A 55,593-nucleotide genomic window follows, 5' to 3' on the forward strand; every position below is an offset into this window, starting at 1 on the left:
GGATGGACGTGCTGAACCACAGTTGGCAACCCATGCGATTGCCACGGCCGCAAGAGCCGCCGGTGCCAAAGTGATGACGGAATGCGCGGTGCGCTCGGTTGAGACCGAGGCGGGGCGCATCAGCGCGGTCATTACGGAACGCGGCCGTGTGGCCTGTTCTGCGCTGGTGATTGCGGGTGGCGCCTGGTCGCGGCTTTTCTTGGGCAATGCAGGAATCAAACTGCCCCAGCTCAAGGTCATGAATTCGGTTCTGCGAACTTCGCCAGTGCAGGGAGGACCCGAAAACGCGATCTGGACCAGCGGGTTTTCTATGCGCAAACGCCTGGACGGCGGTTTCTCGATTGCCAATGGCACCGAGAATATTGTGGATCTGGTTCCAGATAGCCTGCGTCTGGGCTGGAAGTTCTTACCCAGCTATTTGCAAGAATGGCGTGCCCTGCAGTTTCGCCTCTCAGGGCGCTGGCAGGAGGAGGCCAGCCAGGCCAGAACTTGGCGGCCCGATCAAACGACCCCTTTTGAAACCTGTCGCGTGCTGGATCCTGCCCCCTCTCAAAAGGGGATAAAGCAGGCCTGGGCCTCAGCGCAGCGTGCCTTTCCAGTTCTGCAAGGGGCTGATGTGGTGCAAAGCTGGGCGGGGCTCATGGATGTGACACCTGATGCAATTCCGGTGATTTCGCAGGTCGACGAGTTGTCCGGACTTTTTGTTTCAACCGGCTACAGCGGGCATGGATTTGGCATTGGCCCGGCAGCCGGACGGTTGACAGCAGATCTTGTGACCGGTGACCGGCCTATTGTTGATCCGCATGATTTCAGATTTGGCCGTTTTTACGGAAAATAGATAGTGTTGCGCTGAAAAGCACGCAAAGGCCACGACCGCTTGTCAATGTGCCCTGTAACTGGACAAAGACCCGCCCATATGAGATTGGGCAGGGCAACAGGAGATACGTGATGACCACCACTCGTTTTGCCCCATCGCCAACGGGCTATATCCACGTTGGCAACCTGCGCACCGCGCTGATGAACTATCTGATCGCCCGCAAGGCTGGCGGCACTTTCATTCTGCGCATCGACGACACGGACCCGGAGCGGTCCAAGGAAGAATATGTCGATGCGATCAAACAGGATCTCGAATGGCTTGGCCTCAGCTGGGATAAGCTAGAGCGTCAATCTGAGCGTCTGGATCGCTATGTCGCCGCAGCAGATAAACTGCGCGAGATCGGGCGTTTCTATGAAGCCTTTGAGACCCCGACGGAGCTGGACCTGAAGCGCAAGAAGCAGCTTAATATGGGTAAGCCGCCGGTCTATGACCGTGCTGCATTGGCTTTGTCAGACGAAGAAAAAGCCGCTCTGCGCGCTGAGCGTGGCGATGGTGTCTGGCGCTTTAAGCTGGACCACCAGCGCATTGAATGGACCGACGGTATTCTGGGCGACATCTCCATTGATGCGGCCTCGGTGTCCGATCCCGTGCTGATCCGCGGTGATGGACAATTCCTCTATACCCTCGCCTCGGTGGTGGATGACACTGAAATGGGCGTGACCCATGTGGTCCGTGGTTCTGACCATGTGACCAATACTGCCACTCAGATCCAGATCATCGAAGCGCTGGGCGGCACTGTGCCCTCCTTTGCCCACCATTCGCTGCTGACCGGCCCACAGGGTGAGGCGCTGTCCAAGCGTCTTGGGACATTGGCCCTGCGTGACCTGCGCGAAGCTGGGGTGAAGCCAATGGCGCTGCTGTCGCTGATGGCCCGTCTGGGGTCTTCTGACCCGGTGGAACTGCGTTCGGAAATGGCAGAGCTGATCGAGGGTTTTGACATCAATCGTTTTGGGGCGGCGCCGACCAAGTTTGATGTTGAGGATCTGTACCCGCTGACAGCCCGCCATTTGCAGTCCTTGCCCGCAGAGGCCGTGTCTGCTGAGTTGGAGGCGATTGGCGTTCCGGCGGAAAAACAGGCTTCTTTCTGGGATGTGGCCAAGGAGAACATCACCACCCTGAACGACCTTGCCGGTTGGTGGCAGCTCTGCCGCGATGGGGCCGAGCCCTTGGTGGCAGATGAGGACAAGGATTTCATCGCTGAGGCCATGGCGTTGTTGCCAGAAGGTCCCTATGACACGGAAAGCTGGAAGACCTGGACCACTGCGGTCAAAGAGGCAACTGGGCGCAAGGGCAAGGGTCTCTTCATGCCGCTGCGCAAGGCAGTGACCGGCATGGAGCGCGGTCCCGACATGAGCGCCTTGCTGCCTTTGATGGAAAAAGTTCGCGCACGGGGCTGATTGGCCCACCTATTGGCCCAAAGCCTATAGGGCTTGATCACCCGAAAAAAGTAAAAGGGCGGCACCTCAGGGGGCCGCCCTTTGCTTTAGCTGGGGCTTACCGCAGTATTTCACTGTACTGCAGAGAAAGATGGTGATCGACGAGTTCGCGCTCTTCCTGAGTCAGGACCTGATGGCGTGGATACTGGGGCGCGGTACGATCATCCAGAATGGGTGTTTCCCAGCCAGAGGTCGTATCAAAGAACCGTTGCACTCCGTCTTCACCAAAGACATGCAGATACCCCTGAACAACCACATCAAGATAACTGAGCAGAATCGGGTGGGCCTTGCTGCCTGCTTGTTTTCTGTTCTCAGGAATAGCATAGACCGAGATTTCCAGAGAATTTGATACATCATGGCTGACATCCGCGCTCACCGGGTTACGCTCATAGGCAAATTCACGTTCATCCAATGCCTCCCAATCTGCATTGGGCACCGCAGCGATGAGGCCATCGATGGTACAGGTCGGATCGGCGGTGGCGCTCAAAAAAGATATATTTCTCAGAGATGTATGGCACCAGTTGCGCCGCCATCCCTTTAACCTTGCTGGGGTTGGAGCCTGATAATCATGGGTGGATGTATTCACCAGGCTGCCATAGCCAAAGAAGTAGGGGTGAGATTGAGACATGATCTTCCTGTCGTTTTTTCGAATTTGTGGAATTGATGTATGTCAAACCGCTCTTTGCGGACCTGTGCAATATGGACTGATCTGAATTATTAGCGGTAACGACAGGAGCCAAGTTATGCGCATTACCAAAAGGACAAACATCGCGGTCCGACTTCTGATGTTTTGCGCGGCCAACTCAGATCGTCTGGTGACTAAATCCGAAATTGCAGAGTGTTGCAATATTTCGGAGAATCACTTGGCGCAGGTGATCAACCAGCTAAGCCAACTCGGGTATCTGCATACCCAACGTGGACGTAATGGCGGGATGAGCTTGGGGCGCGACCCGCAGGAGATTCTGATGGGTGACATCTTCCGACATGTGGAGGGGAACCTGCCCATGGTGGAGTGCTTTGCAGACGCAGATAACTCCTGTCCTTTGACCGATGCCTGCCGTTTGCGGGTGGCCCTGTCGGATGCGGCTCAGGCATTCTACTCTTCTTTGGATGATATCACGCTGGACTCCCTGGTCTGTGACAATCACGATCTGATGCGGCTTCTTCAGCCTGTGGCCTGTGCTGCCCGCTAGGTCTGGCTAAGGCGCCTCCTTGCCAAGGATGTGAGAACAGGCCCGAGCGCAACCGCTCGGGCTTTTGCTTGTTAGTCCCGAGCGCGCAAGATCCGTGCCGGTCGTGCCGCCAGCGGTCTTAGAGCAAAGAAAAGCCCTGCAAAGAGCGTGACAGCAATGCCGGCAGCAATGACCGAGAGGGCATTGGACCAGATCACGATATAGCTGGTTTCAAAGACATAGGTGTTCACCGCCCAGGCCCCGGCAATCCCGGCTGCAAGCGCGACCAAACCGGCACCCGCGCCTAGGATGATAGAGCGAAGCGAGAAACTCAACAGGATCTGACCACGTGTTGCCCCTAGGGTTTTCAGCAGGGCCGCCTCATATCGGCGCGCAGGTTCCGCTGCTGCAGCGGTGCCAAGAAGAACCAGGAAGCCGGTCAACAAAGTGGCAGCAGCGCCATAGCTGGTGGCAGCCGCCAATTGACGAAGCACATCAGAAACACGATCAATCGCATCTCGTACACGGATGGCAGTAATGTTGGGCATTTCCTTTGCGACATCCCGCAGGATCTGCGCTTCGGCCTGACTTTCCGCATAGACGGTTGCGATGAAACTATGGGGAGCACCGGAAAGGGCCGCCTCATTGAGTGTCAGAACAAACCCCATTCCCGCGGTCGAAAAGTCAACATTGCGGAAACTGGTGATTTCCGCCTGCATTTCGCGCCCCAGTACATTGAGAGTGATAGTGTCACCCAGTACAAGTCCCAGCTCTTCCGCCTCTTCAGCGGCAAAACTGACCTGCGGGGAACCTGAGTAATCGTCCGGCCACCAGCTTCCCTTAGTGACCTCAGTTCCTTCGGGTTGGGCCGCAGCATAGGTGATACCCCTATCACCACGTACCACCCAATGATCCCCCGCGACCTCCTGTGCGGGTTGGCCGTTGATGCGGGTGATAATCCCGCGCAGCATTGGAGCGCTTTCAACCTTTCGAACCGCTGGATCGTTTTCCACACGGTCCAGGAAGCGGGGCATCTGATCTCTTTGGATATCGACAAAGAAGTATGAAGGGGCAACCTCGGGCAGATTGCCAGCGATGGCGCGGCGCATATTGCCATCGATCTGGCCTATGGCTGCTAGCACAGTCAGCCCAAGACCCAGGGCCAAAACAGCGGGTACTGCACCATCCCTGGAGGCGCCGATCGAGGCGAGACCCCAACGGAGCGCAGGGCGGCCACGGCTGAGGCGCCCACTCTTGAGTGCGATCTGCCCCAGCGCCAGGGCTGCGAGCAGCAAAACCACCAGGGAGCCGCTGAGGGCGATGGCAGTCCAGAGGGTCAAAACCGCAGAACCGCTGAGCACAGCAGCGGCACCAATCAGAGCAGCGAGCGCGACAAATGTTGCCAAGAGATAGCGCGGAGCGGGCAGCTTGCGGCTATCTCCCATTTCCCCTCGAAAGAGAGAGGCCGCGCGGATCCGTTCTGCTCGGGCCAAAGGCCAAAGCGCAAAGATAAAGGCGGTCAGGACCCCATAAAGCGCGGCCTCTCCCAGGGCTGTCGGGTAGATCGAAAAGATCGCTGGAAAGGGCAGTTGAGCGGCTATGACAGGACCAAGCAGAAGTGGTGCAAATGCGCCTAAAGCCAAGCCAATGCCGATCCCCAAGAGCGTAAGAACACCGATTTGCAAGAAGTAGGTCAGGAAAATGACCTGGCGTTCCGCTCCAAGGGTTCTGAGTGTTGCAATGGTTTCAGTTTTGCCCGCGAGATAGGCGCGAATGGCTGCAGAGACGCCGACCCCACCAACCGCCAGCCCCGATAATCCAACAAGAACCAGAAAGCCGCCTAAGCGTTCTACAAAGGTTGCGATTCCGGGTGCGCCATTGCGCGCGTCGCGCCAGCGCATGCCACTTGCTTCAAACAGGCCTCGGGCTTCCTCGCGCAATTGGTTCAGGTCGGTGCCTTCTGCTAGATCCAGGCGATATTTACTCGAATAGATCGAACCAGGTTCAAGCAGGCCGGAGCCCTGCAGAGCAGGGAGGGCGACAAGAGTGCGGGGCCCAAGCGTAAAACCGGAAGCCGCGGCATCAGGCTCTCTCCGGATGGTTGCCATCAGAACAAAATCGCTGGTGCCAAAGGTGACAGTATCACCCGTCTGCAGGCCCAAACGGTCGGCAAGCACGCGTTCCATTGCAACGCCAGCGACCCCATCGCGCCCAGCCAGCGCGCGATCAAGTGCTATATCCGGCTCCAGGGCGACCTCACCCACCAAGGGGTAGCGGCCATCAACGGCCTTGACCTGTGTCAGTGCACGTTCGTCCCCAACTGTTGCCATTGATCGGAACTCTGCGATTTCCGAAACGGCTATGGCCTGACCCGTCATCCAGGCGCGTTCCTCATCATTGGCAAATCGATAGGTGAAACTCAGTTCAGCATCCCCCCCAAGAAGGGCGGCCCCTTCGCGGCTGAGGCCTGCTTCGATCGAAGCTCTGATCGAGCTGATAGCCGCAATCACACCAACCCCAAGCGCCAGGCAAGCCAGGAAAATACGGAAACCCTTGAGACCTCCTCTCAGCTCTCGCAGGGCAAATTTCCAAGCCAATGCCAGTGGGGCGGTCGGGCGCAGAGGTCCCATGCTCATTCAGCGGCCTCACTGGTCGAGAGTTCGGTTGCAATCTGACCATCTCTCAGTCGCACAACGCGGTCACAACGTCTGGCTAGCTCCGGTGCATGGGTCACCATAACCAAGGTCGCCCCATAGCGGTCGCGCAATCCGAAGAGCAGATCCATGATCGCTTCGCCGTTGCTTTCATCCAGATTTCCAGTGGGCTCATCGGCCAAAAGGATGGATGGACGCGGAGCCAAAGCCCGAGCCAGGGCGACACGCTGTTGTTCGCCTCCCGAAAGCTGGGCGGGAAAATGCTCACTGCGATGCCCTAAGCCAACGGCTTCCAGTTCCACCTGGGCGCGATCAAATGCATCCCTGTGACCCGCAAGCTCCAGAGGGGTGGCAACGTTTTCCAGCGCTGTCATGGTTGGGATCAAATGAAAGCTCTGAAAGACCACCCCCATGTTTTGCCTGCGAAAACGGGCTAGAGCGTCTTCGTTCATCGCGGTTAAATCTTGACCCAGGGCATGGACGGTACCGCCTGTTGCAAGCTCAAGCCCGCCCATGACCATCAACAAAGAGGATTTTCCAGACCCTGAGGGACCAATGAGGCCCAGGGTCTCTCCCTGTTGCACATCCAGATCAATCCCCTGCAAAATTCGTACCGGTCCGGTATTGCTATTCAAGGTCAAAGACGCATCTTTGAGGTGAAGAACGGGTGTATCTGTTTTGGTCATGAAGTCGCGCCTGTTGAATGCATTCTAACGGATATGGAGCTTTTATTGCGATGCGCAAGGTTTGGACGCTGCTGGTTTTTCTGCTGTTGAGCTCAGCTGTCGCGACGGCGGATGAAAACCCCCTTCGTTTGACGGCATTTGGGGACAGTCTGGTGCAGGGATATGGCTTGCCGCAGGACGAAGGCTTTGTGCCACAGCTCCAGGAGTGGTTGTCACGTCAGGGTATTGCTGCTCAGATCACTAATGCAGGGGTTTCGGGGGATACAACTGCTGGCGGTGCTGCCCGGCTGGGCTGGACATTGGGTGATAATCCAGAAGGCTTGATCGTCCTTTTCGGGGGGAATGATCTATTGCGCGGCGTTCAGCCAAATGTAGCCGAAGAAAACTTGCGTAAAATCATGCGGCAAGCACGCCAGGAGCAGGTGGAAGTTTTGCTTATCGGGATGAAAGCGCCTGGTAATTTCGGTCCTGCCTACAAAGAGGCCTTTGATCGGATCTATCCGGATTTGGCAGCTGAATATGAGGCGATATTTCATCCCGACGCCTTTACCGGCATCCGCGATGTGGTGGGGGAAGATCCCGCGGCGGCCCGACCCTATATGCAGGACGACAATATCCACCCAAATGCAGAAGGTGTGCAGCTGAATATCGCGGCACTGGGGCCACGGGTGCTTGACCTGATTGCACGGATTGAGAGGGAGCGCTGAAGTGGGCTGGGGGCAGAAGTTCCAGACGGCTTAAATACGAAAATGCAAGCTAAAACAGATTGCGGCCCCGAAACCGGGGCCGTCACTTCGTTAGGATCGCCGCTAGGCTACAGCCTGGGTTACAGCAATGCCAAGTCTACAGCGGATTCCCGGCCGTCGCGCCCTGGTTGAAGCTCGTAAGAAACTTTCTGATTGTCAGCAAGGCCGGTGAGGCCAGAGCGCTCAACTGCGGAAATGTGAACGAATACGTCTTTGCCGCCATCTTCGGGCGCAATAAATCCATATCCTTTGGTGGTGTTGAACCATTTGACGGTGCCGGTCGCCATCGTCTCTTCTCCTAGTCTTCTTTCTCAATCTGCCCGCAGAATGCGGCAGTTTGGCAGTGTCATGAAATGAACGTGACCGTGCCAATAGGGCGACAGAAACACCATTTACGTAACCATGCGATGACAGCATTGGTCAGGAATTTGCTTCGCGCAAGAAAAATGCGCCTTCAACTGGCAATTGGTGGCAAAGTTCCGTTAGGTCAAAGGACGGTAACCACGGTTCCCAATGGTACCCGTTCATACAGATCCGTCACATGGTCATTCAACATGCGGATGCAGCCATTGGAGGCGGAGGACCCGATGGTCTGTGGCTGATTGGTGCCATGGATCCGGAAATAGGTATCAACCCCGTTTTGATAGAGGTAGAGCGCGCGGGCTCCAAGTGGATTATCTGGTCCACCGGGTTGGATGTACTCATTGTCGACAAAACGTCTGTAGGTCCTAGGGCTTCGCTTGATCATTTCCGGAGTGGGGCGCCAGCTTGGCCACTCGCGTTTGCGGTCTATTGTGGCGGTGCCTGAAAACTCTAGCCCGGCCTTGCCCACACCAACACCATATCGGATCGCTTTGCGTTTCTCGGTTACCAGATAGAGATAGTAAGAGCGGGTAAGAATTAGGATCTGACCGGGCTCAAACTGCTTCTTAATGCGGACAAACTGAGGGGTGGGATCGTAGCCTTCGCTTGCGGCAGCGGGCAGAGAGGCTGCAGCCAGGCTGGTCAAAGACGAAACGGTGAAGGCGCGGCGCGTTAACATCAAAACCTCGTAAATCTATGGAATACAGGTATTCTTGTTGCAGAGGGAAGGCAGGTCAAGTCGGCAATATGCGTCTTCACGCAGCTTTGCGCAGATAGTTCCGAGAAGGCCTGGTCTGCACAACACAAAGGTAGCCCGCCAAAACCTCAGTGTGAGGATTCAGCCTGAAGACTGTCAAACCCAATTTGACGTGCTGAAAAGGATCGGGAACGGTTACTGCGGGTTGTCGCAGAAAAGGCTATCTGGTTGCCATGCAGAGAGGGGGGCGAAATCAACGCTCAAGTAATTCGAAGAAACAACGGTACAGGTGTCAGTAGAAGATAGGGCTTTCAGGCGGTGCTTTTGAATTGGTCTTTTTCAAGGTCTGCCGATTTGGAAGTATCTGTTAGCAAAAAACCAGCTATCGCCAAGGCTGTGCAAAGGGTTCCGGTTCCGGAGTAGGTTGCCAGGGCTTGCCAAAAGCCAAAGTCGAGGTGCCACACACCTAGAAACGTAAATACAACTCCGGCCAGCATCCCAAACAGAATTCCCGTAAACGCCATTCCTGTTTCCCTTGCAGATGTTTCAACACCAAGCCTAAACCGGCGTAGTGCTATTTCTGTAGCAAGTAGTGGTTAGGAATTTGTTTAAATTGTATCGGATCAAGGCAGGCAGCCGATGAGGTTTCTGTACAACCAGTCATTTGGAGGTCAGTGCTATCCCTTCCTTGGCTTTTGGCATGCGCCCGCGTCCCTGCTGAAGAACATGGGCCAATTCATGGACCAGCAGCTCACCATTCTTTGCATCCGCGGGTTTCATGAAATAAAGATCATTGCCTAGCGTAAAGGCCTTGGCCTTCAATTCACGGCAGACTTCCTTGGCGTTGCCGCCAGTATGTACGCGCACCCGTGCAAGCTTGGAGCCAAAGTGCTGTTCCAGGCCTTTGCGAATGTCATTCGGGAGTTTTTTCTCCTTGGTGCCCGATGGTTCAGTTTTGAGTTTTTTGCGTTTGGCCTTTTTGCCTCTGGTGGCTTCGACTTTTGTAGTAACTTCTTCAGGGCTGAGTGGCATAGGGGGCCTCCAATCCGTCCTCTGATAATACAGGATGCGCATCTGGGCGCCAATTGAGTGTAGCGCAGAGGAGTGAAATAAAGAAATTTTCTTTGATCAGGCTGAATTTCATCAAACCGCATTGAATAAAGCTTTTCTCAATTTTCCTGATCCATTTTGTGCTGGACCATGGATCAAGACAGAAGGCTGCCATGAAATCCGCAACTCCCTATCTCCTGCCACTGCTGGCGGCGATTTACTTGTGCCCTACGTCAATGGCCTGGGCAGAGCGGTTTTCAATCGTCAATGATGGGTTCCTGCGACAGGGGACGGCCACTGGGCAGGGGGCTTTGATCCAGCATCGTTCCGCCTCGCTTTTGGTGCCAGAAGCGGCAACACCGCAGGCCAAGGCTTCGCCTGAGTTAGAAGCGGAAATGGAGGCGGTGCAATCGCAACTTGCCAGCTTGTTCACCGGGCGGGAAGGAACCAGCCTGTTTCGCGCCCTTCCCAAGAAGGTCGGGCAAAACGCTGTACAGCGTCTTTTGCACCTGATTGCCAGTGCTGAAGCAGGCAAAGCGCAATATGATGCGGTGCAATATGCGGCCCGCATTCGCCCCTCAAAGCGCCCAACTGAAATGACAATTGCAGAAATCTATGCTTGGATTGATGCCACTCCAGGGCAACAACACGCAATTGGTCGCTACCAGATGATCCCGGCCACCCTGCGCCGACTTGTCAAGAAAACCGGAGCAAGGCGCAGCGATCGCTTCTCACCGGCCCTTCAGGACCGGTTGGCGCAACAACTGCTGGAAGAGGCCGGCTTGGGCGCGGTATTGGCAGGAGAGATCGGTCGACGTGACTTTATGCATAACCTGGCCAAGATCTGGGCTGGGCTTCCGACTGCTAGCGGCAAAAGCTATTACCATGGTTTGGCGGGGAACAAAGCGGTCCTCAGCTGGGCGCGGTTTGATCAGGAAATGGCGCAGATTTTCCCAAGCTAAACCAACCCAACCTCTAGGGCTCGTGGTGGGCTGCCTGTCCTGCATAGAGGCGGCGCATGATCAGTGGGGTCAGATACATCGGTACCTGATAACAACCCAAGAATATCAGCAAAGGATCTGTTGTGCTTGTCGGTAAGGCAATCAGAAACAGCGCAAAATTCCGATTTCCTGCGACTAAGGAAGTCGGAACGGATCTGGGGCTGTGTTTGTGCTGAAGCCAGGTGAAGCAGCTCAGTTGCAGGCCAAAATTGAGCAAGAGAGCCAGCATCATCCATTTGGCCACCACCCAAGGAGTGCTCTTTAAGGCCGGGCCAAGCGCGGCCATCAGGCCAACCACAATGACCGCAAGCATCAAGATGGTAAGCCCATCCACGGCTTGGGCATTTTCCTCCGAGAGCTTTGGCAGGAACAGTAATCGGCAGGTAAAAGCGAGGGTTACGATCACCGCAATGCTGCCTGTCAGTCGTAGAGAGGCCCAGAGAATCTCAGAAAAACTGCCGATCTCCGGAAGCACCAGAAAAACAGGAAGCACTGTCAGCGGCATGAGCGCTGTTCCCAAGATCAAAAGCCTGAAAGCAGGGTCCGGTGCATACCCAAGCAGTTGGGAGATATTGGGGCTGCCGGTCAAAGCTGGAGCCGAAAGCATCAGGACCACAGCCAGGGTCACCACCGTACCGGTGAGGCCCAGCAGGGCGAAGACTGCCGCCGCCGCTAATGGCAAGATCATCTGCAAGGTGAGAACGGCCTGAAGGCTGGCCACACCATCGCGCAGCCCGCCGAGCGCGCGCGATGCTCCTATTCGAAAGGCGTTCAGAAACAAAAGCCCGGCCACCATTTCTGGCAGCCAGGGTTTTAAGGTTGCGGCGAGGCCGGGCAGGGAAAAACCCGCCACAAGCCCCAGGACCATCAAGGCCTGCCCGTGGCGAGTAATCAGGCCTAAAAGGTATCGCATCGCCTATCCCGCAGGGCCCGTACGCAGGTTGTTGGGCAACCAGGTTGCCAGCTCTGGCCAGGTCACCAGGATTACCACCATCAGCAGCATCAGCCCCACCATGGGCACCGCAGTGCGCGCGATGTAAGAAATTTCATGCCGGGTCATGCTCTGCAAAACAAAGAGGTTAAAGCCGATTGGCGGCGTCACCTGTGCCATCTCAACCACCACAACTATGAAAATCCCGAACCAGATCACGTCAATACCGGCCTGGCGGATCATCGGTTCGACGATCGCCATGGTCAGCACCACCGAGGAAATTCCATCAAGGAACATGCCCAACACCACGTAGAACAGCGTCAACGCCAGGATCAGCACCAAAGGAGATAGGTTCATCTGGTCGATCCAGGCAGCGAGCGCACGCGGTAGCCCGGTAAAGCCCATGGCCAGCGACAGGAACGACGCCCCCATCAGGATGAGCGCAATCATTGCAGAGGTGCGGGTCGCTCCCATCAGAGAGGCCGTGAATGTGCTCCATTTCAGCGACCCCTGCGCAAGTGCCAAGACCAGCGCGCCAAGAACACCCACCGCGGCGGCCTCGGTTGCGGTCGCCAGGCCCAGATACATGGAACCAATGACGACACTGACCAGAATGAGAACCGGGATCAGGAAGCGGCTTTCGGCTAGCATCTGCCCAAAACTCATCGAGGGTTCTGGCTGGGGGCGGTCCCCTTTTGAGAAAAAATGCCAGAACATGATGTAGGACATGAAAAGCCCTGCCAGCACCAGGCCTGGGAAGATACCCGCCATAAAGAGCTTGGTGATCGATTCATTGATCGAGACCCCATAAACGATCAGCGTTAGCGAAGGCGGGATCATCAGGCCCAGGGTCGCCGCACCCGCCAGGGTGCCGATGATCATATGTTCCGGATAGCCGCGTTTGCGCAGCTCGGGGATCGACATCTTGCCCACCGTGGTCAGTGTTGCCGCCGATGAGCCGGAGACCGCGGCAAAGATGGTGCAGCCAGCGATATTGGTGTGCAAAAGCCCACCGGGCAGCCAGCGCATCCAGGGCGCCAGCCCGCGGAACATATCCTCTGATAATCGTGTTCGATAGAGGATCTCGCCCATCCAGATGAACAAGGGCAGGGCAGTCAGCGTCCAACTGGAGGAACCGCTCCAGATGGTGGTGATCATGGCATCCCCAGCAGGTCGGGTGGTGAACAGTTCCATGCCAACCCAGGCCACGCCCATCAGCGCCAACCCTATCCAGACAGAGCCTCCAAGCAGGGCAAAGAGCACAAACAGGAAGATGAGTGTTGCGTAGATCTCGCTCATTCGACGGCCTCCGAAACGATGCTGGCTTTGCGTTCTGTTAGCAGGCGGCAGAGGTAGTCCCACAGAGCAAGCGCAAGAAGAACGGTGCCGATGGACATGGGCAGCTGTGGGACCCAGACCGGAGTATAGACCCACTCGGATCCGGTTTCGGCCCAGAGTTTCCCCCATTGGCTGGGAGCTGTGACAAACATGGCAAGGAAGCTCAACAGCCATTCGGGGACAAAATCCTGTCCCTGCGTGCGATCATTCAGCATCTCCGAGAAGATATTCGTCTTGATTGCGTAGCGGGCAAAATAGGTCGCGGTGATGGCGGCAACCCACATGGCGGCAGCGTCCAGCCACAGCCCAAACCGGGGGGAGAGATTGAGGAAGATCGAGACCCGGATATGGGCTCCGCGTGTTAGGGCATGTGCCAGGGCCAGGAAAGAGGTCGCTGCCATGGCATAACCAGCATATTCGGTGGAGCCGGGGAAGGTCAGATTGCTCCAACGGGCCACCATCTGACCTACTATCAGCAAAAGGATGGTGACCATGAAACCAGCCGCGACCACGCCTGAGGTAAGGTAAATCCGGTCCAAAACCACCTGAATGGGCCGCAGTAGGCGCCTCACTGGATCCGGTGCAAAAAGGGCTGCCAGGGCCAGGATGGTTGGTAGTACAAAAAGCCAGACCCAAAGCGGTAGGCCTAGGAACGGTTGCCAGTCTCGCAAAGCAAGTTCCCCCTATGTTAGTATGTATTTTTTCGGGCACCGTCCGGTGTTTTGGATGGGAACGGGGCTGCTGTGGTTGAAGGACGAGATTGAAACGCTGAAGCTTTCGGCAATTTAGTCTGTCCGCGTCAGACCGCGCCATAGGAGGCCCTAAGGCCTCCTTCTAACTGCGGGCACTGCCCCGCTTGGGCAAAGCAGGGCAGTCGTTCTTTCAACATCCAACAGGCAAAAGTCAGTTGCCGTTATACGCGTCCAGGATGGCCTGACCATCTGCACCGGCGGCCTCAACCCAGTCAGAGGTCATCTTTGCGCCGATGGCTTGCAGCTCCGACAGGAACTCCGGGCCAGCGTCGGTGACGGCCATGCCATTGCCGGAGAGTTGCTCAAAGTACCAGTTTGCCAGTTCTTCGGATTTAGCGGCGCAGGCGCTGCCGGTTTCATCCGCGGCTTTCTGAACCTGCGATTGGGTCTCAGCGCTGAGACCGTCCCAGACCTGTTTGTTGACCATCACATAGTTGCGTGGAAGCCAGGCATTGACCTTGTAGTAATGGGTCAGATGTTCCCAGACCTTGCGGTCATAGCCGGTGGAACCAGAAGAGATGAAGCTCTCTGCCACACCGGTGGCCAGGGCCTGGCTCAGCTCTGCTGCTTCGATCTGAACCGGGATCATACCAAGCTCTTCGGCAAAGGTTGCTGTGGCTGTATTGTAGCTGCGGAATTTGATGCCCTGGGTGTCGTTGGAAGAGTTCACTTCCTTTTTGAAATAGAAACCCTGACCGGGCCATGGGCAGGTATAAAGGGCTACAAGGTTCAAGTCCGCCAATTGAGCATTCACCTTGTCCTTGGCCGCATGCCAAAGCTTGTCGTTATCGGCATAAGTTGTGGCCACAAAAGGCAGGTTGTCCCACCCCAGAAGAGGTGCCTCATTGGCATGGGCTGACATAAAGCGCTCGCCGATCGGCGCTTGGCCGGTCTGCACTGCGCGCTTGATTTCGCCGCCTTTGAAGAGGGAGCCACCTGCATGGACGGTGATATCAATTTCGCCGCCGGTATAGTCGCGCACCTTGTCAGCAAAAACCACACCCATTTCCGAATGGAAGTTGGTGGCCGCATAGGCCATTGGCATATCCCAGCTTTCGGCGGCAGTGGCCGCTCCGGCTGCCAGTGCCAGCGCAGAAGCGGCCAGTGTTGTGGTCAAAGTGGTCCGATTTGTCATTTTTTTCTCCCTGTGGTTGGTTTTGTTGGTTTCTTATTGTTGGTTTGGAAATCTTTTATCGTCCGGCAAAACGGTTCGGCGCATAGGGGCTCATATCCAGGTTCATGGGCTGACCAGAGATCATATTGGCCACCATACGACCCGTTTTTGCGCCGCCGGTAAGACCGATGTGGTGATGGCCAAAGGCGGTGTAGACGCCGCTTGAACCGACCTCCCCGATAAGAGGCAGACTGTCGGACGGAGCTGGACGGAAGCCCAGCCATTCCTCTTCTCCAGCAGCGCGCATATTTGGAAAAGTCTCCTGAACCTTGCGGCGCAACAGCGCCAGCGGCGCCTTGGAAGGGGTTTCCCCCAATCCGCCAAACTCTACAATACCCGCACAGCGTAGCCCCTGATCCATTGGTGTGGCTACAAATTTCCCGGCGGCTATCATCATTGGGCTTTTGGGTTGAATGCTGGGCTCCTTGTAAAGGACGTGATAGCCGCGCTCAGCCTCAAGGGGGACATTTATACCAAGCTTTTGCATCAGGGGTTTGGACCAGACCCCGGCGGAGAGGACCGCCTGGCTGCACTCAAAACGACCCTCGCTGGTGTCCACCGCGCAGACCTGGCCGCCGCTGAGATCAAAATCCTTCACTTCTGCCTTGATAAACCGCCCGCCCATTTCCTGAAGCAATGTAACCAGGTCACGGATGTATCCTGCTGGGTTGAGGATAAAGCCATGGTTCTTATTGATCGCAAGTAGGCTGACCTCTGGGGTCAAGGCGGGCTCATACTCTTGTACCGCTGGCCCTTCGATCAGCTCTGGCACAAAGCCCGCTTCGCGTCGCAGCTCCCAAACATAGGCGTCGGCCTCAAAGGCTGCGCGATCCGGGTAGGCGAAATTATAGTCGCTTTCCTGGATCCATTTGGCAGCTGGCGTGCCAGCCGTGAGCGCCTTATGCTGCTCAACACTGTCGCCGGTGATCTGGCTGAGTGACTGAGCGATCCTGCGTGTGTCTTTGTCATTGGCATGAGAGAGATAGCGCGTAAGCCAAGGAAGGAGCTTGGGGCCATAAGACCATTTGATGAACAAGGGGAAGCTTGGATCCAGCAGATACTTGGGGCCTTTGGGTAGCAGGCCGGGGGTCGTCACCGGTACAACCCCGCAACTGGCCAGAATACAGCCATTGCCAAAGGAGGCGCCCATGCCAGGTTCACCTTTGTCGATGAGGGTCACCTCATGCCCTGTACGTTTGAGCCAAAGCGCGGTTGAGGCGCCAATGATGCCGGCGCCGATGACGATTACAGGTGCGTTAGCCATCAATCACCTCAAAAAATGAGAGGCCTGTTTGGATCTGGTTCGCGGCATTCTTTGACACGGGTTCCCCCACCGAAATTGCGGCCTTGAGCCGCTGCTTATTGGGACCATGCCTATTGCTAGGTATCATTTCAAATACTAATTTGGAGGTGTTCCATAATCTAAGGTGATACCTGGGAAATGCATCTAAGGTTTCGTCAGCTGCAAGCTTTTCATGCCGTGATTGAAACGGGCACAGTGACCGGAGCGGCTTCACTGCTGGGGGTTTCACAACCTGCGGTTTCCAATCTGTTGTACCAGTTGGAAAGACAAACACGTTTCAAGCTGTTTGAACGTGACAAGGGGCGGCTCAGGGCGACGCCGGAAGCAAATCTGCTGTTTCGCGAAATCGATACTGTGGTGCGGGGTTTTGACCATGTGACGCAGGCTGTGATCGATTTGCAGAACAAACAGGCGGGACAGCTTCAGGTTGCCTCACAGCACTCGATGTCATTTGGATTTATGCCTCGTCTGATCGCGGCTTTTGCCGAGGGGCGGCCGGATATGTCGATCTCTTTCCAGTCGCAGTATTCTTCCAAGATCCAGGAATGGGTGATTTCAGGCCTGTTTGAGATCGGCATCTGCGAAACGCCATTGCTGCACGATGGCCTGGATGCGCGACTGTTCAAGGTGGAAACGCGTATCGCGATACCAGAGGGTAGCGAGCTGACGAAGCATGAGGTGTTAACGCCAGAACTGCTGGAGGGAGTGCCCTTTGTGGTGATGGGGCCTGATCACTTGACTCATCGCCGGACCCGAGAGGCTTTTCAGCAGGCGGGGGTCCCTTGGAAAATCCGGGTACATGCGCAGCTGTTCAAGAACCTTTTGAGTTTCGTCAAAGAAGGCATGGGCTGTGCGATCCTGGATCCCTTTGTTTTGGACTTTGATCGTGGGGGCGGTTTTGAAACTCGTCTGTTCCAGCCCACGATTGAGATGGAGCTTTGCGTTATCACCTCACGCAATAGGCCGCTGTCCTCGATCGGTACCGAGTTTCTGGAGCTTTTGCTACAGGAACTGGAGCCATATGCCAGTGAAGGTTGTATCTAGAAAGCCCGGCAGCAAAGCAGGGGCAACATAGCGCTCCCGCCGGAACTTGCCCATTCATTGAATGAGCAAAACCCGTTGGGCCTTGCGCCGTGCAAAGCACGGCGCAGGTGCGTTCCCAAGCAAGGTCTCGCGGATGCTCCCCCCTGGGGGAAGAGCGAGGTCCCACTCAAAGCTGCCACAAAGACCTCCCTGCCTTAATGCCTCGTTTGAAGCATGACCTCGATCACACCGTTTGCAGGTAACTACCCCATCCAGCGCCGCACAGGGGCGCTGCTTTCTTCCAGCGCTTGGCAGACCACATCGACCAACGTGGGGCCATCATGGGCCACGGCCTCGCGCATGACGCGGTCGAGGTCCGCAGCGTCTTCTACCCGCCAGCTTTTGACACCATAGGCCGCTGCGATCTGAGCATGGTCCGTGCGATTGAAATCCACATTGTAATAGCGCGCGTCTTTGTCGGCGAATTGGCTGGCTTTGATCCAGCCGAAATTTGCGTTGGAAAAAACCACAAAGGTGATCGGCGCTCTGCTGCGACAAACGGTTTCCAGTTCACCCACAGTAAAGCCAAAGGAGCCATCGCCCATTAGAGCGACGGTTTTTGAAGCGGGGCGTCCATACCAGGCGCCAAGAGAGGCAGAAAGTGAATACCCAAGGGCCCCATGTGCTCTATTGGTGATAAAATACCGGCCTGGCCGCTGCAGTTGATAGTAGGCTGAGAAGTAGGGGCAGCTGGTGCCTGGATCGGACACAATTGTTGCGTCGGGTGGCAGAACCTTCATCAAGGTGTTGATGACGCGTTCCGGCCGGATTGGGGCCTCATTGCTCTCTGCCAGCATATTGAAACGCTCAAACTTGCGGCTTTTGATATCAGCAATGGCTTTGGCACCTCCAAAGGTCGCAGCGCCCTGTCCGCGTTTGTCCAGAACTACGTTCACCTCTGCCAGGGCTAGCCGTAGATCACCAACAACCCCCACTTCCGTACGGTAGTTGGCGCCGATCACCATGGGATCATTGTCAAAATGCACGATGCGGGTGCCGGGGGCGGGTGCCTCCCAGCGAGAGGTTGTGGTGGATCCGGCGCGGCACCCCATGAAGACGACGAGGTCGGCCGCCTCCATCATTTCCCAGGTTTGGTCGGTGCCGCCATTTGAGCCCACGACGCCAAGGCACTGGGAATTGGTTTCAGCCAGAGAGCCCTGACCAGAGATTGACGTCGCAACAGGAATATCGAGGCGGGTTGCGAAGCGGGAGAGTTCTTCCATTGCGCCCGCGATGACAACGCCGCCGCCACAAATGATTAGAGGCTTTTTCGCAGAGAGGATGGCATCCAGCGCCTCCTCCGCAGCGCCGGGTTCTGGGGCTTGCGGATATGCCGGGTAGTTCTGATGCTTGGGGTCGGCCCAGATGTCCGATGGGTCGACCTGGTCATATTGAATGTCATAGGGCAGACCAAGATGGGCAGCTCCAGAGCGCCCGGTTGTCATCGCCTTGAAGGCTGTGCGGACCATGCGCGGAATATGCTGGGCCTGCTTGATCACCGTGTTCCATTTGGTCAAGGGGCGCATCAGCGCATCCTGATCCACCTCTGTCAGCGGGTACTTTCCATAGGAAGAAACAGAGATATCCGTTGTAATGCCCAGGACTGCATAGGAGCTCTCTGAGGCTTCGATGAGGCCTGGAAGAATGTAGGTAGCCCCACCACCCGACGGCCCTTCGGCTACGCCAGGGCGACCGGTCACACGAGAGAACCCATCTGCCATATAGGTGGCGCAACGTTCATCGCGGGTCAGCACATGGGTGATGTTGTGATCCAGCCGCAGCATGGCGTCATAAAAGGGCAGTGTCGTGTCACCGCAGAGGCCAAAGATATGGCTTACGCCATGGGCCTCTAGCATTCGGACCATTGCTTCGGCGCCATTCATCTCGTTGCTCATTGCGTCTCTCCCAGCGGAATGGGGCAGGTAATCGGCTCCAGAACAGGGAATCGAAAACTGCGTTCAAAATTGTATACAGTTTGGAATTCATTATTGCGGACAAGTCAAGTCTGCTCTACCGTGCCCCCTGAGAATGAGGCATCAGGCAGGGCCGGATCATATGAGCAAACGGGAAAGCAACGTGGATCGGGTCTATGAGGCCCTGCGCCGGATGGCTGCGGATTTTGCCTTTAAGCCCGACCAGCGGATCAACGAAAGCGCCTTGTCAGAGGTCTTGGGGGCCAGCCGAACGCCATTGCGGGAGGCGCTAAACCGCCTGGTGGCCGAGGGCTTCCTGACTTTTCAAAGTAACCGGGGTTTCTTCTGCCGACCTCTGACACCCAGCTACATATTGGACCTCTATGAGGCCCGCGTTGCAGTCGAATGCGAAGCCCTGCGACTGTCATGCCAGCGTGCGAGCGAGGCGGAGATTACGGCACTTTCGGCCTATTTGGAACGAATGGAGCCGGAGTATGAGAGTGCAACCGAGTTGGAAGAGCTCCTGGCCATGGATGAGAGCTTTCACGCACGCCTGGCGCAGCTTTCCGGCAACAATGAGTTGCAGCGGATCTTGAGAAACCTCAATGGGCGCATTCGCTATATTCGCCTCATTGATCTCAAGCGGATGCGGGAAGAGGCGGATGGCCGCGCCCCCGGCGATATCTCGGCGCATCGTCGTGTGCTGGAAGCCTTGGTCAAACGCGACGCGGATACCGCAGTAGAGGCCCTGCGCAACCATATTGAAAAACGGCGGGAGCAGGCCACAGAAGCCGTGCGCATCGCCTTTTCACAGCTTTATGTGCCCGAAGACTGAGGGCAGGTTGGGGGAAATAGATGATTGACTGGACACAGCGAAAGAGAAGCTTGAGGGTGCTTTGTGCATTTAACAATGTTGCGCCTACGCAAGTTGCCCTCGAATTGGGAATGTCGCCAAATACGCTTACAAAGTTCCTGAATTCAAAATCTGCTCGTGGATTGAATTCAGATAATCTCGGGCTTGTTGTCAGATACTTTGGTTTGACCGATGCTTCAGACCTGGACACTGACAATCCACTTGGTGATCCCAAGATTGCGCCGCGTAAGATAATTGACGGATTATCGCCGGATGATGCTTTGGATCTCTGTCGTGAGCTTGAGGCGCGTTTCAAAGAAGAGGAAAAATAGGGTCTTATAATGGAACAGGGTGGCAAGACAGTCTTTGGCGCAGCGGTTGGGATCCTGATGCTGGAAACGCGTTTTCCACGGATCCATGGGGATATGGGAAATGCCATGACCTGGGATTTTCCGGTGCACTACCGAGTTGTGCGCGGTGCCAATCCTGAAAACGTTGTGCGTGGAAACCCTAGGGAGCTGATCGATCTCTTTGTTGAGGCTGGACGGGATCTGGTAGCAATGGGGGCTGATGGTATTACCACCAACTGTGGTTTTCTAGCGCTGATCCAGGAAGAAGTACGCGAGGCATTGGGGGTGCCGGTTGCCACCTCGTCGCTGATGCAGGTGCCCATGGTAGAGGCCTTGCTGCCCAAGGGGAAACGCGCGGGTGTGCTAACTATCTCGAAGGAGACACTGACTCCGGCGCATCTGAAGGCCGCCGGAGCGGCGGTGGATACGCCGGTTGGCGGTACAGATGGTTTGCGCTGCTTCACCCGAGACATCCTGGGCGATGCGCCTGAGATCGATTTTGCGGCCTGCCGCTTGGACATGGTTGATGGCGCCAGGGCTCTGGTAGCGGAGAACCCGGATCTGGGCGCCATCGTGCTGGAATGCACAAATATGGTTCCCTATGCGCGCGATGTTCGCCGCGCCACAGGTCTGCCAGTGTTCTCAATCCAGAGCTTTGTCAGCTGGTTTCAGGCCGGGCTGATGCCACGCCGCTATGAGTTGGATTTGGATGATCCGCGTTTCTGAGGTTCAGTCCTGCTCCACCGCGCTGTGCCATTCGCGCAGGAAACGCTGGCGTTTCAGGCGGTCAAGATAGACCATCAGCCCGGGTCCCATCTGGATGGGCCGGTAAGGGGCGCTTTCGGCACCGTTGCGTACAGGATAGCGGTGAAAGGGATAGGCAGGATTGCCCTCCGGGCTCCAGGCGGCCTCTAGCAAATGATCGACAAGCTCACCTGCGAGCCCGGGTTCCGCCGTGTCCCTCAGGATCACCGCGCTGCGCAGCATCATATTGGTATAGTCCTGCGGCTCCAGGATGAGGACCTGCCCCGAAAGATCGCTGCGGGCTTCGGCGTAGCTGCCGAGCACATTATAGGCGAGCGCCAGATCGCCCCGGGCCACATCCTCGATCATCGTGCCCGAACAGCAATAGAGCCGCAGATCCAGGCTTCCGAAAATCTCCATCATCCGCCAGAACCCGTCCGATGTTCGTGCATCCTGTGTGGCAAAGAGATAGCCCAGGCCGCTGGCGGCGGCATCATAGGTGCCGATCCGGCCGGAAAACCGCTCCGGGTGGCGCCGCAGCAGGGTGATCAGGTCCTGGCGCCGACGCGGCAGCTCCAGCCCCTCAAAGGCGCGCGGCGACAGGATCACCGTCGCAGGCTCCTGCGAAAAGCCAAAGACATGATCGCGCCAATTCGCCCAACCGGGCATGGCTTGCGTGAGGTTCGAGCGGTGCCGGAGGGTATAGCCGTCGTTGGCCAGTTTGACCTGCAGATCCATTGCCGAAGAGATCGCAATGTCAAAGCCGCTGGCATCCGTGATGACCGCTTGCATCAGGTCGGCGCTGCCGAGTTCATAGTAGTCCAGGGCAGTCTGCGGATGGGTGGCCAGGAAGTCTTCCAGCAAAGGCGCCAGCAGTGCCGTATCCGTGGTGGAGAGCACCTTCAGTACGGTCTCTGCCTCCAACGGCCCGAACCGGCGCTGGGCCTCGGCTTCAAAGGCTAGCAGTGAAGCCGCCCAAAGGCTGAGCGCGGTTAGGAGAGTGGGAAGGATAGCGAAACGCATGCTCCGGCTCCTGTGCTGGAAGTGGAAAGGACGAGGCGCCCGCCATGGGCTTCGGCCACTTCGCGGGCGATGGTTAGCCCCAGGCCGGAGCCAATGGTGCCTGCCGCATTGCTGCCGCGGACAAAGCGTTCTGTCAGCGCGTTCTTCTCGGCCTCCGGGAAGCCCCCGGCCTCATCGGTAACAGCAATGGTCACTGCGGACTGATCCATTGTGACCGAGATGGCGACTTCGCTGTCCGGAGGGGCGTATTTGATTGCATTGTCCAGAATATTGCGCAGGGCATTCTGGATCAGGATCGCATCGCCTGGAACCGGCGGAACCGACCCGGCTTCCAGAACCAGAGCAATATCCTTCAGCTCGGCAACGGGGCGCAACCTGCCTACTAGCTCTTCAGCAAGGGCCTGCAGATCCACTGGCTTACGTTCCAGCGAGTCGGTGCGGAAGGTGACCATGGCGTGGTCAAGCAGCTGGCCCGCCGCGCGGGAGCTTTCGTCGATGGCGCGGATCATTTCACGCAGGGAGTTGCGGTTCTCGGGCTTTTCCACCCGCCGCAGGGTGATTTCGGCCTGGGTGCGCACCGTAGCCAGCGGTGTGCGCACCCGGTGCGCGGCCTCGGCGATGAACTCCTCGGACCGGGTGAGGGAAACCCGCAGGCGTTCGATGAAGCGATTGAGTGAATGCACCAGGGGCAGCATTTCGCTGGGCACCGCGCGCTGCACTGGGCGCAGATCCTTCGGCCCGCGCCGGGAGACCACGCCGGTCAGCACCTGCAGCGGGCGGATGCTGGACTGCGCCGTCCAAAGCGCCAGCAGGGCAGCAATGGCAAAGAAACCGCCCCCCAGGGCAAGGGCCGAGCGGGTGAGGGCGGCCAGCTCCGCCTGCTGGCCCTCGCGGGTCTGGGCGACGGTAATGGCAATTCCTGCGGCACCGCTGTCGAGCGACATGCGGCGGCGCAGGGTAACGCTGCGTAGTCCGGCGCCCCGGTAGCTGCCAGTCCAATAGCCGGGTTCTTCTAGGCGCGCGCCGGCGGGTGCTTCGGGAAGGTCGCCATAGCCGGTGAGGGTACTGTCATCCAGGGTCACCCGGTAAAACACCCGGTCATCGCTGATATTGCCAAGCATCGAGAGGGCTGCATAGGGGATATCCAAAGTGACCTGGCCTTCCTCAATGGTGACGGAATCCATCAGTGAGGTGGCGGAGGCCAGGAGTATGCTGTCATGGCTGCGCTGCGACACATCGCGGGTGAACCCCAGCACCGCAAAAAACAAGAGCGATGCCAGAACCGCGGCGCTGCCGACCAGCTGCAGCGCCAGCCTGCGTCGCAGCGACCCGGAAGAGCGCAGCCGCGCATCTGGAGTAGGCTGGTCAGTCATGCGAGTGAAATCCGGTAGCCAAGCCCCCGCACGGTAACGATCTGCGCCTGCGAACCGGCCAGATGCTTGCGCAGCCGCGCCACATAGACCTCGATGGCATTCTCCGAGACCTCTTCGTCATAGGAAAACAGCCGGTCCACCAGCTTGGCCTTGGAATGGATCTGCTCCGGTGCGGCCAGAAAGATCTCCAGAAGCCGTAGCTCCTTGTTGCGCAGAGCGATCGATCTGGCGCCCGCCTGCAGCGTCCCGGCAAGGGGATCAAAGCGCAGATCTCCGAATCGTTTGACGTTGGAACCGCCGCCGCCCTGACGCCTGAGCACCGCCCGGCAGCGGGCTTCGAGTTCGGAAAAGTCGAAGGGCTTGGTGATGTAGTCATCAGCCCCAAGGTCCAAAACACCAACTCGGTCAGAGACCTCGGAGCGGGCAGTCAAGACGATAACCGGGGTCTTGCCTTCACGGGCGCGATGGGCCTTTAAGAAGTCACGGCCATCGCCGTCCGGTAGCATAATATCCAACAAAATCAAATCGTAATCCGTAGTGGCGATATAGCTGTCAGCGGCTTCCACGTCAGCAGCATGATCGACAACGTGGCCGTCCAGCCGCAGCCGGTCCAGTACCGCTGCAGCAAGGTTGGAATTATCTTCGACCAGCAGGAAACGCATTGATTGTTCTCTTTCACTGAGGGGCAGGACAGAGCGTGACAGGTTTGTGTCAGCTTGGCGTGCTCCCTTTCAGTCATGAGCGGGCAAACCGCTAAATGTCAAATGGAGGAGAGAGACATGACATTCACCCTGACACGGCGCACTGTTCTGGCGGCGGCTGCTGCGGCCCTGACTCTGGGCAATCCGGCCTGGGCGGAACAGAAAGTAGCCGAGAGCATCCACTTCCTGATCCCCGGCGGCGCGGGCGGCGGCTGGGACGGCACCGCGCGCGGCACCGGTGAAGCGCTGACCAAGGCGGGCCTGGTGGGCACGGCGTCTTTCGAAAACATGTCCGGCGGCGGCGGCGGCAAGGCAATCGGCTATCTGATCGAAAACGCAGACAGCAGCCATGGCACCCTGATGGTGAACTCCACCCCTATTGTAATCCGTTCCCTGACCGGAGTCTTCCCGCATAGCTTCCGCGACCTCACCCTGGTTGCGGGCACTATTGGCGACTACGCTGCCATCGTTGTGGGCAAAGACAGCCCGATCAACTCGATGGAGGATCTTTTGAAGGCCTATCAGGCCAACCCGCGCAAGACTGCGATTGGTGGCGGCTCGGTGCCGGGTGGGATGGACCACTTGGTGGCTGCCATGGTGATGAAGGCCGCGGGTGAGGACCCGACGGCGGTGAAATACATCCCCTATGATGCGGGCGGCAAGGCCATGGCGGCGCTTTTGTCCGGTGAAATCTCGGCCCTTTCGACCGGATTTTCTGAAGCGGTTGACCTGGCCAATGCAGGCGAAGTGAAGATCATCGGCGTCACCGCGGATGAGCGTGTTGCGGCCTATGAAACTGCGCCCACCATGAAAGAACAGGGCATCGATACCTCTTTCGTCAATTGGCGCGGGTTCTTTGCCGCTCCGGGTCTGCCGGAGGCCAAGCTGGCGCAGTATCAGGCGGCCATTGCCAAGATGTATGATACACCAGAGTGGGAAGAAGTGCGGGCCCGCAATGGCTGGGTCAATATCCACAACTCCGGCGATGACTTCAAAACCTTCCTGGAAGGTCAGGAAAAGGCCATTGGCGATCTGATGAAAGAGCTGGGCTTCCTCTGAAGCTAAAATTCAGCCCGTGCCGGGAGAGACCAGGCGCGGGCTTTGCCGCCACTGAGTAGTGAGACGGCACCGGGGCCATTGTTGCCCGCAATTGCACAATACAGGGGAGGGGGAGTTATGGCGCTGGACCGCTGGATCGCGCTGATCATCCTGATGATCTCATTGGCCTATGGATATGCGGCCTATTTCACTATGGATGGGCTCCTGCCGCCCTTCATGAAGTTCAACCCGGTCTGGCCCAGCACCTTCCCCAAGGCGCTGTCGGTGCTGGCCATTCTGACTGCTCTGGTCATTGTTCTGGGGCTGGAAAAGCCAGCGGAAAGAGAGGCTGACGCGGTGCCGTTGTGGGAGCGGATCTTTGGCGGCAACTGGCAGCAGGCGCTGGCACTTCTGGCGCTGATGGTTGCCTATGCGCTTTTGCTGCGGCCCGGAGGTTTCCTTCTGTCGACGGTGCTTTTCCTCACCATCGGCGCCATGATCCTGGGCGAGCGCAAGCTGCATATTCTGCTGCCGGTCGCGGCAGGGGCGGCCGGGCTGGTCTGGTACCTGGTGCAGGGCGTTCTGGGCATCTACCTTAAGCCGCTGCCCGCGCTGATGGGGGGCTGACACGATGCTGGAAGGACTTCTGATCGGCCTTTCAACGGCCTTTTCCCTCACAAATATCCTGATGGTCATTGGCGGTTGCCTCATCGGGACCTTCATCGGCATGCTGCCAGGCCTGGGCCCGATGTCGATCATCGCCATCATGATCCCGGTGGCCATTTCGCTGGGCGACCCATCGGCGGCGCTGATCCTATTGGCCGGGGTCTATTACGGTGCCATCTTTGGCGGTTCGACCTCTTCGATCCTGCTGAACGCCCCCGGAGTGGCGGGCACCGTGGCCTCGTCATTTGACGGCTACCCGATGGCGCGGGCGGGCAAGGCGGGCAAGGCGCTGACCATCGCCGCCATCGCCTCCTTTGCGGGGGGCACCATCGGCGCGCTTTTGCTGATGGTCTTTGCCCCGGCGCTCTCTTCGGTGGCGCTGCTGTTTCATTCGGCTGAGTATTTTGCCCTGATGGTGGTGGGCCTCTCGGCCATTGCCGCCTTTGCCGGTACCGGCCAGGTTGCGAAGGCCATTCTGATGACCCTCTTGGGGCTGATCATGGCCACCGTGGGCGAGGGCGCCCTCTTTAACATGCCGCGCTTCACCATGGGGGTGATGGATCTGCAATCAGGTTTCAGCTTCATCACCCTGGCCATGGCGATGTTTGCCCTGCCTGAGGCGCTGTTTTTAGTGATGAATCCGCCCAAGGCAGGCGGGAATTCCGGGGAGGGCAAGATCAAGGATCTGCGCATTTCCCGCGCCGAGGCCAGACAAATCGCGCCGGTCATCGGGAGGCAATCGCTGCAGGGGTTCTTCATCGGGGTCTTGCCCGGAGCAGGGGCCACCATTGCCTCCTTCCTGGGCTATGCGGTGGAACGCAATCTTTCCACCAAGGAGGAACAGGCCGAGTTCGGCAAGGGCTCGGTCAAGGGCTTGGCCGCGCCGGAGACGGCAAACAATGCCGCCTGCACCGGCTCCTTTGTGCCGCTGCTGACCCTGGGCATTCCTGGCTCGGGCACCACGGCGATCCTGCTCGGCGCACTGGTGGCACTGAATGTGACGCCGGGGCCGCGGCTCATGATCGATGAGCCGCAGATCTTCTGGGCGGTGATCATCTCAATGTATATCGGGAATCTGATCCTCCTGGTGCTGAACCTGCCGCTGATCCCCTACATAGCCAAGGTGCTGGAGGTGCCGCGCAACTACCTGATCCCCTTCATCCTGTTTTTCACCCTGATGGGGGCTTACATTGGCCAGAACAACGCAACCGAGTTGCTCATTCTGGTGGGTTTTGGCTTCTGCGCCACGCTTTTGCGCTTTGCGGATTACCCGTTGGCGCCCTTGCTGATCGGCTTCATTCTGGGCTCGATGCTCGAAGACAATTTTGCCCGCTCGATGCAGCTCTATGACGGGCTCGGTTTCCTTTTGGAGCGACCAATGACGCTTGCCCTACTGGTGCTGGCGGCGATCCTGGTTGTGCTGCCCAGCTACCGTGCACGGCGCGCCAGGGCCAAGGCGGATGGGGTGGCCGAAGGGGACTAAACCTGCGCCTCACTATAGAAGTTGCCCGGCCGGGAGGCCGGGCAGCGCCCGACCCTCCCCACGGGAGGGCGCTTCACGCCCGCCCAGAGTCAGGCGCTTTCTTCAGCTCAGAACCAAAAGCCAGAACCAGACGGTAAAGACCGAGGCTGCGGTGGCGATCAGCACCGAGGAGGCCGCAACCCGCTTGGCGCGCCCGTACATATTGGCAAAGATATAGCCGTTGAAGCCGGTGGCCATGGCCGCATTCAATACGCCGGAGCGGAACAGATCCTGCTTCACATTCAGATAGGTGCCAAGGCTCCAGACGATTGCGGGATGCACCATCAGCACGGTGAAGCAGACAAAGAGGATGGTGCGCAGATCACCCTCGGGGCGGTACTGCACCAGAACGCCCCCTAGCGCAAAGAGCGCTGTTGGCAGGGCCGCGCGGATCAGGAGCTGCAAGGCAGAGTCGACCGTGCCGGGGATCGCTAGCCCAGTGAGGTTGAAGGCAAACCCCATGGCGATGCCCAGGATCAGCACATTCTTGAACATGGCCGAAAGCACCGAGGTCACAGTTTTCACACCGCCCGCTCCCCGGTTGCGCAGCACCTCCATTACGGTGATGCCAAGCCCATAACAAAAGGGCGAATGGAAGGCGATGATCGCAAAATTGCCGGTCAGGTTATCCGGCCCGAAGGCGCGTTCGGTGATCGGCAGGCCCAGGAGTACTGAGTTGGAGAAGAGGCAGCAGAAGCCGATCGCCACGCTGTCTTCCCAATCGCGCTTGAAGATCAGCCGGGCGCCGAAGATGCCTAGGCAAAAGCAGATCGCGGCACCGGTATAAAAGCTGATCAGCAGCCCGGGGTCGAAACCGGCCGAGAGATCCAGCGTGGCCATGGCGCGGAATAACAGGCAGGGGATTGCGAAGCTCTGGGTGAACTTCATCAGCCCTTCTATCTGCACCTGGCCGAAAAAGCCGCGCTGGGTGGCGATATAGCCGGCGGCCACAACCAGAAAAACCGGCAGGATGACGTCAACTAGGCTTTGCAGCATGAGCGGGCTCCGCGCGTCATTCGCACAGCCGGATGGCGGCGACGGTTTTTTACTAGGTTTGCAGCGCGCTGCTGCGGGATATGCCCAGGGCCAGCGATACCAGCCTCAGAGCGGGCAGCGGATCACCAGCCCGTCATAGGCCGGGGTGATATGATCGGGGGTCTCGGCCTCCAGCGTGGCGTAGTCGAGATCAAAATGCATATTGGTCAGCACTGCGCGGCGCGGTTTCATCCGCTCGATCCACTCCAGTGCCTCTTTGAGGCAGAAATGAGTGGGATGCGGGTTGCGGCGCAGCGCATCGATGACCCAGCAATCCAGGCCTTCGAGCATGGGCAGGGCCGCGTCCGGGATCTTGACCACATCTGGCAGATAGGCGAGCCCGCCCATGCGGAACCCCAGGGCATCAATCGAGCCGTGATTGACCTCAAAGGGCTGGAACGGGATCTCGCCGCCCGGCCCGTTGATGGCAAAGGCGCCGTCAATGCTGCGCAGATCTAGGATCGGCGGATAGGGCGAGCCCTCGGGCTGAACAAAGGCATAACCGAAGCGGCTGAGCAGGGCGTTCTGGGTGTCGCCGTCGGCATAGACCGGGACGCGGGCGCGCATGTTGAAGACGATCATGCGCAGATCATCAATGCCATGCACATGGTCCGCATGGGAATGGGTATAGACCACCCCATCCAGGCGCCCGGTGCCGCTGTCCAGAAGCTGGTCTCGCATATCGGGCGAGGTATCGATCAGCACCGAAGTGGTGCCCTCCGGCCCCTCGCGCTCCACCAGCATCGAGCAGCGTCGGCGGCGGTTGCGCGGGTTCTGAGGATCGCAATCGCCCCAAAGCCCGCCAAGCCGCGGCACACCGCCGGATGAGCCGCAGCCCAATATGGTATAGCGCAGCTCCGCCATCAGGCTGCCGCCTCATAGGCAGCGGCTTTCCAGAACAGCCGGTCGAAATTCTCCTGGGTGCGGGCAGCGAAGTCTGCGTAATCGAGGCCATAGACCTCTGCGCCGACCTTGGCGGTGTGGGCGGAATAGGCAGGCTCATTGCGTTTGCCGCGATAGGGCGGCGGCGCCAGATAGGGGGCGTCGGTTTCAACCAGGATACGCTCTACTGGTGCGGCGGCGAAGATATCCCGCAGCTCCTGGCTTTTGGGGAAGGCGGCGATGCCGGACATCGACAGGTAAAAGCCAAGATCCAGCGCTGCCCGGGCCAGCTCTGCCGAAGACGAAAAGCAATGCATGACGCAGCTATAGGCACCGTTTTGCATCTCTTCGCTCAAGATCCGGGCCATATCCTCATCCGCGTCGCGGGAATGGATGATCAAGGGCAGCTTGCTATCCCGCGCTGCTGCAATATGGGTGCGCAGGGACTGCTGCTGTACCTCAGCACTTTCGGCGGTGTAATGGTAGTCGAGCCCGGTTTCGCCGATACCGACAAATTTCGGATGCGCAGCCAGGGCGACCAGCTCATCATAGCTGGCCATAGGTTCTGCGGCGACGCTCATCGGGTGGGTGCCGGCAGCATAGAAGACCGGAGCATGGGCTTCGGCTATGGCACGCACGGATGGCTCATTTTTCAGTTTGGTGCAGATGGTCACCATTCGCGTGACACCCGCTTCAGCCGCGCGGGTCACAATCTCATCCAGCTGGCCTTCAAAATCCGGGAAATCCAGATGACAATGACTGTCTGTTATCTGCGGAGGGGTCGTGCTCATGCCTGCCTCATGTGGTTCGCTCATCTGCAGGACAAAGAACGCTCACTCGGTGTCAGCGCTCCGCAGTTTCCTGCATCTTGAAAACCGTATCTAGGACAAGAGAAGCGGGGTCAAGGTTCACTGCCTGTCCATGGCGTGCCCTTGCGCTGGCTTCCGCTGCCAGATCCGCCCAGGCCCGCGCTTTCTGAGTGTTCGGCGACAGGCGGCTCAGCACCTGTGCTTCCCCTTCGGCAGCCTCCGGAAAGGGGGCTTGCCCCGCAGCGCCACAATAGGCGAGGCGGGCAAGAAGGATCTCAACCAGGTTGAGCAGAAGTTCAAATTTCTCTGCGGCCCCCCGCTGGGCAGCCGCCTCAGCCAGGGCAAGAGCCCGTTGTCGATCCAATCGGGGCATGCTGCCCGCGATCTGAACGAGTTCACTATAGATCCGCAATCCGCCAAGATTAATCAATCGCAGCGCTGCGCCTACTGAGCCTGCCGAAAGTGCCGCCAAATGATCGGTCTGCGCTGGCAGCTCCGCTCCCGCTTGCGCCAAAGCCACTTGCATGTCTTCTGCGGTGAGAGGAGCAAGGCGTAGAGTGCGGCACCGGGAGCGGATTGTTGGCAATAGGCGTGAGGGTTGGTGCGAGATCAGCAAAATCGTTGTTCGTGCCGGAGGTTCCTCCAGCATCTTCAACAGGGCGTTGGCCGCGCTGACATTCATATCGTCTGCGGCATCAACGATCACGACCCTGCGCCCACCATCTGCGGAGGAAAGACCAAAGAAGCGGTTCAAGCCCCTGATGTCATCAACAACGATTTGATCGCGGAGTTTGCCCTTGTCGTTGTAGCTGCGCGAGATCGGGGCAAGCCCGGGTTCAGCCAGGGCTTGGATCCGGTGCGAGACGGGGTGCTCTGGATCCACCTGCATAGAGGTGGCAGGTGGTGGCGCTCCAAATAAGCCATCTTCGGCTGGCGGTGTTGCCAGCAGAAACCGGGCAATGCGCCAGGCGAGCGTTGCCTTTCCTATCCCCAATGGGCCGGTGAGCAGCCAGCCATGGTGCAGGCGGCCAGAGTTGAAAGCATCGAGAAAACTCTGCTCTGCTTTTTCCTGACCAAAAAGTTGAAGGGTTTCACGCGGGTGAGGTGCTCCCGGAGCTTGATCCGCGCGGGGGAGCTCTTCAGGCTCTTTTGCTTTGCTGCTTCGCGCCATTATTGCGGCTCGCCACTGCGGATCGAGAGTTCGTCTTGCGCAACCGCCAGAACCTTTGCGGCAACTTTATCGATTGGCTGCGTGCCATCGATGACGCGGAAACGTTTGTTGAACTCCTGAGCCAGAGAGAGGAAACCGGCACGCATTTGCTGCTGCAAACCAAGGCCGAAATCTTCAAACCGTTCTTCACGGCCTTGACGCCCCTTGGCGCGGGACAGACCTGTTTCTGGGTCCATATCGATCAAAAGGGTGAGATCGGGCTCTCGCTGGATCATCAGGTCATGCAGTTGGTCAACGGTCTGGCGGAGATCCCCACGCGATAAACCCTGGTACATACGGGTGCTGTCCGCGAAACGGTCGCAGATAACTACTTTGCCCGCTTTGAGCGCGGGTAAGATCGTACGCTCCAAATGGTCCCGTCGCGCAGCTGTAAAAAGCAGGATCTCCGTCTCTGCAGACCACTTGTCCGGATCTCCCTCCAGCACAATGCGCCTGATCTCTTCGGCACCTGGGGAACCACCAGGCTCCCGCGTGAGCACAACCTCTTTCCCGGCAAAGCGCAATGCTTCGGCCAGAAGTTTGCACTGTGTGGATTTCCCAGAGCCATCAATGCCTTCGAAGGTCAGAAAAAGGCCGGGCAGGTCAGCGGTTTCTTTGGAAGTCACTGTGTTGCCTCAGGCCCGTCGATCAATTGCTTGCTGAGCACCTGAGCGGCGGTCTTAATCCGGACCAAAAAGCCTCCTGCCGGCACATCGGCCTCGGCGACTAGTGGCAGGCGTATTTCTGGCAATTCCTCAGGGCGCAGAACCAGTTCCGCCAGCCTTTGCCCTTTGGAAACGGGCGCATTGACCGGGCCCTTGTAGACTACTTCTGCGGCGACCTGTTTGCCCGAAAGGGCTGGTAGCAGAACCTCAAAATCATTCGCAGGAACCAGCCCTACCGATTGTTGTGCTCCACGCCAGATCTCTGCCTGCGCGACCGGGATACCTGCTTTGGCGATGGTTTTCTTGGCAAATTGGCGAAACGACCAGTTAACCACGGCCTCAGCCTCCTCTGCGCGTGCTTTGGCACTGTTCAGACCGGTGATTACAAAGATCACTCTACGCTCGCCCTGAACGGCAGACCCAACTAGGCCATAGCCTGCTTCGGAAGTATGACCAGTCTTCAGCCCATCCGCACCGATCCCCAGCCCCAATAGCGGATTACGATTTCGGGTATTTGATGGCGCGCGCCCGTCGAAAGCGAACTCCTTTTCGGAAAACAACGGATAATACTGCGGAAAATCCTCGATCAGCCGCTCTGCGAGGATCCCGAGGTCGCGCATCGACATGCGATGCCCAGCGGCTGGCCAGCCATTGGAATTGGCAAAGGTTGCGTTTACCATCCCGAGCTCCTGCGCCCGCCGGGTCATATAGCGGGCAAAGCCTGCTTCGGTGCCATCGGGGCTCAGAGCTTCGGCGATAACCGCGCAGGCATCATTGCCGGATAGAACGATAATCCCACGCAGCAGATCTTCGACCCCGACGCGATCGGTGGTGTCCAGAAACATGGTCGACCCGCCATAACTCATGGCATGAGCACTGACGGGCAATTTCTCACTCAGCGTCAGCCTGCCGTCCTGCAGTGCCTCAAATGCGATGTAGAGCGTCATCAGCTTTGACATCGAAGCAGGGGGCAAAGGCTGGTCGGCGTTTTTGGACAAGAGCACCGTATCGGTGCCTTGGTCAATCACATAGGCGGCCCTTGCACCGGTTTCAAACGCGGCAAGAGGGAGGGCGCTGAGGCCAAGACTAGCAACAAAAGCACTTGTAACGAAGACGGGGCGCATGAAATTCACGTCAGAGCCCTCCTGTTTGGCTGATTAGTTTGTCACTGCATATGCATCCGTAAAGCCAGCGGCTTTCACGCTTTTTAGCAACTGGCTGCGTTCGGATTTGGACTGTGCAGGTCCAACAACCACGCGCCAGAAAGGTTTACCTTTGCTGGATTGCTCCAGCACGGTCGGGATGAGACCAGCATTGCGCATCTGTGCGGCGGTGTTTTTGGCGTTGTTCTCAACGCTGAAAATGCCGATTTGGATGAAGGGCTTCTCGAGCGAGGAAACCGCAGCGGGGCGGGGAGCGGTAGGGGTTTGAGGTGGAGCAGCCTCAATTGCGGCGGCGGCACCCGCGATAGGATCCAAGGGTTCTGCAGAGATTTCAGGATTGGTGAGGGTGGTTGCTTCCGCCTCTTCCAGCGGGGTGGCCTGCTCCGGTTCTTCCGGTGGCAGCTCCTCGGTTTCACGGCGCAGGGCCGTAACATTCAGTTCAACCGGAGCACCGGCCAGCATTCCCAGTGCTCCCGCAGCATCCGACGAGACCTGCAGCCGGGGGCCAGGTATTTCGCGTTCTCGCCGGAACAAGGCGCCAATCACGAATTTGCCATTGCTGCTGTTACGGATAATCACACGCTCTGGATCTTTGGCGTCAGGATGTGCGACCCAAACCCCGCCAAGCGAAGGGCGCCCGTCCCACAGGCCCGCTTCGGTAACCTGGAAGACATCCGGAGCTTCGACATCCCGTTCGACAAGTCGGGTACTGCTTGCCCCTTCTGGGGCTGCACCGCTGACTTTTTGTTGTGGTTGCAAGAATGAAATGCCCTTGCCTTCTTCACATCCGACCAGGGCCAAAAGGGCAACTGTCGCCCAGGCGAACCTGACGGAGGAATATCGTGTCGGCACTGCCTTGATCATGGCTGCTTCCTTGCCTGTGCTCTATGCGCTTGCCTCTTCAAAAGCGTTGCGCGCCTCGCCGGGGTTTCCGGCCAATCTTTTGATTTGCGGAATCATAGCCTTTGGAAGCGGTTATGGAAACCCTGACCGCGGTGTGAATTCTGGATTGCCTGAGTGTTGGCACGATCTTGCGCGTCTCACATTGGGTGACAGTAGGGTTTCTATTCCCCAGCAGGATTTCAGCGCTGCGAGGTCAATTTTTGCTTGCGCCGGATGCAGTCGCACCTTAAACCGCCCGGTGACCGGGGAGGTGGCAGAGTGGTCGAATGCGGCGGTCTTGAAAACCGTTGAACGTGAGAGCGTTCCCAGGGTTCGAATCCCTGTCTCCCCGCCACTCAATCACCCACTTGTCGGCCATTTGAGGAGGGCATTCCGGCCCTTAGCCGCACGTGCCTGTTGAATTCTTCGGCCTTCTTGATGCGCCTGGTTCTCATCTTCGGAACATTCTGCTGATGTATCCCACATGGTTCCTGGGCTTGAAGCTATTGGGGGGCACAGGATGCCTTCATCCAAAAAAACAGCCCGCTTTCGGGAAAGCGAGCTGTTTCAAAAATGTTTAAGCAGTGGGTGACCTAGACCCATGTACCCTTTGCCGCGTCACGGATTTCTTTGATGTTCTTGCCGTAGACATCTGGGTTCTCAACTGAGCCGCCACGGAAAACGGCGGAACCCGCAACAAGGACATCGGCGCCGGCTTCTGCGACCAATGGGGCGGTTTTGGGGTCCACGCCGCCATCGATCTCGATATGAACAGGACGGTCACCGATCATCTGGCGCAGCTGTCGGATTTTGCTGGTCATATCGATGAACTTCTGCCCGCCAAAGCCTGGGTTTACCGTCATCACGCAGATCAGGTCGGTCAGATCCAAGAGATGGGCGACGGCTTCGGCCGGAGTGCCGGGGTTCAGTGCTACACCCGCCTTCATACCTGCGGCGCGAATGGCCTGTAGGGTGCGGTGAATGTGTGGGCCAGCTTCGATATGAGCGGTCAAGACATCAGCCCCGGCATCGGCATAGGCATCGATATAGCTGTCGACGGGCGAGATCATCAGGTGCACGTCCATGACCGTCTTTACATGTGGGCGAAACGCTTTGACCGCCATGGGCCCAAAGGTGAGGTTGGGGACGAAATGGCCATCCATGACGTCCACATGCACCCAATCTGCGCCTTGGGCTTCGATCGCCTGAATTTCCTGCCCGAAATTGGCGAAATCTGCGGATAGAATTGAAGGCGCAATCTTGATCTGGCGGTCAAAGGACATGGAACATCTTCTTTTGTGAGTGGGTCAAGGGCGTGTTGAGCCGTCCTATAACGGCTTGCGAGAGTGCTGCACAGGGCCAGTATAGCTAAATCCGCCCCTCAGTTTACAAAAGTTTCACCCAAGCGACACAAATCGTTTGAGGGCAAACGGTAGCCAGTCCCCGAGACAAAAAGGGACTGACCCGTGCTGCGCATAGACAAATTGACCAAACGTTTTGGCGACAAGATTGCGGTGGATACCGCGACACTGGATATCGATAAACCCTGCATGATCGGGGTCATTGGGCGCTCGGGCGCCGGGAAGTCGACCCTGTTGCGTATGATCAATCGTCTAACGGATGCAAGTGAAGGCCGTATCCTCTTTGAAGGGCGCGATGTCACGGGTTTGAAGGGGCGTGAGAAGCGTGCATGGCAGTCGGAATGCGCGATGATCTTTCAGCAGTTCAACCTGGTGCCACGTATGGATGTGGTCTCAAACGTGCTCCATGGAACGCTCAATCGGCGCTCTACCTTTGCCACCATGTTCAATCTCTTCCCGATGGAGGACATTCATAGGGCAATTGATATCCTCGATCGCCTGGGCATTGCTGAACATGCGGCCAAGAGGGCGGAAGCCCTGTCCGGTGGTCAGCAGCAGCGCGTCGCCATCGCGCGTGCATTGATGCAGGACCCCAAAATCATCCTTGCGGATGAACCAATTGCTTCCCTGGATCCGATGAATGCGCAGACCGTTATGGAAGCGCTGCGTCGCATTCATGAAGAGGATGGGCGCTCTGTGGTCGCCAACTTGCATACGCTGGATACCGCAAGGCGCTATTGTGATCGCGTGGTTGGGATGCGCGACGGACGTGTCGTATTTGACGGCTTGCCTGAGCAGCTAACAACAGGCGTTGCACGGGAAATCTATGGGGCAGGCTCTGACTTTTCCGAGGCGGCGACATCAACCGAAATCGAGACATTGGGTGCAGGTATTCGAGCTGAATTAGCCGACGCCTGAACCTGTTCCCACAATCTGTTTCATCACCCGATCCCGATGGGGGGACGGGAAAACTTAACCGGAGAGAAAAGATGAAAAAACTGCTGCTGGCCGCTCTGGCCTCCACCGCTCTGACAACCCCTGTCATGGCCGAAGAAATCACCCAGTTCCGTATTGGTCTTTTGGGCGGTGAGAATGCCCAGGACCGGCTGAACAACAACGAATGCCTGCGCGCCAAGACCGAAGAGCTCTTGGGTGTTGAAACCAAGCTCTTTGCCCCGGCTGATTACAACGGTGTGATCCAGGGCTTGCTGGGCGGAACCATCGATATGGCCTGGCTGGGTGCTTCTGGCTATGCCAAGACCTATCTTTCTGACCCGGAAGCGGTTGAGCCCATTCTGGTCAAAGTCAATGTCGATGGCGGTTATGGCTACTATTCTGTTGGGTTCGCACGCAAGGATAGCGGAATTGAAACCCTTGAGGATATGAAGGGTAAGACCTTTGGCTTTGGCGATCCCAATTCCACCTCTGGCTTCCTGATCCCGTCGATTGAAATCCCAGAAATGACCGGCGCGACCATGACGTCGGGCGACTATTTTGGCGAAGTGAAATTTTCCGGTGGTCACGAACAGACCATCGTAGGCGTCAACAATGGTGATTTCGATGGCGGTGTGACCTGGGCGGATGGTCTGGGCGATTGGGAAGATGGCTATAACTCCGGCGCCCTGCGTCGCGCGGTTGATGCCGGTCTGGTCGATATGAACGATCTGGTGAAAATCTGGCAGTCCAAGCCGATCCCAGAAGGACCGATCGTTCTGCGCAAGGACCTGCCCGAAGATGTAAAGGTAAAGTTCACCGCTTTGATGGCGTCCCTGCCTGCTATGGATCCAGAATGTGCCTATGGCGTGCTTTCCGGTGAAGCGAAGGGCGTCATGCCGATTGGGCATGATGCCTATAAGGTGATCATCGAAGCGCGTCAGCTGAAATCAAACTAAGATTTCACCTCTCACTCTATGCGGGGCCCGGAACACAGTCCGGACCCCGCTTTCCCGTCACAATCAGCCAGTTGGTTTGAGCTTTGCGGGCAGAATACCCTTTCATATTCAGGACGGCAGAAATGGCAGATCTCACTGCGGCGCCACTTTCGACGGAACAGATCCGTAACCAATATGGCGAAATGATACGGCGCAAGCGGCTCTATGGTGGCATTCTTCTGGTGCTTTTTGTGGCGCTGATGGTTGCAGGTTTTCGGACCGCTGATGCACGCAATGCCGGGTCTTTCAGTGATGGAATTGGTCGAATTTTCGACTACCCTGCCGAGGTCCTGTCAGAGGCGGGTGAAAAACTGGCGGAACTGTCTGGGCATCTGGTTCACTTTTTCCCAGCTTTGATTGAAACCTTGAACATTGCCGGAGCAGCTACGCTGGTCGGGGCTATTCTGGGTAGCTTCCTGTCGTTGCTTTCAACACGGGGCATGGCGCCCTGGACCAGTCTCATCCCGCTGTTTCGGCGCATTTCCGACATCTGTCGTGCCATCCCTGAAATCGTGATCGCTTTGGTCTTGATCTTCCTGTTAGGAGGAGGGCCGGTGCCTGCGATGATCGCGATTGCGATCCACACGGCGGGCGCTCTGGGTAAGCTTTTTTCCGAGGTCAATGAGAATGCCTCCCTTAAGCCAATCGAGGGCTTGGAATCCGTTGGCGGGACCTGGGGGCAGCGCATGTGGCTGGGTGTCATTCCACAGGTTGGCCCTAACTATGTGAGCTATGCACTCTTGCGGTTTGAGATCAATATCCGCGCCTCTGCAATCCTGGGTTTTGTCGGGGCAGGGGGCATTGGTTACGAGCTGAAGAACGCCATGTCCTGGGGGCAGGGGCGCTATGATGAGGCCGCCGCAATTTTCCTATTGCTTTTCATTACCATCGTCGCGGTTGACCAGCTCTCTGGGGTTTTGCGAGACCGCCTTATTCTCGGCGCCAGGACCGGAGCAAAAACATGACCATCATAGAAACGGATCTTTCTCCCGTTACCTTGAAACAGAACATGTCGCGTCTGTTTTTCAAAAAGAAACTGTTCAACTTTGCTTTGCCCGCTCTGGTGCTGACATATCTAGCCTATGTCTTCTTGTCGTTCGACATGCCGGGGCTATGGGCGCGCGCGAGCCTGGAGAACGCTAAAACCCTGGTCAGTGACACCTATAGCTACAAAACCCATGTCACACGGGATAACCGGGATGCATCCGTTTCGGTTGCTATCGAAGGGGAGCGCAAAGGCGCATATCCCGAAGGAGTGAGCCCGGATTGGGTTACTCTGGGAGAGATCACCGTAATTGACCTGGAAGGCGGCCATCAAGTGCGCTTTGGGCCGCAGGCAGTGGAATATGATATTCCGGGCTACGGGCTGGTCCGCGCGACACCGACCCGGCACCAAGGCGTCCAGGCGGAGTTGCCCGCCGGTGAGGTGCCAGATTGGATCAGCGTTTCCAAGAACCGCCTGGCGATCAAGACCGAGGCAGGGCGCCTGACCGTGACCCGCAACCGCTCAGAGGTGTTTCGCTATTTCACCGGCTGGGAGCTGTTCTTCTTTACCCTCGATAGCCCCTATCACGGACTGGGACTGGGTGAAGTACTGCTTCGGGCCGCCGGTGGAGAAGCCGGAGCGATCCTGCGGGATATCTGGACCAATAAAATGTGGCGCCATCAGGATGTGGCCTGGGCGATTGCAGAGACCCTTTTGATGGCCTTCCTGGGAACGATTGGTGCGGGCATTCTGGCGCTGCCACTGGCCTTTCTTGCAGCCCGAAATTTCAACCCGCTTGGGCCACTGCGATTTGCGGCGCGCCGTCTTTTTGACTTTGTGCGTGGTGTGGATAGCCTGATCTGGACGGTTGTTCTGGCGCGTGCCTTTGGTCCCGGCCCACTGACAGGTGCTTTGGCGATCTTGATCACGGACACCGGCACCTTTGGCAAGATCTTTTCAGAGGCACTCGAAAATGTGGACGAGAAGCAGATCGAAGGGCTGGCCTCCACCGGGGCGAAACCTGCGCAACGCTATCGTTTTGGGGTGATCCCGCAAATTACCCCGGTTCTGCTCAGTCAGCTTCTCTACTTCCTGGAATCCAATACTCGCTCTGCAACCATCATTGGGGCCATCACTGGTGGCGGTATCGGATTGTTGTTGACGCAGGCCATCATCACTCAGAAGGATTGGGAAGAGGTTGCCTATTACATTACCTTGATCATCATGATGGTGATGATCATGGATTGGTTCTCTGGCTGGCTGCGCCGTCGATTGATCCAGGGCAAAGGCGAAGGGGACTCTCGCCTGGAACCCAAGGAGAAGACCAAGGTCTTCTTTCTGCCCTGAAAACAGACCGGAAATTGTAAAAGGACGCCTCGCCTCAGCTGATCACCTTTGGGGCGTCCACGGTTTCAATAGATATCAGAGGACTACATGACCCGTCTCAGTGCAACGGCCCCGCTACTTCACCCAGGTTGCAGTATCGAAAACAGCAGCTTTGGAACCTATACCGAAGTGGGGGCAGGGACCCGTGTGCTCAACAGCACCCTTGGGGGCTACTCTTATTGTGACCGCAACTGCGATATTGCCAATGCGGAGATTGGCAAATTCTCCAATATCGCCAGTGCTGTGCGTATCGGTGCTACGGATCATCCGATGGAAAAGGCCTCTCTGCATCATTTCCACTATCGTTCTTCCTCTTATTGGGACGATGTTTCCGATGATGTCGAGTGGTTTGAACGACGGGCTGCGCGCCAGTCCAGGATCGGGCATGATACCTGGATTGGTCACGGCGCTCTTATCAAACCGGAAGTTACCATAGGCCATGGGGCGGTAATCGCTTCAGGCTCAGTGGTGACCATGGATGTTGCTCCCTATACGATCGTTGGCGGCAATACTGCGCGGCTGATCCGGCGGCGGTTTTCGACGGCCGTGGCAGAGCAGATGATGGCGCTGGCCTGGTGGGATTGGAGCCATGATCAGCTCAAGGCCTCATTGCCCGATTTTCGCAGGCTGAGCGCAGAATCCTTCCTCGAGAAATACGCGTAGCTCTCGACTTTTCCCGAAGGAGCAGTCCCCTCGCGCGCGCCACGCATGCGGCGTCCGGCCCAACTGGAGAGGATCCCGTCAGGGATCCATCGACAGGCGGGAGCGCTTGCGTTTTCTATCAGCCTTCAGGTGTGGCATGGATCGCAAACTGTTCCAGCCCGGCAGGGGCCGCATCAATTTTGCGATAGCTCTCGCGCACTCCGGTTTCGCTCAACTCGCGCGCAACAGTCAGCAGTGTGTTGGTGTCATGGTCGGCACAGATCTCTGCCATCTGCCGAAGTTCTTCTTTGGCGACAGGGCGTGCCGCTTCCAGATTCGGAGCGCCATAGGCTTCAACAAAATGCTGCGCCAAACGATCACAGAGCGCATCATACTCGGCGGTTTCGATTTGTGTCACCGCAACAAAAGTTACGCGCCCTGCGGTTTCCAGCCCGAGCCAACCATTGGCAAAGGCCTGACGCGGTTTGCCAGTCAGGTCCGCTTCGATCCAATTGGAAAACTCAAAGCCTCCGGAAATGCACCACTCACCGGTTCGGGCAGGGCTGGAATAGACGTTTTGATCGCTCTCGTCGAAATGAATAGCACGCGCAAGCTGCATTAAAATCTCTCCAGAACAGAGCTCAAGGGGATCAGATGAGTTGTCTCCCCGTCCCGCAACAGCATGTTAAAATTCTCGTCCAGGCCCAGGAAGCTTCCCTCTATCCCCTGACGTGTCACCGGTTCCCCAACCCCATGCATCAATCCACGCCATTCCCGGTGCAACGGTGCATTGCCTGCTTCTTCCCAGCGGGCAATCCAATGCAGGGTATGGCGGGCCCAGCTTTCGAGAAGGTCCGGGGCGGAGACTCCAGCGCATCCTTCAGCGTAAAGTGCGGTTTCCCCAGGGTTTTGCCCCCCATCTTCCTGTTCAGGCCACAGGGGAAGGTCAAATCCGATGACCAGCCAGTCCGGGGCCGCAGTGGGATCTTCAGAACTGGCAGCGGCCCGCAACAGGCCACAAGAGGCCCCATTGACCCGGATCTTTCCATCCCATTCGAGGTGCATGGCCACCTCGGGAGGGGCGAGCGCCCCCAGGGCGTTCTGAAAGCCGATGCCACAGGCGGGCAACATCGCCATAGCGCGTTCCAAAGGGACTTCCGGAGCAAAGACCAGGGCGGCCCGCAGCCGGTCTGCGGCCAAATTGTAGACGATCAACCCCGCGTCACAGCCCAAGACCGCCCGCTGGCAGGCGACCTCAAAGGGGTCAGCCTGCCCTGATACAGCATCTCCCGACATAAGGGGCGGAAAGGCAGGCTGCTCACTCATGCGGCACCCCGCTCTACCAGGCCAGCGGCAATATCGAGAAAGGCCTTGGCTTGGGCACTGTCTGGCTTGCTGGTCACAATCGGTGCGCCGCCATCGGCGGCCATGCGGACGTCCAGATGCAGTGGGATCTCTGCCAGCAGCGGCACATTGAGTTTTTCCGCCTCCGCTGCCACGCCGCCATGGCCAAAGACATGTTCTTCGTGGCCGCAGTTGGAGCAAATATGCGTCGACATGTTTTCGATCATGCCCAGAATCGGGACGTTGAGTTTGTTGAACATATCGATCCCTTTGCGGGCATCGATCAAAGCGACGTCCTGCGGTGTCGAAACCACAATGGCGCCGTCTACCTGAGCCTTTTGTGCAAGGGTCATCTGCACGTCGCCTGTTCCTGGCGGCAGGTCTACGATCAGTACATCAAGGGCGCCCCATTGCACCTGCATCATCATTTGTTGCAGCGCGCCCATCAGCATCGGCCCACGCCAGACCACCGCCTGATCTTCATTGGTCATCAGGCCGATCGACATCATGGTGACGCCATGATTGCGCAGCGGCAGAATGGTTTTGCCATCCGGGCTGGCAGGGCGGCCAGAAACCCCCAACATGCGCGGCTGCGAGGGGCCGTAGACATCCGCATCCAGTAAGCCGACGCGGCGGCCCTGCATGGCCAGGGCGCAGGCTAGATTGGCAGAAACAGTGGATTTCCCGACTCCGCCTTTGCCTGAAGCTACAGCGATGATCCGATCAACACCTGGAATTTTCTGCGCACCCTGAGGTTCCGCCGGTTTCTTAGGTTTCAAATCCGGCGGCGCCTTTGCTGAATGGCCCGTCAGCATGACAGAGGTCTTCTCAACACCGGTCAGATTTTGAATTGCGGCCTCGGCGGCATCGCGGACTGGAGAATACACCTCTGCCTTTGCTGGATCGATTTCGAGCACAAACAGCACAGAGCCATTTTCGACTGTCAGGCCACGGACAATACCTGCGGCAACGATATCCTGACCACTGACGGGGTCGGAAATGGATTTGAGCGTCTCAAGGACGGTTTCACGGCTGATGGACACGCGCGGTTTGCTCCTTTGATCGTCCCGCCTTTGGGGGCGTAATTGCGAAGATTTGCACCTGACGGATCTCTGGCGATCTTCTTTCTAGAGGTTCTCTACCCGATTGAGGCTGGGGTTGCATCCGCCAAGTGCAGCGCAACAAAGGCCGGGGGTGCAGGCCTTACTACTGTTTGCGCTGGGGCTTTAGATAGTCTTCGGTCGTACGCACAGCGGGTCGGGGGGCGCCGGCCAGAGGGCTGTTTTCCTGATGAAACTGTGCCTGCACCCGACAATCGTCGCACATCTTGATCATCCTGGCCGCAGGACCATCCGCGAACATGGCATGCTTGCCAGCGAGCTTTTCGCTGATCTTTTCGATCGCTGATTTCACCCCAAAAAGGGCACCGCATTCGATACAGGCAAATGGCTCTTCCTCGTGCAGCACCTTTTGCGAGAGCGCATCAGACCCAAGGTTCAGGCGTGGCTCCAGTTTGATTGCCTGTTCCGGGCAGAGGTTGGCGCAGATGCCGCATTGCAGGCAGGCATCTTCCTGAAACCGCAGTTGCGGCAGGTCCGGATTGTCGCCCAAAGCACCTGAAGGGCACAGAGAGGCGCAAGACAAACAGAGCGTGCAGCTCTCCGTATCGATGAGGACTGCCCCATAGGGCGCACCCTGAGGGAGCGGGAGTTGTTGATCTGCACCCTGCAGCGCCAGAGCGGCTTGCCGCGTGACCTGGCGTCTGCTGCCTCTGGGTCTGACGGGAGAAGTAATCGCAGCATCCGCTGCATTGCGAGCTGCCTCGTTGTAAAGCGCTTCGCAGAGGGCGGCAGGATCTTCCAGGTCCAAAATAACCGCTTTTCCATCTCCCGCAATCGCTTCTGCCAGCGCAAGCTCCCCTTCAAGGACATGCCGATCGGCCTTGGGGTCCAAAAGCAGGGAGACATGGGAAAAACCAGCGGCCAAAGCGGTCAGCATCTCAGCATGCCCAAAGGTGCCAAGGGCTTCGACCTCAAGGGGGACCACATCAACGGGCAGTCCCCGATCATAGCGGGCCGCGAATTGAACCATCTCACTCCCGCGCGCTGTGGTAACCAGGAGACGAGGGTTCACGCCCCCTGCCGAAAGATAGGCTTGAGCCAGGGTTTGAACGCGCAGAAACAGTGCTGATGCTGGAGGCGCATCATATGTGATGGCACCTGATGGGCACAAAGAAGCGCAGGCGCCACAGCCTGCACAGATCATTGGGTCAATTGTGACGTGATCTCCTTTGGGAGAAATGGCAGATGTCGGGCAGTGATCCAGGCACTTGCTGCAGCCAGCTTGACTGGCGCGCGAATGAGCGCAAAGGACCGGATCATTCTTCAGGTAGAGGGTTTTTTCAAAGACACCCACCAGCTGGGCAGCCTCAAAGACAGCTTCCTCCACCGAGGCCTGATGCCTAGGGTCTGCCCGAAAGTATCCGTCGCGTTTTTCCGGAGCGGGAAAAAGGGAATTGCCGCCGCTGAGGTCCAGGATGATATCACATTCCGAAGCGCCCCCTTGTTGCGGAGACGACCACCGCCATTCGCGCCCCGAGGTCACCAGCGTCTCCAATGATCCAAAGGAAAGGGTAAACCCGCCGATGGCACCTTTGGCTCGCAGCAGGTTGCCGCGCACAGCGTCATAATCGCGGCTCATTGGGGGTTCACAACCGGGGTCCAGCAAAACTGTGACAGCGAGTATGTCTTTCAGCCGCTCGGCCGCAGACAATGCAACCTCATGAGGTCCAAAGATCAGACAGGTTCCTTCGGAAATGACATCCAGAGTCTTGGCGGCAGGAACTTCCAGCATTGCTTCTGCGGTGAGGGCGGACATTTTGGGTAGTGAATTTCCCGTATCACGTGTCCATCCGGCCCTGTCCCGCAGGTCCAGGAGCGGGACCGGGGGAACCTCCATTTCTGCGGCCAAAGCCTCAAAAAGATTTTTTTCCTGCGTGCAGCAAATCACGGCGCCAACGTCGGAAAGGGCGGTGGTTAGCTGTTCGATTTCCTGACCGCAGAGCTCACTATGGAGTTTGCTGCAAGGATGCCCGCTCGCCTTTGATAGGGCCTCTGGATCGATGGTTTGTGTTCCGGAACAATCACACAAAATCAATTTATTAGCCATATCTTCCCCGTTTGGTCTGGCGCAGGAAATCCACCGGGAAATCCCTTTGCTGGTGCGATAAACTAGGCATGATTCTGGGGCTAGGTAAACCTCTCCCCCTCTCTTCAGGGGGCTTGAGACAGGTCGATATCCCCTAGTGATTCGCCTGAAAGAGATCACCGCTTTTATCCGAGTATTTCTGTCAAAATAGACAAAACGTCCGTCGAGTCCTGCCGTGGGAAATTCTGCGACCCAATTTGTCCCGCAACTGCAGATTTTAGGAAACTTCCGCAAATCGGCCTTTCAAGGAGGGATTCCCTTGCGGCAGTCTGTTTGTAGAAAACGACATGCAGCATGCAGATTGGCACGACAGGGTGGACGAGGTACTATCAAAAACAGAGGTGATGCCGGTGGGCATTGTCCTGCGCCGAGCGCCGGGGGTGACACGGTGGGCGCAGTGGAGCTGGACCGTGTCGTCGATCCTGCCTGCGGCAGCGCAGGCGTCCTGGCAATTGCTACGCAGAGAAGGAGAGGTTGCAGAGTTCCACGCCGCGACCTTGCCTCTGGAACTGCATCGCAGTGAAGCCGAGGCCTATCGTCAGGGCCTGACAGCTGAACCACCCTGCCTTTACGTTGTGCTTCGGGAAAGTGCCGAAGAAGCAGCGCCTTTTGAAGTCACCCTAGTTACGGCCTCCCCCTTTGAAGCGCAGGACTATGCCGACAGCGGCGAAGAGCTGGTGGAGAAGGTCGCAATGCCCGAGGGGCTTGTGGCTTGGGTACGTGACTTCACGCTGGGCCACTATCAGGAAGAGCATTTTAAGAAACGTCGCCGCGATAAAAAGGACATAGGCCTTCGCGAAGATGGCATTGGTGACCCTCGGATCGTTCAGCAAAGCGATGTCTACCGTTCTCCGGCGCTGACACGCAAAGGCAGGTTGCAATGAGCGCGCAGGATTTCTGGACGCGCCGTCGCGCCGCTGTCGAAGCGGAACAGGTGGCAGAGACCAAGGCCCTGGTCGAGGCGGAGGCACAGTTCCGTCAAGAAGCGCTCGAAGAGCTGAGTGATGAGGAACTGCTGGAGCAATTCGACTTGCCGCGCCCCGAAAGCCTGGTCGCAGGTGATGATTTCCGGGTGTTCTTACAGGAGCAAGTTCCAAATCGGTTACGCCAGCGCGCGTTGCGCCATCTGTGGCGGGTCAATCCGGTTCTGGCCAATGTGGATGGCTTGGTCGATTATGGCGAGGATTTCACCGATGCCTCCACTGTAGTTGAGGGGTTGCAGACAGCCTATCAGGTTGGACGCGGCATGACCCAACATGTGGAAGAGCTGGCGCGGCAGGAAGAGCTTGCAGCTCAGCCCGAAACGCTGGTGGAGGATAGGCAGCGCGAAGAGACAGATGATGTTGCTCTCTGCGATTTGCCTCAGACCGAAGCCGATACGCGCGTGTCTGAGCCTGCGCTGGAAGATGTGCGCACTGACTTGCCATCCCCCCAGCCTGCGGCAGCACAACATGAATCCTCACAGACGGAAAGCACATTGGCTGAGGCTCCTCCGCCGGTCCCGCGGCGGATGCGGTTCCGTTTTGATGAAATCCAGAAGTCCTAAAGGAGGAACGCAATATGACAGCACTGGTAGAACCCGTTGCAAGCGTTTCAGAGGAAGATCGTCTGAGGGCGGATCTCTACAATTTTCTGGGTCTTTTCCTTTCAGCAGCTCCGGATGAGATGCTGTTGGGACAGACTTCGGCGTTGAGTGGGGATGAGAGCGAGTTGGGGCAGGCGGTGAATGCCTTGGCCAAACTCGCGCGACTGACCAAGCCTGCGGGCGCGGAACGAGAGTTCAACGCGCTTTTTATCGGTCTGGGGCGAGGTGAGTTGCTTCCCTACGCCAGCTATTACCTCACAGGATTTTTGAATGAAAAACCTTTGGCCCTGTTGCGGCAGGACATGGCCGCACAGGGGCTAAGCCGAGCGCCAAACGCATATGAGCCTGAAGACAATATCGCATCCCTGATGGAGATGATGGGTGCCTTGATTGTTGGGCGGTTTGGCACCCCTGCGGATCTTGGGCAGCAAAAGACCTTTTTTAACCGTCACATCGGTCCCTGGGCCGGACATTTCTTTGCGGACCTCGAAGGGGCCAAATCATCCGTCCTTTATGCGGCAGCGGGAACGCTGGGCCGGGTCTTTATGGAAATCGAAGCCGAGGGGTTTCGTCTGAGCGCGGAGTGATCCGCAAAAGGGCCGTCGCTGCAATGCGTGGCCATAACCCGTGCAACTGGAGCCCGGAGGAAACACGCCGGGGGGAGGAGTTCACATGAGCGGAAAAGACGAAGGCGGCAAGAACCGCCGGGATTTTCTGAAACTGGCAGCAACGGCGGCGCCTTTGACGGCCGCAGCAGTGGTGAGTGGAGGCCGTGCAGAGGCGGCTGAACCAGATCTCGCTTCTGACAAGATGCAAGATACCGCGCATACCCGCGCCTATTACGAGAGCACTCGGTTCTAAGAGCCGCGCGCATATCCCTTTCATACCCGCCCGCAACCGGTAGCGAATGGCCCATCTGTGTGGCGGATTTTCTTTCACCCAGCCTGTCCCTGAATGGGGCTAGCAAGGGAGGTTTACATGCTTAGGAAAAAGACCAACGGGGTTGCGAGACGCCCCCAGCGGACCGGCATCCTGAATACAGCGGCGGGCACTTCCGTCGATCGACGCGCGTTTCTGCGCGGCTCTGGTCTAGCCATTGGTGGCTTGGCGGCAATCAGCGCCACCGGAGGTGCGGTAACACAGGCCAATGCAGCCGGCGCTGCGGCTGGCGCTGTCGAAAGCGTCAAGTCCATCTGCACCCATTGTTCTGTTGGCTGCACCGTTGTCGCCGAGGTGCAGGATGGTGTCTGGACCGGCCAAGAACCCGGTTGGGACAGTCCGTTCAACCTTGGAGCTCATTGTGCCAAAGGGGCCTCGGTTCGTGAGCACGCCCATGGCGAACGCCGCCTGAAATACCCGATGAAGAAAGAAGGAGGAGAGTGGAAGCGCATCTCCTGGGATCAGGCGATTGACGAAATCGGCGGTGGCATGATGCAGATCCGCGATGAAAGCGGACCTGATAGCGTTTATTGGCTGGGCTCAGCCAAGCACAACAACGAACAGGCCTATCTGTTCCGCAAATTTGCTGCCTACTGGGGCACCAATAACGTGGACCACCAGGCGCGGATTTGTCATTCCACCACTGTGGCGGGTGTAGCCAATACATGGGGTTACGGCGCCATGACCAATAGCTACAACGACATCCACAACTCCAAAGCCATTTTCATCATCGGCGGCAACCCGGCCGAGGCGCATCCGGTGTCTCTGTTGCATGTGTTGAAGGCCAAGGAGCAGAACAATGCTCCGCTCATCGTTTGTGACCCGCGCTTTACCCGCACGGCGGCCCACGCGGATGAATATGTCCGCTTCCGTCCCGGCACCGATGTGGCGCTGGTCTGGGGCCTGCTCTGGCATATCTTTGAAAACGGCTGGGAAGATAAAGAGTTCATCCGCACCCGTGTCTGGGGCATGGAGCAAATCCGTGACGAAGTGGCGAAATGGACACCTGACGAGGTGGAGCGTGTCACCGGAACACCCGGAAGCCAGCTGCGCCGTGTGGCCCGGACCCTGGCCAACAACCGCCCTGGCACCGTGATCTGGTGCATGGGGGGAACTCAGCACACCACGGGCAATAACAATACTCGAGCCTACTGCATCCTTCAGCTTGCGCTGGGCAATATGGGCACCTCCGGTGGTGGTACCAATATCTTCCGGGGCCATGACAATGTGCAGGGGGCGACCGACCTTGGCGTTCTGTCTCATACCCTGCCGGGCTACTATGGCCTGTCAAAGGGGGCCTGGGGCCATTGGGCCCGTGTTTGGGGGGAAGAGCCTGAATGGCTGGCTGGTCAATTCGACAAGATCACCGGGGCTGACGGCAAGGAAAAGAGCCTGCAGAACCTCAAAGGTATTCCGGTCAGTCGCTGGATCGACGGCATCCTCGAAGATGCAGGCAACATGGATCAGCCTAACAATGTGCGAGCCATGGTCCTCTGGGGACATGCGCCCAACTCGCAGACTCGGATGACGGAAATGAAAACCGCGATGGAGAAACTGGATATGCTGGTCGTGATTGACCCCTATCCAACGGTTTCTTCGGTTCTTCATGATCGCACTGACGGGGTCTATCTGCTGCCTGCCTGTACTCAGTTTGAAACGCGTGGCTCCGTCACCGCATCGAACCGATCACTGCAATGGCGCGACCGCATCGTTGAACCCCTGTTCGAAAGCCTGCCGGATGAGGTCATCATGGCCAAATTCGCCAATAAGTTTGGCTGGGCAGATCGCTTGTTCCGTAATATCGAGATGGAAGATGCTGAAACGCCAAATGTGGAGAGCATCACCCGCGAGTTGAACAAGGGTCTTTGGACCATTGGTTATACTGGTCAAAGCCCGGAGCGGCTGAAACTGCATATGGCCAACCAGCATACCTTTGACCGCACCACGTTGCGCGCCAATGGTGGCCCGGCGGATGGCGATTATTATGGTTTGCCTTGGCCTTGCTGGGGCACCCCGGAGATGAAGCACCCAGGCACGCCCAACCTCTATGATATGTCCAAGCCGGTTTCAGAAGGTGGCTTGACCTTCCGCGCCCGCTTCGGAGTTGAGCGGGATGGCGATAACCTATTGGCAGAAGGGGTTTATTCCGCAGGGTCTGAGATCCAGGATGGCTATCCTGAGTTCACCATGCAGATGCTTATGGACCTTGGCTGGGATGGTGATCTGACCGAGGAGGAACGTGCCTCAATCGAGGCTGTGGCCGGTCCAAAGACCAATTGGAAGACCGATCTCTCCGGTGGCATCCAGCGGGTGGCGATCAAGCATGAATGCGCACCCTTCGGCAATGCCAAAGCGCGGGCGGTGGTCTGGACCTTCCCGGATCCAGTACCGATCCACCGTGAACCGCTTTACACCAACCGCCGCGATCTGGTGGAGGACTACCCGACCTATGAGGACCGGCATGATTACCGCCTGCCAACCCTCTATGCCTCGATTCAGAAAAAGGATGTCTCCAAGGATTATCCGATCATCCTCACCTCTGGGCGACTGGTTGAATATGAGGGCGGTGGCGAAGAGACCCGCTCCAACCCATGGTTGGCAGAGCTGCAGCAAGACATGTTTGTCGAGATCAACACCCGCGATGCAAATGATCTGGGTGTGCGTGATGGCGAACAGGTCTGGGTCGAGGGGCCAGAGGGCGGCAAGGTCAAAGTCATGGCCATGGTCACCGAGCGCGTGGGAGCTGGCGTTGCCTTTATGCCCTTCCACTTTGGTGGCCACTTCCAGGGCAAGGACCTGCGGGACAAATACCCCGAAGGGGCCGACCCCTATGTTCTGGGCGAAAGCGCCAATGTGGCTTTCACCTATGGCTATGACAGCGTGACTCAAATGCAAGAGAGCAAATGTACGCTCTGCAAAATCAGTGCAGCATAAGGAGTAAAGAGAAATGGCAAGAGCAAAATTCCTCTGCGACGCCGAACGCTGCATTGAATGCAACGCCTGCGTTACTGCTTGTAAGAACGAGCATGAGGTCCCCTGGGGCATCAACCGTCGCCGTGTTGTCACCATCAACGATGGCAAACCGGGAGAGCGTTCGATCTCAGTCGCCTGCATGCATTGTTCTGATGCGCCCTGCATGGCGGTCTGCCCGGTCGACTGTTTCTATCAAAATGAAGAGGGTGTGGTCCTCCACTCCAAGGATCTCTGCATTGGTTGCGGCTACTGTTTCTACGCCTGTCCCTTTGGCGCGCCTCAGTTCCCGCAGGCGGGCAATTTTGGTAGCCGTGGCAAAATGGACAAATGTACCTTCTGCGCCGGTGGCCCGGAGGAGAATAACTCCAATGCGGAATTCTCCAAATATGGCCGCAACCGGATTGCAGAGGGCAAACTGCCCATCTGTGCGGAAATGTGCTCAACCAAAGCACTCTTGGCTGGTGATGGCGACATGGTTTCTGCGGTCTACCGCGAACGTGTCGTTGCGCGTGGCTTTGGCTCGGGTGCCTGGGGCTGGGGAACAGCCTATGATCAGAAAGGTGGCTGACCCGCATGGGGCGTGAGCCCCGATGGTTCAGCACTCAGGGGCGGCACAGATTTGCTCTGCGCCGCCCCGAACTCAACAATTCACGCGCGATCTGAAGAGGAGGCCGGTCCATGCCACGCCTTGCGCTTTCATTGTTCCTTTTTCTGCTTTGCTCCATGGTCCTGCCGTCTATCAGCTCGGCACAGGATCAGGGCATGGCGACAGGTGCCCTGACATCTGACCGCAGTCACACCGGAGGGGCACAAACACTTGAAGACATCCTCGCGCGTCAACGAGGTCTGGCCATTGATGACAGCTTTCGCGCGGGCAATACCGGCAACCCAGAGGGGGCTGCAGCACTGAATGCGCAGCTGGGAACCCTGGGCGGGGTTTCTGATCCGGAACTGTGGCGTGCTCTTAGATATGGATCGGCTGATATGCGGGCCTCCGCAGGAGGAGAGACCGCAGCGGTTCTGGTACAGGACGGCGGAATGCGCTGGCTAGACTTTCGCGCAGGCCCCCTGCGCCAATATGGCGGCGGGTTGCTGCTGGCAACACTGGGAGTGCTGGCGCTGTTCTTCCTGCTGCGTGGACGGATCATGATCGATGGTGAGAAATCCGGGCAAACAGTGACCCGTTTCAAGGCGATTGAACGCTTTGGTCATTGGTTGCTTGCGGGCTCCTTTATCGTGCTGGGTGTGACCGGCATATTGACCCTGTTTGGTCGTGTGATGATTGCACCTTACCTGGGCAAAAGCACCAATGCCTGGCTTTTGGTTTGGGGGAAGTGGCTGCATAACTCTGTTGCTTGGGCCTTTATTCTTGGGCTGGTGATGATTTTTGCCATGTGGGTTGTTCACAACGTTCCCAACCGCAGTGATCTTGTCTGGCTCCGGCAGTTTGGCGGGATCATTGGCAAGGCGCATCCACCGGCAAAAAAATTTAACGCGGGCCAAAAGATGATCTTTTGGTCGGTGGTCTTGTTTGGCAGCTCGATTTCCCTCACCGGGATCTCTCTACTTTTCCCCTTTGAAATGCCGCTTTTTGCTGCCAGTTTTGACGCGTTGAATGCCACCGGGTTGCCCCAGATGCTGGGCTATGGCGCTCTGCCTGTTGAGTTGGCCCCGCAAGAAGAGATGCAGTTGGCGCAGGCCTGGCACGCGATCCTTGCCTTTGTCCTCATGGCGATCATCCTAGCGCATATCTACATCGGCTCCTTGGGAATGGAGGGGGCCTATGATGCGATGGGTTCCGGCGAAGTGGATGAGGCCTGGGCGCGTCAGCACCACTCGATCTGGCTCGAGGAGCTGAAAACACCTCCGCAGGGGGAGACCAAAGCCCAGACCCCGGCGGAATAGGTTTTGTCGTTTTTTGAAGGCTGGGGTTGCAGTTATAGGCAAAAGGGAGACATATGAAATGAAAGCAATGATTTCTGGGCTACTGGCGACAGCCGTGATTGCTGTTCTCGCCGACCTGACCCTGGAAAATGCGGGATATGGAAGCGACGAGATCTTTGCCAGCGAGGCGGTTCGGCTGAAATGACACTGACCGCGATCAGGAACGAGAGGCAGGGGAGCATGGTGGCCGCCGCTGCAACCAGCGATGAATATGGTGAGAACCTGGCAGGGGCATCAATTCTGGTGATTGATGATGAGCCGGGTATGCGCAATTTCCTGACCAAAATTCTGGCACCAAGATGCAAAAGGGTGGAGCAGGCGGCTTCCGCTGCAGAGGCTTCCGCAATTTTGGACCAATCCCATTTCGATCTGATTATTCTGGACAATATCATGCCGGGAAAGACTGGTCTGGAATGGGTAAAAGAACAGCGTCGGGTGGGGCTCTTTGCTGATACCATCTTGGTCACGGCCTATGCTGATCTTGAGACTGCCATTCTGGCCCTACGTACGGGGGTTGCGGATTTTGTGCTAAAACCCTTCCGGGCAAATCAAATTCTGAATTCTGTCGCCCGGGCCCTTGATCGCAAGTATCTGCGCCGCGAGAATTATTTGCTGAAACACGAACTGTCTGCCGAGGGGCGCCTTGCACGTGGGCGGTTACTGGGGAAATCCCCCTCGATCTGCCAGGCACGCGAGATGCTGACACGGCTTGCGCCACTTCCCACTCCTGTTCTTTTCACTGGGGCCAGTGGAACAGGTAAGGAAATTGCGGCCCGGACCCTCCATTCCCAGTCGGACCGGGCGGATAAGCCTTTTGTCGCGGTGAACTGTGCCGCGATCTCGCCGGACCGTATTGCCGAAGAGCTCTTTGGGAGAATTGATGCGCAGAACCGGCGTCAGGATGGTCTGTTCCTGCACGCCGATGGCGGCACCCTGTTTCTGGATGAAGTGGCGCAGATGCCTGAGCAGGTGCAGGCGGCCCTACTTCGGGTGTTGGAAGATCAACGTGTACGGCCGATTGGAGCGGAGCGTGAAATCCCGCTGAACCTGCGCGTTCTCTTTGCGACCAATGCCAATCTGGAAGAGGCTGTGGCAGAGGGACGTTTTCGCGCGGATCTCTACCATCGTATCAATGTGGTTGAAATCCAGATGCCTCCGCTGCGGGAGCGCATCGAGGATATTGTTGAACTGGCCTCTCTCTTTATGGAGCAGTTTTCGACCTCCCTTGGAATGCCAGCCTTGGCCTTGAATGAAGAAACGCTTCTGAAGTTTTCTCGCTATGATTGGCCCGGAAATGTGCGCGAGCTGCGCAATTTGATTGAGCGATCTGTGATCCTGGGAGAGTTCCCAGATGAGTTCTCTGGCGAGGGGCAGGTGACCGGGATTGCCGCCGTGGAATCGCTGGATCTGGTGACCCAACGCCATATTATGCATGTCTTGGATGATTGTGGTGGCAACCGTGCGGAAGCCGCCCGTCGCCTGGGTGTGTCGCGTAAGACCATTGACCGAAAATGCGCTGGTTGGGGGCTCTGAGGCTTCTGGCAAAGCTGTGAAGCTGAAATGGTTTCCCAAACAAAGAGCGTTAAGTACTACATCAGTGCAGCGCCGCGCGTAGCGCGGCGCTAGGCCCAACGGGCGAGGGGCAATCTTTGATTGTCCCGAAACGGGCGGGAGCCCCCTGTGAGATGGCGTTTTCCTGAGCTCTGATCATAGAAGCTCTCTCAAAGCCCATCAAAGAAGCCCTATCATGGCGGGGGGCTATTGCGCTGCAGTACCAACCTGGTTTGACTGCAGGGGCATAGCCGATACCGCTGGAAGCCAAATGGAAAAGGCCGCCCCACCACTTTTCAGGTTTTTGGCTGAGATAAGGCCGCCCGCATTCTGAATCAGGCTCTGACTGATAGAGAGGCCCAGCCCGGTGCCTTCGCCCAGTTTGGTCGTAAAGAAGGGATCAAAGACGCTTGCCAGACGACCCTCTGGAATGCCGCAACCTGTATCAGCAATAGTGAGCGTGACACCGGCGGTGCCCTCTCGCTTCTCCTGCTTCAGCTTCAGGGAAAGTGTTCCTTCACCGGCCATGGCTTGGGCTGCGTTCAAAATGAGGTTGATCACCACCTGCTGCAGCTCTCCTGGGTCTATGCGGATTTGTGGAACTTGCTCAAATCGGGTCTCGACCCCTATAGACTGACGGGAGATCACATGATCAACCAGTACGAGGCAATCCCGCACAACAGGTTCAATTTCCAGGCTTTCTTCAAAGGTGCCAAATTCGGAAGGGCGCGCAAATTGCAGCAGCTTGCCAACTATGGCGCCAATCCGCATGACCTGATTGTCAATCAGCGAAAGCTCGGTTTTGACTTGGGCCGCTTTTTCCTCACCCAGTGTCATGCGGATGACATCCACATTCCCCTGGATTACCGCCACCGGGTTGTTGATCTCATGGGCGACACCGGCGGTGATTTCTCCAATGGAGGCGAGTTTTTCACTCATCACCAGCTGTTTAAAGGTTTCTTCCAGCTTCTGGTTGGCCCTGCGTAGCTCAGCAGTGCGCCGGTCAACGCGATCATTCAGCTCGTCGGCGTAGCCGCGCAGCTTCTGGTCACGTTCCTCAACCTGATTAAGCAGACTATCCAGATGCCCGGCAACCTGACCAATCTCATCACGCGAACCAACAGGACCAATACGGGCGGCCAGATCCCCTTTTTCCACCCGCGTCATGGTCTCACTCATTTGTTCCAGCGGAGAGAAAATCCCCTTGGCCAGCCTCAAGAACAATGGCGCGGTTAGCGCAAGGACCAGCAGAAACACTCCCAGGATGGTCCAATAAGCTTCACGCTTCGCTGCAGAATAGGGTGCTTCGAGGAAGCCGACATAGAGCATGCCAACCCTTTGGCCAAAGCTGTCCGTAAGTGGGAGATAGCCGGAGATATACCAATCATTGACCACAAATGCGCGGTCGAGCCAGGTTCTCCCCTCGGTCAGGACTTTGTTTCGTACTGCGGCAGAGACGCGTGTGCCCAGGGCGCGCACCTCTTCGAACAGGCGAACATTGGTTGAAACCCTGGTATCTTCGAGAAAAAGTGTTGCGGTGCCCTGGCGGTTCTCCTCGGCAGGCCCACCAAGATAGACAAGTGCATTAAGCGTATCGATAAAATCGAGATTTCTGTTCAGGAGCAGCCCACCGCGCAACACGCCTTCATGGCC

The 55,593-nt window shown here is 57.5% G+C and carries 55 protein-coding genes and 1 tRNA gene (1 of these 56 only partly in view); 27 read left to right on the forward strand and 29 right to left on the reverse strand.

Going from position 1 to position 55,593, the window contains the following annotated elements; translation table 11 throughout:
- Together RSK20926_RS13880 and gltX are read left to right on the forward strand one after the other, a co-directional pair.
- Positions 1–838 (forward strand): NAD(P)/FAD-dependent oxidoreductase (locus RSK20926_RS13880; RefSeq protein WP_008207632.1); only part of this gene is annotated, 838 nt, incomplete at its 5' end.
- A 110-nt stretch (positions 839–948) separates the two neighbouring features.
- Complete coding sequence (gene gltX / locus RSK20926_RS13885) at positions 949–2,274, forward strand: glutamate--tRNA ligase (protein ID WP_008207633.1); 1,326 nt, start codon at positions 949–951, stop codon at positions 2,272–2,274.
- Between the two features lie 97 nt (positions 2,275–2,371).
- On the opposite strand, the gene RSK20926_RS13890 is transcribed toward gltX, so the two are convergent.
- Positions 2,372–2,941: a gamma-glutamylcyclotransferase family protein gene (locus tag RSK20926_RS13890; RefSeq protein ID WP_008207634.1), complete on the reverse strand. Its 570-nt coding sequence runs from the start codon at positions 2,939–2,941 to the stop codon at positions 2,372–2,374.
- 115 nt (positions 2,942–3,056) lie between these two features.
- Between RSK20926_RS13890 and RSK20926_RS13895 the strand changes: the two genes are divergently transcribed.
- A complete protein-coding gene (locus tag RSK20926_RS13895) occupies positions 3,057–3,506 on the forward strand; it encodes an RrF2 family transcriptional regulator (protein WP_008207635.1) in 450 nt (149 codons plus the stop codon).
- Between the two features lie 71 nt (positions 3,507–3,577).
- On the opposite strand, the gene RSK20926_RS13900 is transcribed toward RSK20926_RS13895, so the two are convergent.
- Positions 3,578–6,121, reverse strand: a complete 2,544-nt coding sequence (locus RSK20926_RS13900; RefSeq protein WP_008207636.1) for an ABC transporter permease — start codon at positions 6,119–6,121, stop codon at positions 3,578–3,580.
- On the reverse strand, positions 6,118–6,825 hold the full coding sequence (locus RSK20926_RS13905; protein WP_008207637.1) for an ABC transporter ATP-binding protein: 708 nt from the start codon (positions 6,823–6,825) through the stop codon (positions 6,118–6,120). The genes RSK20926_RS13900 and RSK20926_RS13905 overlap by 4 nt, the downstream gene beginning before the upstream one ends.
- A 17-nt stretch (positions 6,826–6,842) precedes the next feature.
- On the opposite strand from RSK20926_RS13905, the gene RSK20926_RS13910 reads away from it, so the two are divergent.
- Positions 6,843–7,532 (forward strand): arylesterase, encoded by a 690-nt coding sequence (locus tag RSK20926_RS13910; RefSeq protein WP_008207638.1) that lies wholly within the window; start codon positions 6,843–6,845, stop codon positions 7,530–7,532.
- 119 nt (positions 7,533–7,651) lie between these two features.
- On the opposite strand, the gene RSK20926_RS13915 is transcribed toward RSK20926_RS13910, so the two are convergent.
- The 4 genes from RSK20926_RS13915 to RSK20926_RS13930 all read right to left on the reverse strand — a co-directional run bounded on the left by RSK20926_RS13915 (position 7,652) and on the right by RSK20926_RS13930 (position 9,663).
- Positions 7,652–7,858 (reverse strand): cold-shock protein, encoded by a 207-nt coding sequence (locus RSK20926_RS13915; protein WP_008207639.1) that lies wholly within the window; start codon positions 7,856–7,858, stop codon positions 7,652–7,654.
- 200 nt (positions 7,859–8,058) lie between these two features.
- Positions 8,059–8,613, reverse strand: a complete 555-nt coding sequence (locus RSK20926_RS13920; RefSeq protein ID WP_037255211.1) for a L,D-transpeptidase — start codon at positions 8,611–8,613, stop codon at positions 8,059–8,061.
- Between the two features lie 329 nt (positions 8,614–8,942).
- Positions 8,943–9,155 carry a hypothetical protein gene (locus RSK20926_RS13925; RefSeq protein WP_008207643.1) on the reverse strand — a complete coding sequence of 71 codons (213 nt, stop codon included), beginning with the start codon at positions 9,153–9,155 and terminating at the stop codon, positions 8,943–8,945.
- Between the two features lie 136 nt (positions 9,156–9,291).
- A complete protein-coding gene (locus tag RSK20926_RS13930) occupies positions 9,292–9,663 on the reverse strand; it encodes an eCIS core domain-containing protein (RefSeq protein ID WP_008207644.1) in 372 nt (123 codons plus the stop codon).
- A gap of 191 nt (positions 9,664–9,854) precedes the next feature.
- Between RSK20926_RS13930 and RSK20926_RS13940 the strand changes: the two genes are divergently transcribed.
- A complete protein-coding gene (locus tag RSK20926_RS13940; RefSeq protein ID WP_008207646.1) occupies positions 9,855–10,643 on the forward strand; it encodes a hypothetical protein in 789 nt (262 codons plus the stop codon).
- A gap of 13 nt (positions 10,644–10,656) precedes the next feature.
- Here RSK20926_RS13940 and RSK20926_RS13945 read toward each other — a convergent pair whose 3' ends face one another.
- The 5 genes from RSK20926_RS13945 to RSK20926_RS13965 all read right to left on the reverse strand — a co-directional run bounded on the left by RSK20926_RS13945 (position 10,657) and on the right by RSK20926_RS13965 (position 16,141).
- Positions 10,657–11,595: a hypothetical protein gene (locus RSK20926_RS13945; RefSeq protein ID WP_037255212.1), complete on the reverse strand. Its 939-nt coding sequence runs from the start codon at positions 11,593–11,595 to the stop codon at positions 10,657–10,659.
- Positions 11,596–11,598: 3 nt separating this feature from the next.
- A complete protein-coding gene (locus RSK20926_RS13950; protein WP_008207648.1) occupies positions 11,599–12,912 on the reverse strand; it encodes a TRAP transporter large permease in 1,314 nt (437 codons plus the stop codon).
- Positions 12,909–13,622, reverse strand: coding sequence for a TRAP transporter small permease (locus RSK20926_RS13955; RefSeq protein ID WP_037255213.1), 714 nt, complete (start codon positions 13,620–13,622; stop codon positions 12,909–12,911). Before RSK20926_RS13955 ends, RSK20926_RS13950 begins: the two co-directional genes overlap by 4 nt.
- 232 nt (positions 13,623–13,854) lie before the next feature.
- Positions 13,855–14,838: a TRAP transporter substrate-binding protein gene (locus RSK20926_RS13960; protein WP_008207650.1), complete on the reverse strand. Its 984-nt coding sequence runs from the start codon at positions 14,836–14,838 to the stop codon at positions 13,855–13,857.
- 55 nt (positions 14,839–14,893) lie between these two features.
- On the reverse strand, positions 14,894–16,141 hold the full coding sequence (locus tag RSK20926_RS13965) for an NAD(P)/FAD-dependent oxidoreductase (RefSeq protein WP_008207652.1): 1,248 nt from the start codon (positions 16,139–16,141) through the stop codon (positions 14,894–14,896).
- Between the two features lie 177 nt (positions 16,142–16,318).
- Here RSK20926_RS13965 and RSK20926_RS13970 point away from each other — a divergent pair, with 177 nt between their 5' ends.
- On the forward strand, positions 16,319–17,224 hold the full coding sequence (locus tag RSK20926_RS13970) for a LysR family transcriptional regulator (RefSeq protein WP_008207655.1): 906 nt from the start codon (positions 16,319–16,321) through the stop codon (positions 17,222–17,224).
- Between the two features lie 242 nt (positions 17,225–17,466).
- Here RSK20926_RS13970 and RSK20926_RS13975 read toward each other — a convergent pair whose 3' ends face one another.
- On the reverse strand, positions 17,467–19,158 hold the full coding sequence (locus RSK20926_RS13975) for a thiamine pyrophosphate-binding protein (protein ID WP_008207656.1): 1,692 nt from the start codon (positions 19,156–19,158) through the stop codon (positions 17,467–17,469).
- A gap of 160 nt (positions 19,159–19,318) precedes the next feature.
- Between RSK20926_RS13975 and RSK20926_RS13980 the strand changes: the two genes are divergently transcribed.
- The 3 genes from RSK20926_RS13980 to RSK20926_RS13990 are packed head-to-tail and all read left to right on the forward strand — an operon-like array spanning position 19,319 to position 21,105.
- Entirely contained in the window at positions 19,319–20,011 is a 693-nt protein-coding gene (locus RSK20926_RS13980; RefSeq protein WP_037255214.1) for a GntR family transcriptional regulator, read from the forward strand.
- Between the two features lie 20 nt (positions 20,012–20,031).
- Entirely contained in the window at positions 20,032–20,361 is a 330-nt protein-coding gene (locus RSK20926_RS13985; RefSeq protein WP_157133134.1) for a hypothetical protein, read from the forward strand.
- 9 nt (positions 20,362–20,370) lie between these two features.
- Positions 20,371–21,105 carry an aspartate/glutamate racemase family protein gene (locus RSK20926_RS13990; RefSeq protein WP_008207662.1) on the forward strand — a complete coding sequence of 245 codons (735 nt, stop codon included), beginning with the start codon at positions 20,371–20,373 and terminating at the stop codon, positions 21,103–21,105.
- 3 nt (positions 21,106–21,108) lie between these two features.
- Here the strand turns inward: RSK20926_RS13990 and RSK20926_RS13995 are convergent, their stop codons facing one another.
- The 3 genes from RSK20926_RS13995 to RSK20926_RS14005 are packed head-to-tail and all read right to left on the reverse strand — an operon-like array spanning position 21,109 to position 24,181.
- Positions 21,109–22,146 carry an ABC transporter substrate-binding protein gene (locus RSK20926_RS13995; RefSeq protein ID WP_008207664.1) on the reverse strand — a complete coding sequence of 346 codons (1,038 nt, stop codon included), beginning with the start codon at positions 22,144–22,146 and terminating at the stop codon, positions 21,109–21,111.
- On the reverse strand, positions 22,116–23,519 hold the full coding sequence (locus RSK20926_RS14000) for a sensor histidine kinase (RefSeq protein WP_008207666.1): 1,404 nt from the start codon (positions 23,517–23,519) through the stop codon (positions 22,116–22,118). The genes RSK20926_RS13995 and RSK20926_RS14000 overlap by 31 nt, the downstream gene beginning before the upstream one ends.
- Entirely contained in the window at positions 23,516–24,181 is a 666-nt protein-coding gene (locus RSK20926_RS14005; protein WP_008207668.1) for a response regulator transcription factor, read from the reverse strand. The genes RSK20926_RS14000 and RSK20926_RS14005 overlap by 4 nt, the downstream gene beginning before the upstream one ends.
- A 117-nt stretch (positions 24,182–24,298) precedes the next feature.
- Between RSK20926_RS14005 and RSK20926_RS14010 the strand changes: the two genes are divergently transcribed.
- The 3 genes from RSK20926_RS14010 (at position 24,299) to RSK20926_RS14020 (ending at position 27,407) form a co-directional block, all read left to right on the forward strand.
- On the forward strand, positions 24,299–25,279 hold the full coding sequence (locus tag RSK20926_RS14010) for a tripartite tricarboxylate transporter substrate binding protein (protein WP_037255220.1): 981 nt from the start codon (positions 24,299–24,301) through the stop codon (positions 25,277–25,279).
- A 117-nt stretch (positions 25,280–25,396) separates the two neighbouring features.
- The gene (locus tag RSK20926_RS14015) at positions 25,397–25,885 is read left to right on the forward strand and encodes a tripartite tricarboxylate transporter TctB family protein (RefSeq protein ID WP_008207671.1); all 489 of its coding nucleotides are present in this window, start codon (positions 25,397–25,399) and stop codon (positions 25,883–25,885) included.
- A 4-nt stretch (positions 25,886–25,889) separates the two neighbouring features.
- Positions 25,890–27,407, forward strand: a complete 1,518-nt coding sequence (locus RSK20926_RS14020) for a tripartite tricarboxylate transporter permease (RefSeq protein WP_008207673.1) — start codon at positions 25,890–25,892, stop codon at positions 27,405–27,407.
- A gap of 102 nt (positions 27,408–27,509) precedes the next feature.
- Here the strand turns inward: RSK20926_RS14020 and RSK20926_RS14025 are convergent, their stop codons facing one another.
- From RSK20926_RS14025 to RSK20926_RS14055, 7 genes are all read right to left on the reverse strand, one after another.
- Complete coding sequence (locus RSK20926_RS14025) at positions 27,510–28,442, reverse strand: AEC family transporter (RefSeq protein ID WP_008207675.1); 933 nt, start codon at positions 28,440–28,442, stop codon at positions 27,510–27,512.
- A 105-nt stretch (positions 28,443–28,547) separates the two neighbouring features.
- A complete protein-coding gene (locus RSK20926_RS14030) occupies positions 28,548–29,345 on the reverse strand; it encodes an MBL fold metallo-hydrolase (RefSeq protein WP_008207676.1) in 798 nt (265 codons plus the stop codon).
- On the reverse strand, positions 29,345–30,154 hold the full coding sequence (locus tag RSK20926_RS14035; RefSeq protein ID WP_037255222.1) for a TatD family hydrolase: 810 nt from the start codon (positions 30,152–30,154) through the stop codon (positions 29,345–29,347). The genes RSK20926_RS14030 and RSK20926_RS14035 overlap by 1 nt, the downstream gene beginning before the upstream one ends.
- 52 nt (positions 30,155–30,206) lie before the next feature.
- The gene (locus RSK20926_RS14040; RefSeq protein WP_008207681.1) at positions 30,207–31,343 is read right to left on the reverse strand and encodes a DNA polymerase III subunit delta'; all 1,137 of its coding nucleotides are present in this window, start codon (positions 31,341–31,343) and stop codon (positions 30,207–30,209) included.
- Entirely contained in the window at positions 31,343–32,008 is a 666-nt protein-coding gene (gene tmk, locus RSK20926_RS14045; RefSeq protein ID WP_008207683.1) for a dTMP kinase, read from the reverse strand. Before tmk ends, RSK20926_RS14040 begins: the two co-directional genes overlap by 1 nt.
- Positions 32,005–33,171, reverse strand: a complete 1,167-nt coding sequence (locus tag RSK20926_RS14050) for a D-alanyl-D-alanine carboxypeptidase family protein (RefSeq protein WP_008207684.1) — start codon at positions 33,169–33,171, stop codon at positions 32,005–32,007. The genes tmk and RSK20926_RS14050 overlap by 4 nt, the downstream gene beginning before the upstream one ends.
- Positions 33,172–33,204: 33 nt before the next feature.
- Positions 33,205–34,074, reverse strand: a complete 870-nt coding sequence (locus RSK20926_RS14055; RefSeq protein WP_008207685.1) for an SPOR domain-containing protein — start codon at positions 34,072–34,074, stop codon at positions 33,205–33,207.
- A gap of 283 nt (positions 34,075–34,357) precedes the next feature.
- On the opposite strand from RSK20926_RS14055, the gene RSK20926_RS14060 reads away from it, so the two are divergent.
- Positions 34,358–34,447: transfer RNA gene (locus RSK20926_RS14060), tRNA-Ser, on the forward strand.
- Between the two features lie 238 nt (positions 34,448–34,685).
- On the opposite strand, the gene rpe is transcribed toward RSK20926_RS14060, so the two are convergent.
- Positions 34,686–35,375, reverse strand: coding sequence for a ribulose-phosphate 3-epimerase (gene rpe, locus RSK20926_RS14065; RefSeq protein ID WP_008207686.1), 690 nt, complete (start codon positions 35,373–35,375; stop codon positions 34,686–34,688).
- 183 nt (positions 35,376–35,558) lie between these two features.
- Between rpe and phnC the strand changes: the two genes are divergently transcribed.
- The 5 genes from phnC (at position 35,559) to RSK20926_RS14090 (ending at position 40,418) form a co-directional block, all read left to right on the forward strand.
- Positions 35,559–36,371 (forward strand): phosphonate ABC transporter ATP-binding protein, encoded by an 813-nt coding sequence (gene phnC / locus RSK20926_RS14070; RefSeq protein ID WP_008207687.1) that lies wholly within the window; start codon positions 35,559–35,561, stop codon positions 36,369–36,371.
- Between the two features lie 71 nt (positions 36,372–36,442).
- Positions 36,443–37,345 carry a phosphonate ABC transporter substrate-binding protein gene (gene phnD / locus RSK20926_RS14075; RefSeq protein ID WP_008207688.1) on the forward strand — a complete coding sequence of 301 codons (903 nt, stop codon included), beginning with the start codon at positions 36,443–36,445 and terminating at the stop codon, positions 37,343–37,345.
- A gap of 122 nt (positions 37,346–37,467) precedes the next feature.
- Complete coding sequence (phnE, locus tag RSK20926_RS14080; RefSeq protein ID WP_008207690.1) at positions 37,468–38,349, forward strand: phosphonate ABC transporter, permease protein PhnE; 882 nt, start codon at positions 37,468–37,470, stop codon at positions 38,347–38,349.
- On the forward strand, positions 38,346–39,716 hold the full coding sequence (gene phnE, locus RSK20926_RS14085; RefSeq protein WP_008207692.1) for a phosphonate ABC transporter, permease protein PhnE: 1,371 nt from the start codon (positions 38,346–38,348) through the stop codon (positions 39,714–39,716). The genes phnE (RSK20926_RS14080) and phnE (RSK20926_RS14085) overlap by 4 nt, the downstream gene beginning before the upstream one ends.
- Positions 39,717–39,803: 87 nt before the next feature.
- Positions 39,804–40,418 (forward strand): chloramphenicol acetyltransferase, encoded by a 615-nt coding sequence (locus RSK20926_RS14090; RefSeq protein WP_008207694.1) that lies wholly within the window; start codon positions 39,804–39,806, stop codon positions 40,416–40,418.
- A gap of 118 nt (positions 40,419–40,536) precedes the next feature.
- Here the strand turns inward: RSK20926_RS14090 and RSK20926_RS14095 are convergent, their stop codons facing one another.
- The 4 genes from RSK20926_RS14095 to RSK20926_RS14110 form a co-directional block, all read right to left on the reverse strand.
- Positions 40,537–41,016: a DUF6505 family protein gene (locus RSK20926_RS14095; RefSeq protein ID WP_008207695.1), complete on the reverse strand. Its 480-nt coding sequence runs from the start codon at positions 41,014–41,016 to the stop codon at positions 40,537–40,539.
- Positions 41,016–41,723 carry a biotin/lipoate--protein ligase family protein gene (locus RSK20926_RS14100; RefSeq protein ID WP_008207696.1) on the reverse strand — a complete coding sequence of 236 codons (708 nt, stop codon included), beginning with the start codon at positions 41,721–41,723 and terminating at the stop codon, positions 41,016–41,018. Before RSK20926_RS14100 ends, RSK20926_RS14095 begins: the two co-directional genes overlap by 1 nt.
- Positions 41,720–42,784, reverse strand: coding sequence for an iron-sulfur cluster carrier protein ApbC (gene apbC / locus RSK20926_RS14105; RefSeq protein ID WP_008207697.1), 1,065 nt, complete (start codon positions 42,782–42,784; stop codon positions 41,720–41,722). The genes RSK20926_RS14100 and apbC overlap by 4 nt, the downstream gene beginning before the upstream one ends.
- A gap of 163 nt (positions 42,785–42,947) precedes the next feature.
- Entirely contained in the window at positions 42,948–44,909 is a 1,962-nt protein-coding gene (locus RSK20926_RS14110) for a 4Fe-4S binding protein (protein WP_008207698.1), read from the reverse strand.
- Positions 44,910–45,235: 326 nt separating this feature from the next.
- Between RSK20926_RS14110 and RSK20926_RS14115 the strand changes: the two genes are divergently transcribed.
- The 9 genes from RSK20926_RS14115 to RSK20926_RS14150 all read left to right on the forward strand — a co-directional run bounded on the left by RSK20926_RS14115 (position 45,236) and on the right by RSK20926_RS14150 (position 53,922).
- The gene (locus tag RSK20926_RS14115; protein ID WP_008207700.1) at positions 45,236–45,832 is read left to right on the forward strand and encodes a DUF3305 domain-containing protein; all 597 of its coding nucleotides are present in this window, start codon (positions 45,236–45,238) and stop codon (positions 45,830–45,832) included.
- Positions 45,829–46,494, forward strand: coding sequence for a DUF3306 domain-containing protein (locus RSK20926_RS14120; protein ID WP_008207701.1), 666 nt, complete (start codon positions 45,829–45,831; stop codon positions 46,492–46,494). The genes RSK20926_RS14115 and RSK20926_RS14120 overlap by 4 nt, the downstream gene beginning before the upstream one ends.
- A gap of 14 nt (positions 46,495–46,508) precedes the next feature.
- On the forward strand, positions 46,509–47,120 hold the full coding sequence (locus RSK20926_RS14125; RefSeq protein ID WP_008207702.1) for a TorD/DmsD family molecular chaperone: 612 nt from the start codon (positions 46,509–46,511) through the stop codon (positions 47,118–47,120).
- 85 nt (positions 47,121–47,205) lie between these two features.
- A complete protein-coding gene (locus tag RSK20926_RS14130) occupies positions 47,206–47,394 on the forward strand; it encodes a hypothetical protein (protein WP_008207704.1) in 189 nt (62 codons plus the stop codon).
- Between the two features lie 117 nt (positions 47,395–47,511).
- A complete protein-coding gene (locus RSK20926_RS14135) occupies positions 47,512–50,406 on the forward strand; it encodes a formate dehydrogenase subunit alpha (protein ID WP_008207706.1) in 2,895 nt (964 codons plus the stop codon).
- A gap of 13 nt (positions 50,407–50,419) precedes the next feature.
- Positions 50,420–51,013, forward strand: coding sequence for a formate dehydrogenase FDH3 subunit beta (gene fdh3B / locus RSK20926_RS14140; protein ID WP_008207707.1), 594 nt, complete (start codon positions 50,420–50,422; stop codon positions 51,011–51,013).
- Positions 51,014–51,123: 110 nt separating this feature from the next.
- A complete protein-coding gene (locus RSK20926_RS14145) occupies positions 51,124–52,350 on the forward strand; it encodes a formate dehydrogenase subunit gamma (protein WP_008207709.1) in 1,227 nt (408 codons plus the stop codon).
- Positions 52,351–52,408: 58 nt separating this feature from the next.
- Positions 52,409–52,534, forward strand: coding sequence for a hypothetical protein (locus RSK20926_RS23360; protein WP_008207711.1), 126 nt, complete (start codon positions 52,409–52,411; stop codon positions 52,532–52,534).
- Positions 52,531–53,922 carry a sigma-54-dependent transcriptional regulator gene (locus tag RSK20926_RS14150; RefSeq protein ID WP_008207712.1) on the forward strand — a complete coding sequence of 464 codons (1,392 nt, stop codon included), beginning with the start codon at positions 52,531–52,533 and terminating at the stop codon, positions 53,920–53,922. The genes RSK20926_RS23360 and RSK20926_RS14150 overlap by 4 nt, the downstream gene beginning before the upstream one ends.
- 225 nt (positions 53,923–54,147) lie before the next feature.
- Here RSK20926_RS14150 and RSK20926_RS14155 read toward each other — a convergent pair whose 3' ends face one another.
- Positions 54,148–55,593 carry the 3' portion of a sensor histidine kinase gene (locus tag RSK20926_RS14155; RefSeq protein ID WP_008207714.1) on the reverse strand. It continues 549 nt past the right edge of the window, so the window shows 1,446 of its 1,995 coding nt (coding positions 550–1,995); the start codon falls outside the window, past its right edge; its stop codon occupies positions 54,148–54,150.

Source organism: Roseobacter sp. SK209-2-6 (genome assembly GCF_000169455.1).
Taxonomy (GTDB): domain Bacteria; phylum Pseudomonadota; class Alphaproteobacteria; order Rhodobacterales; family Rhodobacteraceae; genus Pseudophaeobacter.

Excerpts from the sequence above, each read along its gene's own strand:
- gltX (WP_008207633.1), top strand. The coding sequence starts at position 949 with ATGACCACCACTCGTTTTGCCCCATCGCCAACGGGCTATATCCACGTT.
- RSK20926_RS13890 (WP_008207634.1), bottom strand. The coding sequence starts at position 2,941 with ATGTCTCAATCTCACCCCTACTTCTTTGGCTATGGCAGCCTGGTGAAT.
- RSK20926_RS13895 (WP_008207635.1), top strand. The coding sequence starts at position 3,057 with ATGCGCATTACCAAAAGGACAAACATCGCGGTCCGACTTCTGATGTTT.
- RSK20926_RS13900 (WP_008207636.1), bottom strand. The coding sequence starts at position 6,121 with ATGAGCATGGGACCTCTGCGCCCGACCGCCCCACTGGCATTGGCTTGG.
- RSK20926_RS13905 (WP_008207637.1), bottom strand. The coding sequence starts at position 6,825 with ATGACCAAAACAGATACACCCGTTCTTCACCTCAAAGATGCGTCTTTG.
- RSK20926_RS13910 (WP_008207638.1), top strand. The coding sequence starts at position 6,843 with ATGCATTCTAACGGATATGGAGCTTTTATTGCGATGCGCAAGGTTTGG.
- RSK20926_RS13915 (WP_008207639.1), bottom strand. The coding sequence starts at position 7,858 with ATGGCGACCGGCACCGTCAAATGGTTCAACACCACCAAAGGATATGGA.
- RSK20926_RS13920 (WP_037255211.1), bottom strand. The coding sequence starts at position 8,613 with ATGTTAACGCGCCGCGCCTTCACCGTTTCGTCTTTGACCAGCCTGGCT.
- RSK20926_RS13925 (WP_008207643.1), bottom strand. The coding sequence starts at position 9,155 with ATGGCGTTTACGGGAATTCTGTTTGGGATGCTGGCCGGAGTTGTATTT.
- RSK20926_RS13930 (WP_008207644.1), bottom strand. The coding sequence starts at position 9,663 with ATGCCACTCAGCCCTGAAGAAGTTACTACAAAAGTCGAAGCCACCAGA.
- RSK20926_RS13940 (WP_008207646.1), top strand. The coding sequence starts at position 9,855 with ATGAAATCCGCAACTCCCTATCTCCTGCCACTGCTGGCGGCGATTTAC.
- RSK20926_RS13945 (WP_037255212.1), bottom strand. The coding sequence starts at position 11,595 with ATGCGATACCTTTTAGGCCTGATTACTCGCCACGGGCAGGCCTTGATG.
- RSK20926_RS13950 (WP_008207648.1), bottom strand. The coding sequence starts at position 12,912 with ATGAGCGAGATCTACGCAACACTCATCTTCCTGTTTGTGCTCTTTGCC.
- RSK20926_RS13960 (WP_008207650.1), bottom strand. The coding sequence starts at position 14,838 with ATGACAAATCGGACCACTTTGACCACAACACTGGCCGCTTCTGCGCTG.
- RSK20926_RS13965 (WP_008207652.1), bottom strand. The coding sequence starts at position 16,141 with ATGGCTAACGCACCTGTAATCGTCATCGGCGCCGGCATCATTGGCGCC.
- RSK20926_RS13970 (WP_008207655.1), top strand. The coding sequence starts at position 16,319 with ATGCATCTAAGGTTTCGTCAGCTGCAAGCTTTTCATGCCGTGATTGAA.
- RSK20926_RS13975 (WP_008207656.1), bottom strand. The coding sequence starts at position 19,158 with ATGAGCAACGAGATGAATGGCGCCGAAGCAATGGTCCGAATGCTAGAG.
- RSK20926_RS13980 (WP_037255214.1), top strand. The coding sequence starts at position 19,319 with ATGAGCAAACGGGAAAGCAACGTGGATCGGGTCTATGAGGCCCTGCGC.
- RSK20926_RS13985 (WP_157133134.1), top strand. The coding sequence starts at position 20,032 with ATGATTGACTGGACACAGCGAAAGAGAAGCTTGAGGGTGCTTTGTGCA.
- RSK20926_RS13990 (WP_008207662.1), top strand. The coding sequence starts at position 20,371 with ATGGAACAGGGTGGCAAGACAGTCTTTGGCGCAGCGGTTGGGATCCTG.
- RSK20926_RS13995 (WP_008207664.1), bottom strand. The coding sequence starts at position 22,146 with ATGCGTTTCGCTATCCTTCCCACTCTCCTAACCGCGCTCAGCCTTTGG.
- RSK20926_RS14000 (WP_008207666.1), bottom strand. The coding sequence starts at position 23,519 with ATGACTGACCAGCCTACTCCAGATGCGCGGCTGCGCTCTTCCGGGTCG.
- RSK20926_RS14005 (WP_008207668.1), bottom strand. The coding sequence starts at position 24,181 with ATGCGTTTCCTGCTGGTCGAAGATAATTCCAACCTTGCTGCAGCGGTA.
- RSK20926_RS14010 (WP_037255220.1), top strand. The coding sequence starts at position 24,299 with ATGACATTCACCCTGACACGGCGCACTGTTCTGGCGGCGGCTGCTGCG.
- RSK20926_RS14015 (WP_008207671.1), top strand. The coding sequence starts at position 25,397 with ATGGCGCTGGACCGCTGGATCGCGCTGATCATCCTGATGATCTCATTG.
- RSK20926_RS14020 (WP_008207673.1), top strand. The coding sequence starts at position 25,890 with ATGCTGGAAGGACTTCTGATCGGCCTTTCAACGGCCTTTTCCCTCACA.
- RSK20926_RS14025 (WP_008207675.1), bottom strand. The coding sequence starts at position 28,442 with ATGCTGCAAAGCCTAGTTGACGTCATCCTGCCGGTTTTTCTGGTTGTG.
- RSK20926_RS14030 (WP_008207676.1), bottom strand. The coding sequence starts at position 29,345 with ATGGCGGAGCTGCGCTATACCATATTGGGCTGCGGCTCATCCGGCGGT.
- RSK20926_RS14035 (WP_037255222.1), bottom strand. The coding sequence starts at position 30,154 with ATGAGCACGACCCCTCCGCAGATAACAGACAGTCATTGTCATCTGGAT.
- RSK20926_RS14040 (WP_008207681.1), bottom strand. The coding sequence starts at position 31,343 with ATGGCGCGAAGCAGCAAAGCAAAAGAGCCTGAAGAGCTCCCCCGCGCG.
- RSK20926_RS14050 (WP_008207684.1), bottom strand. The coding sequence starts at position 33,171 with ATGCGCCCCGTCTTCGTTACAAGTGCTTTTGTTGCTAGTCTTGGCCTC.
- RSK20926_RS14055 (WP_008207685.1), bottom strand. The coding sequence starts at position 34,074 with ATGATCAAGGCAGTGCCGACACGATATTCCTCCGTCAGGTTCGCCTGG.
- rpe (WP_008207686.1), bottom strand. The coding sequence starts at position 35,375 with ATGTCCTTTGACCGCCAGATCAAGATTGCGCCTTCAATTCTATCCGCA.
- phnD (WP_008207688.1), top strand. The coding sequence starts at position 36,443 with ATGAAAAAACTGCTGCTGGCCGCTCTGGCCTCCACCGCTCTGACAACC.
- phnE (WP_008207690.1), top strand. The coding sequence starts at position 37,468 with ATGGCAGATCTCACTGCGGCGCCACTTTCGACGGAACAGATCCGTAAC.
- phnE (WP_008207692.1), top strand. The coding sequence starts at position 38,346 with ATGACCATCATAGAAACGGATCTTTCTCCCGTTACCTTGAAACAGAAC.
- RSK20926_RS14090 (WP_008207694.1), top strand. The coding sequence starts at position 39,804 with ATGACCCGTCTCAGTGCAACGGCCCCGCTACTTCACCCAGGTTGCAGT.
- RSK20926_RS14095 (WP_008207695.1), bottom strand. The coding sequence starts at position 41,016 with ATGCAGCTTGCGCGTGCTATTCATTTCGACGAGAGCGATCAAAACGTC.
- RSK20926_RS14100 (WP_008207696.1), bottom strand. The coding sequence starts at position 41,723 with ATGAGTGAGCAGCCTGCCTTTCCGCCCCTTATGTCGGGAGATGCTGTA.
- RSK20926_RS14110 (WP_008207698.1), bottom strand. The coding sequence starts at position 44,909 with ATGGCTAATAAATTGATTTTGTGTGATTGTTCCGGAACACAAACCATC.
- RSK20926_RS14115 (WP_008207700.1), top strand. The coding sequence starts at position 45,236 with ATGCAGCATGCAGATTGGCACGACAGGGTGGACGAGGTACTATCAAAA.
- RSK20926_RS14120 (WP_008207701.1), top strand. The coding sequence starts at position 45,829 with ATGAGCGCGCAGGATTTCTGGACGCGCCGTCGCGCCGCTGTCGAAGCG.
- RSK20926_RS14125 (WP_008207702.1), top strand. The coding sequence starts at position 46,509 with ATGACAGCACTGGTAGAACCCGTTGCAAGCGTTTCAGAGGAAGATCGT.
- RSK20926_RS14130 (WP_008207704.1), top strand. The coding sequence starts at position 47,206 with ATGAGCGGAAAAGACGAAGGCGGCAAGAACCGCCGGGATTTTCTGAAA.
- RSK20926_RS14135 (WP_008207706.1), top strand. The coding sequence starts at position 47,512 with ATGCTTAGGAAAAAGACCAACGGGGTTGCGAGACGCCCCCAGCGGACC.
- fdh3B (WP_008207707.1), top strand. The coding sequence starts at position 50,420 with ATGGCAAGAGCAAAATTCCTCTGCGACGCCGAACGCTGCATTGAATGC.
- RSK20926_RS14145 (WP_008207709.1), top strand. The coding sequence starts at position 51,124 with ATGCCACGCCTTGCGCTTTCATTGTTCCTTTTTCTGCTTTGCTCCATG.
- RSK20926_RS23360 (WP_008207711.1), top strand. The coding sequence starts at position 52,409 with ATGAAAGCAATGATTTCTGGGCTACTGGCGACAGCCGTGATTGCTGTT.
- RSK20926_RS14150 (WP_008207712.1), top strand. The coding sequence starts at position 52,531 with ATGACACTGACCGCGATCAGGAACGAGAGGCAGGGGAGCATGGTGGCC.